Consider the following 57,671-nt stretch of genomic DNA (forward strand, 5'->3'; position numbering starts at 1 on the left):
TAATATCTTAGTAAATAATTATAAAGTTTATCTGCTTTAAAATGTCTACTCAAAACATTTGAGCATGCGTTTTGCATCTACTTAATTGCCAAAAGCAAAATCATCAGGCTAAAACAAAAAGAGGTGCATTATGTTTATTAAAGAACACATCATCCGTATTGAAAATATGAAGACCCTGCAAGCGCTTGATGCTGCAAATATCGACCATCAAGTAATTGCAATGTTTATGACTTGCGAAGGGATTCCACTCAAAGCCTTTGAGGTCAGTTCATTACTTAACTCATATAGTGCATTAGGCACTAAAAAAGTCGCGTCTAAAAAAGTGCAAGCCTTAATACAAGCCAAACAAGTTGGAGAGGAGGACGAATCGATCCCATGCCCAGCCGCCTATTAATAATCCATTCTGACTAAAAGCTGCATCATCACTATGCAGTTTTTTTATTTGTCGACATATCGCCTGAGCTGCCGCAACTGAAATTGCAAACCCGTCTTTAAACAGAGATGTGTATAATCAATTTAACCTTTCAAGAAACGCTGGCAACATGTTCAATATTCTACGCAAACAAATGGATGAAAGTACGCAATGCCCGTTGTGTCGTGCATCTATGTATTGGGTAGATGCTGAAAAATTAGATGAGCAAGAATTTAATTTTTATCAGTGTAGCCACTGTCATCATCAAATATTTCCAGAACAGCAATACAACTGTCATTGTGAAAACTGTCAGGCTGCGCGAAAAAAACTCCTGAAAGAAACCCGTTTACAAGAACAGCGTAAACTTAAAAATAAAGATATCGTTGAGCGTGAATTAAGTGAACTGAGTTTTTTACAGAAACTCTTTTTGCTGGCTTTATTGGATAATCATGTCCAAGAACATACGGCACATCAAGAATTTATCGACTGGGACGCTATTAAGTATCATAACATCAGCCCGAATTATTTCTTCCAACAATCACTCAAAAAGCATCTCGTGCATGAGCAAATTTTGATTGTGAAAGATGATGCGCTACAAGCTGAACAGTATTATATCAATGTCCGTCTGGATGGCTATTCGGAGCCCAGTCTTTTTAGCGTAGCGCAGCAACTCCGTCATTGGTTTTATGAAAATTTAGCTCTGGGTGTTCCTTTTAAAAGCGCTGACGAAGTGAAAGAGTGTTTGTATCTTCTACTGTTTCAAGAAATTGTCCAATTCATGCAGTTTTACTGTAAGACATGGGGCATTCAAATTGCAGGGAATAAAAGCTTTCAAGTGTTCTGTTATCGCCTACTCGACCATCTAGCGGTTGGGCAGATTTACTATATGATTCAGTCAGCACTCGAATACCTACATAAACAAAAAGCTCTGCAAGTACGTAATGAAAACTTCATTAATACTAATCTGTTAAAAAAGACCTTACAGCAATACCGTGAACGTGGCTTACAGGAAAAATGGGAAACCTTTACCCTCCCTCGTCCGCCACAATTACCGTTTAGTAAAATGAGTGAAATTTTGCTCTTTAACTTTTTAGGACTCGATGAAAGTATCTTTGTGCAACCGATACGCCATGCTTGGAAAAAAATCGAACCACGATTAAATTTTTATTCCACAAAGCGCTGCATGTACTGTGGTTCACAAGAGCTCTCTGTCGATTATGATGCCGCAGATTATGTGACCCTGTTCTGCCGTAATTGTAAACATCAAGACCATTACTTCACCCGCTAAGGGAGAAAACAATGAATCAATCTGAAAATTTTGAAACGACCATGAACAGTGAATTGACTGACTTAAATAGCCCGCTTTTACAAAGCGTCATCAATGCGTGGATTGAACTTCAATCCAAACAACCTTTGGTGCATATCATCACCAATACGGTCGCGAGCAATTATGTCGCCAATGTTCTTTTGGCTGCGGGTGCTTCTCCTGCAATGATTGACAATCCCTTTGAAGCCGAAAGCTTTGCCTCTATTGCCAGTGCATTGAATATCAATTTAGGCACGCCAACGTCTGAACAAATGCAGGCCATGCAAATTGCTGCACAAACAGCACAAAATTTAAATAAACCTTGGGTGCTTGATCCTGTCGGTTATGGCCCCGTTTTGCCGTGGCGATCTGAAATGGTTGACCAATTACTCCAGTACAAGCCAAGCATAATCCGTGGCAATGCATCAGAAATCAGTGGTCTTGCAGGTAATCAAGGTGAGTCACGCGGTGTCGATAGCACGCTCAATAGTGCAGAAATTTACTTAAATGCTGCGCCCTTATTAGAACACTGTGAATGTGTGGCAATTTCAGGCGAATCAGATTTCATCTTATCGAAAGAAATGAATGCAGTGATTCAGATTAATGGTGGATCTTACTTACAACCCAAAGTGACGGCTTCTGGCTGCGCTTTAGGTGCGTTAACAGCGGCGTATTGCGCCGTGAGTGAAACGCTAACTGCTGGCACGGTCGCAGCACATTTGCACTTTGCGATTGCGGGTCAAAAAGCCTATGAAATTAGCTCAAGTGTCGGCAGTTTTAATGTTGCATTTTTAGATGAAATTTATAATCTCAATGAAGATGATTTCAATCAACTTGCCAACATGCAAATTTATTCACTATAAAGCTATGATACCTTGAGAAAACAAAAACAGCTTGAGTATAGGACTCAAGCTGTTCAGGGATTCATACTGTTTTGTACTAATTAATATGCGAAAAAATTTACTGTGCCGTACTGTCACTTGCAGCATTGGCATCAAACATTTCTGAATCTTCGATCGTTTCTGTTGGATTACTCAAAATCATGTCTAGGTCATAGTCCCCCGCATAGACGATATTTTTGATTTTTGAACAGTCGCCATCACTCATTTCATAATTTAAGACTTTGGCTTCATCACCAATTTTAAACTCAGCACGAACAACGTTTTTATTTTCATCAAAACTCAGCTTAGGCTGAACGCCTTTTTTCGAATCTTGCTGCGGATCTTGGCTATCCGTGAATATATCAAAATCCACATTACACACTTGTTGCGACTGCTTACAGTTAATTTCTGCTTGCATACGTTCCGCTAACGATGGCTCAAAATAGGCAGCAAGTTGATCTTTACTCAAAGCATGTAATTTCAACTCTTGGTCATAAATTTGTTTGACCAATTTTTCAGGAGTAACACATTTCTGCGATTGCTCTTGTACTTTTTGCTCTGCAGGCTGACAAGCCGTTAAAAAGATTGCCGCACCGAAACCGAATAATCGATATATCGTCATTTGTCGCATAATACATCCATGTCCATCATTAAACTGCCCGCCCAACTGTCAGATTCATACTTGCTTCAAAAATGGTTGAAACATTTAATTTACAAATACACATTAACCCCATGCCATCAAAATAATCTGGCACGTGCTGCATAAAAAATTGAACATGTTCATCAGATTTTTTCCGTAGCCGAACCAACTGCTCAGGCGTCACCTTCGGTAAATCACAACGATGAACAAAAATATCCTCAGCCCGATGCTGCACATCATGCTGACGGATTTTATAACTATTTAAAACATCCACATACTCGGTGGGCATCGGGACACCATGCCTTGGATAAAACTTAACAGAGCGCGAGGCAAATAATGTATATACCTTTGGTTGTGCCAATGTAGCCACAAACCACATTGGAATCGCTGGAAAACGAATCTGATGCTGCATCGCCACTTTAATCGCCGAGTTTAAGGTCAGGTTTTTCCGACGGTAATCAACCAATACCCCAGCCCGTGAATTAAAAATAAAAATCGGCCGATTGTTATGCATAATTTTTAATATACGCACAATGTTTTGCCCAATCAGTTTATTCTGCTCAAAATACTGAATGATTGGTAAGGCAACAATATCTGGGTCATGCATGTATTGATAAAGTTGCTCAATCTTAGAAGTTGGGAAAATACATTGATCAAACTCCCAGAGCCGTTGAAACAACTCATGTTTTTCTTCAATCGTGAGTTTGCAAAAATCAATGATATTCTCAGTGATCGCCATACCAACACCCATTTTCTTAATGGATTAACTTTGATTTTTTTTCAAAGTCCCTAGTTATAAAGTTTTCCGAAGCGGTATTTAAATGAAATAAAATTATTCATAGATCATCTATGATGATTAAAACCTCAAGTTAAAAATGAATCGCTATTTAACCTCATGCTTTTTTAAAATCAACCCTATCAATATTTTTTACTTTTGAACCGCTTTAACCCTCTAAAAGCCCAAAAGTTGCAGCGTTTTTTGACTGTTACATCATGTAAATATAATACGTTTTAACATCGTGAATTGCAGCCCTCGTTATATAGGATTTCTTATACTTTCTAGTCATACAAAAAAGACAGCTTCGAAAAGCTGTCTTAGGGTCATTTTTAATATTTGAGCATTAGGCCTGGTAATAGATATCAACCGTTTTAATGCGGTTTTCATCCATTGCCGTGACTTTAAATTGAATGCCTTTAAAATCAACCACAGTACCGACTTCTACATTGCCGTGGGTCTGATCTAAAATAAGACCTGAAACACTGATATAACCATCATCTTCTTCGATCAAATCCAGCATTTCCAATTCAAGTTCTAACTGATACAGATCGAGCATGCCTGAAGCTTTCCAATGTTCATCATCGATTTTAATCAAATCAAGTTGTTCATCTGCATCAGGGAATTCACCAGCAATCGCTTCAAACACATCGAGTGGTGAAATCAGACCTTGTACCGCCCCAAACTCATCCGTAACCAGCACCAAAGAGCCTTTTGAGGTACGCAAGGTATTAATCGCATCAATCACCTTCATCTTTTGGAAAATAAAGATTGGTCGATGACGTTTAATCAATGCTTTTAGATCATCTTCACTGTCTAGAACATCAATAAGTTCTTTCGCGCGGACAATACTAATCACTTTATCCAAGCTACCACGACACACAGGGAATAAACTGTGCGGCACTGAAAGGACTTGCTCACGAATTTGTTCAGGTGTGTCATTTAAATCCACCCAAGAAATTTGATTGCGGGGAGTCATGATCGACGCAACTGAACGCTCTGCAAGCGTCAACACCCCCCCAATCATGTAACGCTCTTCGTCTGCAAAAGTTTCTTGCGCCTGATTACCAACTTGATCGGATTCTAAGCGCCCACCCATCAGTTTTAAAATACTGTCTGCAGTACGATGGCGTAATGGAATTTTCGCTTCATGTTTTTGAGCATTGCGTTGACTAAACTGGTTAAAGGCTTCGATGACAATCGCAACACCAATACCTGAGTAGATATAGCCTTTCGGAATATGGAAACCAAAACCTTCTGCTATCAAACTAATACCGATCAGCAATAAGAAGCTTAAACATAGGATCACGACGGTCGGATGTCGGTTTACAAAAGCCGTTAGCGGTTTAGATGCAAGTAACATCACTGCCATTGCCACAATCATTGCAGCCATCATGACATAAATGTTGTCGACCATACCGATCGCTGTAATGACAGAGTCTAAAGAGAAAACCGCATCTAAGACAACAATTTGCGCAACAACTGCTGTAAAGCTGGCATATGCCACTTTTGTTGTCACTTGAACTTCTGGTTTTCCTTCTAATTTCTCATGTAGCTCTGTGACCGCCTTATAGACTAAGAACAATCCACCGAACAATAATATGAGATCTCGACCAGAGAATGTCCAATCAAAAACGGTAATCAGGGGCTTTGTTAATGTGACCAACCAAGAGATTGCAAATAACAATCCTAATCGCATAAATAATGCGAGTGAAAGACCAAGTACGCGGGCTTTATCACGTTGTTCTGGAGGGAGTTTTTCTGCCAAAATGGCAATAAAGACTAGGTTATCAATCCCTAGTACAATTTCTAAAATAATTAATGTAAGTAAACCAATCCAGATTCCGGGATCTAACAAAAATTCCATTAGCTCTCTTCCTCATTCTGGATTGTAAGAATATCTTCAAGCAGACCAACGCACGGCGACGGATCCATAAATTTAACCTGTGTAACTAGAGACCATTCCATTATGCATAATCTTGCGCATTTGTAATGTATTCAAGCATATTTTTTCGCATCAACAATATGACAAAATGTTAAAAACGCTGAATGTATTACAAATCGAATGGGCGATATAAAATACACATTTAGATGTTAAAACCTACTTTTTGAGATCTCCTCTTCCACTTTAAAAAAGTATGAATTCACCTGACTTTTAATTAAATGTAATTAAATACGTTGTACGAGATTGTATGACAAATCTAATGAATTATTTATTTCTACCTTTTGGTAAAAAATATTAATATTCAATTCAAATTAAAAACTTATTTATTTTCACTACACTATCTCTATACCTAACCTTATTTTTAATTTCTGTTAAGCATTTAGACAGAATATCAATATAATCTATTTAGATAATCTAAAAATGGGATATCTTCTACTTTCTATTTTTTTTATTGTGAACTCTTGCTATTACCCTCTATTTTTCAATAGAATGTTAAAACATTAAATAAAATTAAAACAAATATTCAGGGGATTCCTTTATGACAAAAAAGTATTCAAAATTTTTACCATCCACCGATGACTTTAGTTTAGAAAATTTTCCTTTCTACTGGGTTACTCAGGTGCATTCACAATATGTTTTAAACGTCGACCATGCATTGAAAAAGTATGGCGTTGATAATTCACGTCGTCGTATCCTGCTCGCACTCAAGTCTAAACCACATGCTAGCGTTTCAGATTTATCTGAAATGGTCGTATCTAAAATGTCGACGACAACCAAGATCGTTTATCGTTTAAAAGATGAAGGCTTAGTAGATACCTATTCTTGTGAAGATGATGCGCGTATTACCCGCGTCGTGTTAACCGATAAAGGCACTGCTATGACGCAGAAGATTAACGATCTAACGAATGTCGTTCTAGAGCAATCTTTTGAAGGCTTAACACCGCTACAAATTGAAAAAACCATGGAAAGTTTAAAGCATATTTTCAAAAACTTAGCGCGCTAAGCATTCTGCATCACCGAAATATCAATCGAAAATATTCAGTTGGGGACTGATTTTTTCGATTTTTATTTTGGGTGCGTGCGCACATTCAAACTCATCAACAGGAAAACCTTGTACAAAACTTTGGATGTTGGGTGATTTCCAACTTAGCCATTCCTCTAATCGCGCATGCGGAATCACAATGACCGAGCGCTTTACATTGCCCGGCTCATGAAAGTGTTTCATCATCTCATGCTGAATAGCATCCATCGTAATCATGGTACTTGAACGTACAATCTCGTCACCTTGTCTACAAATGTCATATAAGGCAGCTATATAAAACGCTTCTCCATCTTTGCGCTTAACACTCCAACGCTGCGGCTTATTATCGATATACATTGACTCATAAAATTCAGACACGGGTATTACGCCAAACTTACATTTTGAAATCGCATTAATAAACGTAGGCTTTTGATACAAAGTTTCATTTCGGGCATTATAGGTTTTAAGTGCAATTGATTTGTCTTCAGCCCATTTAGGCACCATGCCAAAATTCACTTTTCGCCACTCTAGCCCTTGTTCAGACTTAAAGAGTAGCGGCAAATCATAATTTGGATAGACTTCCTCAGGATATTCAAAGCTGATTTCAGGCAAGTTTTGAGACTTTAATTGCGATAAGGTAATCGGTTTGAAATTAGCACACATATTTGCCATAATCCGCAAAAATTCAATCTTTATAATAAATGAAAAATCTAGACCGAAGTCGCTTTATCGTTTTAATTCTAATTTCAAGCCTATATTCAACCGCACATGCCGCAAAAGTCTCTGTACATACCGTTTCATTTCTACCTTTTAGTCTCGACGCGCTCTATCTCAACGAATATCCATTTAAACAAGACCTAATCAATGAGACTGAGATTCCGGCAGGCAAGTACCGCATTCAATATAAGCATTTTCGCAATCAGCAAATGATCAGTACACATCATTGGGTTACGGTCAAAAATCTTCCCAACACCCAAGAACAACAATTTTCATTGGTCATCTTGCCTGATGGTGAAGTAATCAATGTCTCTGATTTTAAAATTACATCTCCAGAGATGTTTCCTGAAATCCGTTTTGCAAAACGTGCTCAAAATAGTTATCGCTTGATGCAAAATCAGCAAAGACAAAGAGATCAGTTTGGCGTGATTTTTCCTGACGCAGATGAAGCCCATACGACAGAATTAGAAGATCAATTTGGCTGGTTTACGGTGAACGAAGATGAAGGGCGTGTCAGGACTTCTTGTACTGGCACGTTTAAAATCAACCCTCAAGATGCGCTCCCCTATTTCACTACTGCAAATTCAGCTCTTCAGTTTAATTATCAACAAGGAAACAAAATACATAACGCATATTTAGCGTTTAGTGATAACAATCCGCTTATTCCAATCGAAGATCGAACAATTCATGAGGCTACGCATTACAAAAAGGGCTTGAAGTTTGATCTACATATTAACAATATACAAAAAATGAAAACCGAGACTATTTTTTCTAATTATTCAATCTACAATTATAAGGTTCAGGTCAAACTGTATATGACGGCCTTGCAGCGAGAGCCCATGCTGTTGATGAATCACAAAATGTACTATCAGGATAATTGTTCAAGCCAAGATATTGGCGCTTTTCTGTATTACAAGACACGTTGGAGCCGTTTTTGGGACTATATTCTGCCTGATATTTCATGGAAATAAACTAAAAATGTCCTGCGTAACATTAGCTGCGGTGAAGTCTATTGCACAAGATTAAATAGACTTCACTTTGCGTATTTTAAGCTGGGAAAGTTTGCCAATGGGTGCGGGTAAATTCCTCAAATATCCACTCACCATTAAAACGACCAAGGCCTGAATTACGCTCACCGCCAAAGGGTGCATTAGAATGATCCGCCACACTGATGCCATTGATATGCGTCATGCCTATATCGAGTTTGGCAGCAAACTCTCCGCCACGCGCTAAGTTTGAGGTACATACCGCACTGGATAAACCAAATCGGGTTGAATTCGCCAATTTAAGTGCATGCGCTTCATCTCGCGCTTTTAAAATCGGCAAGATTGGCCCAAAGCTTTCTTCTAATGCAATATCAGCGTGTGCATCGACATGGGTGAAAATATGCGGTGCAACCAATTGACCTTCAATACCGCCTGCATAGGCTAAAATTGCATCTTGCTGAATGGCGTTTTGAATAATGGTTTTTAATTTATCGACCTGCGCCTTGTTGATGATGGGCCCTATCAGGGTTTCGGCATCACTTGGATCGCCAACCACGATGCTTTTTACGCGTTTAATTAATTTTTCAACATAAGTATCATGTAGGCATTCATCCACAATCACTCGATTGGTACTCATGCAGATTTGCCCTTGATGCAAAAAACGCCCCATCACGGTCAGTTCAACGGCTAAATCTAAATCGGCATCATCTAAAATCACTAAAGGCGCATTACCGCCCAGTTCCAGCGCTAAACGCTTAATCCGTGAACTTCCTAGCGCTTTCACCCCAACCTGTTGCCCCACTTCAGTTGAACCTGTAAATGAAATCAATTTAGGTACAGGATGCTCTACAAAATAGTCGCCAATTTCACTGCCACTGCCTGCAACGACATTTAACACGCCATGCGGCAAACCCGCTTCTTCAAATAATTTTCCAAGCAACGTTCCACCTGTCACTGGCGTGTCGCTTGCAGGCTTCAGCACCACACTATTGCCGCAGGCAATCGCAGTCACCACAGAGCGCATCGACAAATGAAATGGAAAATTCCACGGGCTAATCACTGCTATGACTCCCAATGGTTTGCGCAGTACAAAACTCTTGCGGCTAGGGTCTTTACTCTCTAGCTTCATAGTTTGCATTTTTTCAGGAAAACACAACGATTCTTGGATAATGCCGAGCGCAGCATCAACTTCAATATTGGCTTTTAAACGTGTACTCCCAGATTCATCTATCAGCCATTGAATAATTTCTTCTCTGCGCTGCTGAATGGTTTGAGCTAATTTGTTGATAACTAGCTGACGTACTTTAATAGACTTGGTCTTTTCTGATTTAAATGCTGCTTCTGCCGCACTATAAGCACTGTCTACATCGACACTGCTGGCTGCCTGCAATTCAAAAATCTGTGCTTGGCTAAAGGGATTGATATTCTTGATGTGACGCGTTGAAGTCCCTGCTCGCCATTGCCCACCAATATATTGCAAATCTAATGCGGTATAAGCTGACATCGTTTCCATCCTATTTTTATCATTCATCCCAATGTAAAGGCTTCAGCATTGAAAAGCTATGAGAAAAACAGGATAAAACTTTATAATTAATTTCTTTTACAACCTTATACTTTAAACAGGCTGATGAATCTGCCGCATCGCTTTATAGATTCGCCAATAAATATAACAGCTAATGATGACTTCAAAACTTAGATCTTTAACTGTGGTGAGTTGCTCAAGCGCAGCCTCCTCCATGTTTAGGGTCAACATGGGTAACAGCCCTTCGACAACAACAGCGATCAAGATAAAGAGGACTAAACTCTGAATCGTTACGGGCAAATACAATGCAATAAAGCGCTTTAAAAAATCTCGGCCTTGCTCGCCGCCATTGGCTTTAAATATGGCATTCACCCAGCTGATCAGCAGACCAACTTGTAAAACAAACGAAGCCCAAGCTTCTGTAGGTTTGGATTCTGGGGTTAAGGTCAGTGCTAAGTAGCTAAAGAAAATCAATATTGAGCTGGCAATATAGTAGTTTTTATAATGGGTTTCAGAGACTTTATTCAGTCGTATATCATCCACCAACCGATTTACATTCCATAAATACATGGAGTTTCCTTTTCATTTTTTATGTCGACATTCTAAATTTCTCAAGCAATAAAAAAAGCCTCCGAAGAGGCTTTTTTTGATTTACAGATTAGTCACCTGTATAACCTTTTAATTTTAAACGGTAAGCATGAAGAAGCGGCTCTGTATAACCAGAAGGCTGCTCGCCACCTTTGAATACTAAATCATAAGCAGCTTTGTATGCATAACCATCAAAGCCTGGTGCCATTGGTGTGTAAAGTGGATCGTTGGCATTTTGCTCATCAACAACTTTCGCCATGCGCTTAAATACTTCTTCAACTTGCTCAGCAGTTACGATACCGTGACGTAACCAGTTCGCAACGTGTTGAGAAGAAATACGTAAAGTTGCACGGTCTTCCATCAAACCAACGTTGTTGATGTCTAGTACTTTTGAACAACCTACACCCAAATCAACCCAACGAACAACATAACCCAAGATACCTTGAAGGTTGTTTTCGAGTTCTTTGGTTTTCTCTTCTTCAGACCAGTTTGTATCTGTCGCTAAAGGCGGCGTTAACAAGTCATCTAAAGATAGCGGCTGAGTATTCAACAACTCTTTTTGACGCTCAGAAACATTGCACTGATGGTAATGGATCGCGTGAATTACAGCGCCAGATGGAGACGGAACCCATGCACAGCTTGCGCCAGCTTCTGGATGCTCAATTTTAGTTTTGTACATATCAAGCAACATATCTGGTTTTGGCCACATGCCTTTACCGATTTGCGCTTTACCACGTAAGCCGGCTTGAAGACCGATCATCACGTTACGGTTTTCATATGCTGGGAACCAGATTTGAGACTTTACTTCGCCTTTACGAACGAATGGACCTGCTTCCATGAAAGTATGGATTTCGTCACCTGTACGGTCCATGAAACCTGTATTAATAAAGATCGTACGATCTTTTGCTTGTGCGATACAGTTTTTCAAGTTCACAGAAGTACGACGTTCTTCGTCCATGATACCGATTTTCAAAGTCTTCGCAGGTAGACCAAGCGCTTGTTCAGCACGCTCGAACAATTCAACTGCAAATGCCACTTCTTCAGGACCATGCATTTTTGGCTTCACGATATACATTGAACCTTTACGCGAGTTCTTGTTTTCGTTTTCGCCTTTAATGTCTGCAAAGGTCAATAACGGTGTGATCAATGCATCCATGATACCTTCATAGATTTCAGCACCATCTACAAGGATCGCAGGGTTTGTCATCAAATGACCTACATTACGAAGCAACATCAATGAACGACCGTGAAGCGTAGTTTCACCACCGATTAAGTTTTTGTGCGTACGATCTTTATTTAATGTACGCGTGATGGTCTTACCATTTTTCTCGATTGACTCAGAAAGTGTACCTTTCATTAAGCCTAACCAATTACGGTAGCCTTCAACTTTCTCTTCAGCATCAACTGCTGCAATTGAGTCTTCTAAGTCTTGAATTGTGGTTACCGCAGCTTCAAGAACTAAGTCTTTAACGCCCGCAGCATCAGTTGAACCAATTGGGCTCGTCGCATCAATTTCAATGATTACATGCAAACCATTGTTTAAAAGTACGATTTCGGTTGGCGCAGCTTCGTCACCATTAAAACCAACAAACTGAGCTTCTTTCGCTAAAGTTGCAGTTGAGCCATCTTTTAGGCTTACAACTAACTTTTTGCCTTCTACCGCATATTTAGTTGCATCTGCATGCGAACCATTAGCTAGCGGGAAAGTTTCATTTAAGAAGTTTTTAGCAAATTCGATAACTTTTGCGCCACGAGCTGGGTTATAGCCCTTACCTTTTTCCGCGCCGTCTTCTTCAGAGATCACGTCAAAACCGTAAAGAGCATCGTAGAGTGAACCCCAACGTGCGTTCGCAGCGTTTAAGCAGTAACGTGCATTACGTACAGGCACTACTAATTGCGCACCAGCCAATAATGCGATTTCTTCGTCTACATTTTCTGTGCTGATTTGGAAATCTTCTACTTCTGGTAATAAGTAGCCAATTTCAGTAAGGAAAGCTTTGTAAGCTTCGAGTTCAAATTTGTTGTTGCGGTGCCATTCATCAATTTTAGCTTGAATGTCGTCACGCTTAGCCAATAGTGCTTTGTTCTTTGGGCTAAGATCGACAACGACTTGTTCAAAGTTTTTCCAGTAAGTTTCACTGTCTAAACCTGAACCCGGTAGTGCTTCATTTTCGATGAAATCGTAAAGTTCTTTAGCAATCGCTAACTTGCCTTTTTGAATACGTGCAGTCATTGTCTTTCCTGATATTGCTATTTTTTATAACAAGAGATTCTAGTATACCCATTTATACTTTGCTGAATAGTACTATCACATTCCTAAATAATGATCATTTTCTATGTAATGAAATACCCTCATCATTCAACATAATAAAGATCAGAAATACGACGTCATCATCAGCCTGAATACCTTTTTACAGTGTATAAAGTTTTTGAAATGTCGAAATTAGACTTAAGTGCAGAATTTTGTTCTAAAACTGAACAAATAGACCCAAGCGTCAAACAAACTCACTCGATTAAGCCATGAAATGCTGCCAATGTCGATGCTACAACTTCAACCAATCAGTTTAAATTTAACGCTTTTATCGATGAATTATTAAACAGCCATACTTCTTATTTAATGATGCTTTTATCATGAGACTTTGCTTTAACTTCTATTGTTCGTTCCACAGCTTTTCTTAATTTATACATGTTTTCTAAAACTAAAAATCAAAAAAAAAGAACGCCATCAAGACGTTCTTTTTTCATTCCAACAGAAACGCTTAATTTTCTGCCGTAGATTCTGGTGCATTGATTTGACGGTGAGAGGTATGTAGATAATCATCAGATTGCATTTCCAATAAGCGCGAACGTGTACGCTCAATTTCAAATGCCAATTTTTCACCTTGATATAATTCAATAATCGTATCTTCTGAAGTAAGCAACAACTTCACACCACGGTCATAAAACTCATCAACTAGATAGATAAAACGACGAGTCCCTTCAGACAAATAATCCGTCATGTGCGGCACATTACTCACCAAGACCGTATTATAAATATTGGCAATTTCAATAAAGTCCGCTGGACTACGTGGTTTTAGGCAAAGTTCAGAATATTCACACCACAGCACATCTTCCGTATGACCAATGGTTTCTACAATACGCTGATTAATAATAATTGGCTCTTGTGAAACTGTTTGGGTTTGCGTTAATGCTGTAAAACGCTGTGCCATCCACAACTTATGTTCATGTGTTAAAGGCGACTTAAACAACTGCGCTTGTTTCAATACACGTAAACGATAGTCTACGCCTGAGTCTACATTTAAAATCACACAGTTCTTTTTCACCATTTCGATGGTTGGGATAAAACGGTCACGATGGATCCCGTTTTTATACAAACCATCTGGTGCGATGTTAGATGTTGCAACAAGGGTGATCCCACGCGTAAATAATTTTTGGAATAGATCACTCAAAATCATCGCATCCGTGACATTGGATACAAAGAATTCATCAAAGCAGATCACGACTGCTTCTTTATAAATTTGGTCAGCAACAAGGTCGAGTGGATTACGCTGACCTGAAAGCTTATTTAATTCACGGTGTACGTACTGCATAAAGTGATGGAAATGCATACGTGTTTTGCGTCGAAATGGCACAGAATCATAAAACTGATCCATCAGCCACGTTTTACCACGTCCTACACCGCCCCACATATACACCCCTTTAGGTGCAGTTTGACGACGGAAACGACGAAACGCTTTTTTAGAAGCCTTAAAACGTTGGATTAATTCTTGCCAAACTCGATCCAACTCATGCACCGCTTGCGCCTGTTCCTGATCTGGTAAAAACTGACCAGATGCTAAGGCTTGAGCATAACGCTCAGCCGGTGAAATCGGAGTAAATGCGGTGTTGTGTGGTGACTGAAAATCTGACATATCATTAAATACTTTTTTGGGCTAAATGAATTATAACGAAGAATAAACTCGAAGATATAACACTTTGGCAGTAAAGCGCATTGGCTATTTATTATATTGTCTCGGACTATGCCCAAACCAACGTTTAAACGCATGATTAAACGCCGCAGGTTCTGAATAGCCCAGCAATTCTGCAATCATTTCAATTGAATATTCATTATATTCAATCATACGGAGTGCTTTATCTTTAATAATATCTTCACGAATTTGCTTATAACTGGTATTTAACTGTTGCAGTTGATGACGCAAAGTTCTTTCTGGCAAATTCAATGCTTGAGCAGTTGCTGCCATACTTGGCATCGCACCACTTTGTAATTCCAAATAATCTTGCACACGTTGAACCAATGATGGCGCATCTTCATCGGCGCTTAAACGTTCTAACTCCGCAATACATTTCGACTCATATAATCGAAAAGTAATAATATCTGCGGAAGGGATCCGAATATCTAAAACATCTTCATCAAACCAAAATGCCGCAAATGGCGCACCAAATCGAACTTGTGAGCCATAATAATCAGTAAACATTTTTAATTTTTCAGGATCTTTGGGTTCAGCAAACGGCAAATCAATTTGAACTTGCGGTGTAGATAGACCCATCATTTTGTAAAGATCGCGGATGAATTTATACGTTCCAGAAATTTCCGACTGCGCCAATAATGCACCCAGTGGCGCATACACATCTTGCGGTTGGTAGCATAAAGCCACTTTATGCTGACTGATTTGCAAACTCAAACGCCCAGTTAGATGTGTCAACTGTTGAAAGCGAATTCCCTGATTTAAAGCTTGGCGTAAAGTATCACTGGTGACCAATAACATCAGCAACGGACCATAACCCGCCAACGTATAATGCTGACCAATAAATAACCCTTGCTCAGGTTCTACATCTTTACCAATGACTTTCAGTACATCCCACTCCAAACTCGGATGAATCACCGAAGTAGGATCGAGTGCATCGACACGCAGCCCGATAGTTTGCAAACGTTGATCGACATCTACGCCTGCTTTACGCATTCCTTGTACTAAATACATCAGGCTTAGAATGGATCGTTTCATAAATCGTAAAATGACATTAAATTTCTTCTTTTTTACTACAAAATTGCAATTATGAACATTGCCGTTTCGATCAATTTTTCTGTCACCTCAATCATATTGTTCTGATCATGAACTCAAGTATGCTTAGCTTGTAATCTCGCTTGGAATTAAAAAAATGATGCAGGAAGCGCAAACAAAAACAGTGCAAACCCCAAAACCCAATTCTGAAATACATACTCAAATCGCCATCATTGGCGGTGGTTTTGGTGGTATTGCTATGGCGATACGACTTTTACAACAAGGTAATCAAGATTTTCTGATCCTCGAAAAAGCCAATGATTTTGGTGGAACCTGGCGTGAAAACCGCTACCCTGGCGCTGCGTGTGATGTGCAATCACATATGTATTCGCTTTCTTTTGCACCCAAAACAGATTGGTCAAAGCGTTATGCTGAAGCGCCGGAAATATTTGACTATATCCAACAGGTCACCCGTGAATATAATTTAAAACAATTCTGTCGCTTTAACAGTGAAGTACTTTCAAGCCAATACAATGAATCAACCTGCGACTGGCATTTAGAACTCAAAGATGGTGTTAAAATTACCGCTCAATATGTGATTTTTGCATCAGGCCCTTTACATGTCCCACAAATTCCACATATACCGAGCATCGAAAAATTTAAGGGTAAAGTGTTCCATTCTTCGCAATGGGATCATCAATATCCATTAGCAGGTAAAAAAGTCGCATCGATTGGTACAGGCGGCAGTGCCATCCAATACATTCCAGAAATCGCACCACAAACACAGCAACTGTATGTTTTTCAACGTACCGCAGCTTGGGTCATTCCACGAGATGAACGTAGTTATCATGGTTTAGAAAAATCATTATTTAAAAAATATGATTGGTTTCGAAAAATTCACCGTGCTCGCCTGTATTGGACCAACGAATCACGTGTCGTGCCAATTGTTAAACCGACCACCATGAAGTATGCGCAAAAACTTGCAGAACTGTATATTAAGTATCAAGTGAAAGATGCTGAACTTGCCAAGAAACTAACGCCAAACTACATCATGGGTTGTAAACGCATTTTAATTTCTAATAAATACTTTCCAACCTTTAATCGACCTAATGTGGAATTGGTCAGTGATGCAATACAAGAAATCACTGAAAATGCCATTATTACCAAAGATGGAAAATCCCGTGAAATCGATTGTCTGATCTATGGCACAGGCTTTATTACCGATCCAAGAATTTATTTAAAATCATTTGAATGTATTGGTGAAAATGCTCAAGAACTCAAACAAGTTTGGCAAGCTGGCGCAGAAAGCTTCTATGGCATTTGCACCAAAGGCTTTCCAAATCTGTTCCAATTATTAGGCCCCAATACCGTACTTGCCCATAATTCAGTGGTATTTATGATTGAGGCACAAGTCGATTACATCTTACAAATGATGCAATTGGTTTCAAAATCTAATGTTCAAGCCATCGCTGTCAAAGATCAGGTGCAAGATCAATTTAACACTCATGTACAAGACATGCTTGATGGTACGGTATGGTAATCAGGCTGCGTGAGTTGGTATCAGCAAAATGGCGGTAAAAATTTTGCACTGTGGCCAACTTATACATGGAAATATTGGCTGGCTACTCGAAAAATAAATCCAGCCGATTTTCGACTCCTCAGTAAAACAAAATCTAGTCATGCAGCTTAAGCAATAACAGGTCATAATAGGCAGGTATTCATTATCTGCCTATTTTTGTATGCAATCTTTCTGGTTGATTTTCCAGCTCTTAGCCTGTTTAGGGCTTGGTTTTATTCTTGCACGTCGCCTACCCACTTGGCTTGAAAAAATCGCCTTTAAACTCCTGCCGTACTTTACTTATATTTTGTTATTTGCTATTGCAATCGAATTTTCCGAAACATTACACACTATTCCAGCACCTCTGCAAATCCTTTCTTCATCAGTACTTATTGCACTATTTACCTCAGTGGGTGCTTTTATTTGCTGCTATATTTTATTTAAGCTTTTAGGCTATAAACCCAGTCATGGCAAAGTGTCCATGCAGTTGGTAACAAGCTCACTCATCAATATTAGCTATGCTTTTATTGCATTAGGTTTAGGTTATGTATTTGCCGAAATGGCAGCACATTTTAGTCTTCAGCCACATATGAGTACTTGGGATCTACTCTTAGTCTTTATGTTTCTGATTGGTCTAGATCTCGCCTACTCACCGCTCGATCGTTCTTGGTTAAATTGGAAAATTCTACTTGTTCCTCTGGGCTGTATCGTCGGTTCACTTTTGGGCGCTTTTGCTGCAGCCTATCTATTGCCACAAATCAGCCTGAAAGATTTGATTATGCTGTCACAAGGCTATGGTTTCTATTCGATGACAGGCATCGTCGTGACTGAATTAAAAAATGCGCATCTAGGCAGTATCGCGCTGATGAATGATTTATTCAGAGAAATTTTTGCGATTGTATTTATGTATATTATTGGCTGGCGCTACCCACGCTCTGCAATTTCATCTGCGGGTGCAACAGCTATGGATGTCACCCTACCTATGGTCAAACAAGCCTGTGGTAATGATTTTATTCCACATGCCATGGTCAGCGGCTTTATCCTTTCTGTACTTGCACCTATATTGGTGAGTATATTGGCGGTGCTTTAACGATTTTAATCTCCCTAAATCCCTCTTTAAAAAAGAGGGACTTTCTCCTCCCTTTTTCAAAGGGAGGTCGGGTGGGATCTTACAAAGTCGCCAAAATATCTTTTAAAGTCTGACGCATATTATCCGATTTAGTAATTGGACGGCCAATCACCAAATGTGTAGAACCATCAAGCATGGCTTGTTTAGGTGTCACAATTCGTTTTTGATCATCCGCTGCAGAACCCTCAGGACGGATACCCGGTGTTACTAATGCAAAGTCAGCACCCAAAGTTTCACGTAACATTTTCGCTTCTTGTGCCGAACAAACTACACCATCCAAACCACTTTCTTTCGTTAAAGTCGCAAGACGCTTCACATGTTCAAAAGGTTCCACATCTAAGCCTAATTCCGCAAGATCTTCACGACCCATTGATGTCAAAACCGTAACAGCAATTAACTGAGTATTGTAATTGCCCGCCTTTAGGCGCTCTACACAGGTTTCCATCATTTTACGGCCACCTGATGCATGTACATTGACCATCCACACACCCATATCCGCAGCTGCACAAACTGCTTGTGCTGTGGTGTTTGGAATATCATGGAATTTAAGATCTAGAAATACTTCAAAACCTTTATCGTGCAATGCTTTAACGATACTTGAACCCTCATGGGTAAATAACTCTTTACCAACCTTAACTCGACATAATGCAGGATCTAACTGCTCTGCAATTGTAAGTGCGTCATATTGGCTTTTAGCATCTAGTGCAACGATGATACTCAAGAGACTTACCCTTCATTTTGACAAAATTAGTGCATTATAGATGGATTCAACTTGATCAGAAAGTCATAAAACTCATGTTAATTGAAATGATTAATTTGAATTTAGCTATCTCATTATTTTATTTAAGATATATGGCTTATTTTTTTCAGCCCATAAAAAAACACCCCGATGATCCACCAGAGTGTTTAATATAAAATTTAACTATACTCATAAAAGTAGTTAATTTACTTCATAAACCCAATTATAACGGGTTAGAAGGACGCTCATTTGCATCAATATCTAAAACTGTTTTTTCATGACGTGTATGTGCAGCCGCTTCAGCAGCAGCCAGTTGAGCAGTTTGAATTTGCTCTTTACGTAGGCGCTCAATATCTTTACGTAGACGTTTAATTTCCCAGTTATTTTGAAATACTCGGAATACTTGTGCTGCCAATAAAAGACCTAAAACCAAACCTAATGACAAAGTTAATAGTAATAAAAGCCCTAAACGCATTGCAGGCACTTGTGTAAACAACAAATCGACTGAAAGTTCAGTTCCGTTTTGCAGAACCAAAGCCAATGAGTATCCAAATAGGACCAGTAGAATTACGACCAATACGTAACGCATAAAAACCCCTAACAATGTTTTGAATTAGTTTGCAGATTCGTTTACCGCATCACGTAAAGCTTTACCAGGTTTAAAGTGCGGAACAGCTTTTGCTGCAACTTCAACAGATTTGCCGGTTTTTGGGTTACGACCCACACGTGGCTCACGGTGATGTAATGCAAAACTACCAAAACCACGGATTTCAATTCGGTTGTCTGTAGACAGAGCTTCGATCATTTGATCGATCATTATCTTAACGGCCTCTTCCACTAAGGGTTCAGCTAAGTGTGGGTTTTTAAGAGAAATACGCTCTATTAAGTCAGACTTATTAAGTGCTTCAGTAGTCATCTGCGACCTCTTTAATTATCAAGCTACCTAGGATCAGTTTCCCGATAATAACCTGTTTAAATACAAAACGGTAGCGTAATAATCACTTACTACGCTACCGTTACAGTAATTGTGTAAAATATATTAATTAATTTACATTAACAATACAATTCAAACACTTACTTAGTGGTTCATTTGAGCTTTGATCAAATCACCAATAGTCTTAGGACCATTGTCTGAAGTTGCTGTAGCTGTCTTGTTCAAGTTAGCTACTGCTTCTTTTTCTTCAGCTTCGTCTTTCGCTTTGATAGACAAGTTGATAGAACGTGATTTGCGGTCTACGTTGATGATTTTAGCTTCAACTTCTTGACCAACTTCAAGGAACTTAGTTGCATCTTCAACGCGGTCGCGGTTGATTTCAGATGCTTTAAGAGTCGCTTCAACTTCGTCAGCTAACTTAACAGTAGCGCCTTTAGCGTCAACTGCAGTTACAGTACCTTTAACAAGCGCACCGCGTTCGTTAGCAGCTAAGAAATCGTTGAACGGATCGCTGTTCATTTGTTTGATGCCAAGGCTGATACGGTTGCCTTCAGCGTCTACTGAAAGGATAACCGCTTCAACTGTGTCACCTTTCTTGTAACGACGAATCGCTTCTTCGCCTTGTTCGTTCCAAGAAATGTCAGACAAGTGAACTAGACCATCGATACCGCCTGGTAAACCGATGAAGATACCGAAGTCAGTGATTGACTTGATAGTACCTGAAACTTTTTCACCTTTGTCGTGTTCTTTAGCAAACTCTTCCCATGGGTTAGCACGAGTTTGTTTGATACCAAGAGAAATACGACGACGCTCTTCATCAACTTCAAGAACCATAACGTCAACTTCGTCACCGATCTGAACAACTTTAGATGGGTGGATGTTTTTGTTAGTATGGTCCATTTCTGAAACGTGTACTAAGCCTTCAACGCCTTCAGCGATTTCAGCGAAGCAACCGTAGTCAGTTAAGTTAGTTACACGAGCTTTAACGATAGAACCTTTAGGGTAACGGTTCATGATCGCTAACCATGGATCTTCGCCTAATTGTTTAAGGCCTAAAGATACGCGGTTACGTTCGCGGTCGAATTTAAGTACTTTAACAGTAACTTCTTGACCAACTTCAACAACTTCTGAAGGATGCTTGATACGTTTCCAAGCCATATCAGTGATGTGAAGAAGACCATCAATACCACCAAGGTCAACGAACGCGCCGTAGTCAGTAAGATTTTTGATAGTACCAGTAACTGTTTGACCTTCTTCAAGCTGAGCAAGAAGAGCTTCACGGTCAGCTGAAGATTCAGCTTCCATAACAGCACGACGAGATACAACAACGTTGTTACGTTTAGCATCTAGTTTGATTACTTTAAATTCTAACTCTTTACCTTCTAAGTGAGTAGTATCACGAATAGGACGAGTATCAACTAAAGAACCTGGAAGGAACGCACGAACTGGACCGATGTCAACAGTGAAACCGCCTTTAACCTTACCAGAGATAACACCAGTAACGATTTCGCCGTCTTCAAAGATTTTTTCAAGTTTAGTCCAAGTTTCAGCACGTTTAGCTTTTTCACGTGATAAAACTGTTTGACCCATACCGTTGTCAAGAGCTTCAACAACTACATCAACAGTGTCGCCAACTTGAACTTCAAGTTCACGTTGTTCATTTAAGAATTCAGCGCGGTCAACAATACCTTCTGATTTAAGGCCAGTGTCAACTGTTACCCAGTCAGAGTCGATGCTTACTACAACGCCTTGGATGACAGCACCCTTTTCAACGTTGAGGTTTAATTCGCTTTCTTCAAAGAGGGCTGCAAAAGATTCGGTCATGATATACCTAGTAAAGTCAGCGGTCTTGGATCAGACAAGGCCGGTTTAATTAAGCGTCTACATAGTCCGTATAAGACTGATCAAGCTATGCTTCTGCTGAAAATTCTTTAGTTTGCTAATTGCTGATCGATGTAATTCGTCATCAGCGTGAATACTTCATCAATACTCAAAGTTGAACTATCAATGAAGTAAGCATCTGGCGCAGGCTTGAGTGGAGCGACTGCGCGTTCCATATCTCGCTTATCACGCGCTTCGATATTAGCTAAAATGTCGTTTATTTTAACATCCACGCCCATAGCCTGCAACTGATTTACACGGCGCTCCGCACGGGACTGAGCAGAAGCCGTTAAATAAATCTTGGCTTGGGCATTTGGAAAAATCGTAGTTGCCATATCACGGCCATCTGCAACCAAACCAGGTGCTTGAGCAAAGGCATGCTGACGTTCTAAAAGCGCAGTTCTAAGTGCAGGAATTGCAGCAACTTTTGAGGCAAACTCTCCGACTCTCTCAGTACGGATAACTTTTGAGACATCTTCACCATCTAAAAGCACCGAAACACCTGCTTCATTTGTCACAAATTGTATGTCTAAATTTGTTGCAATTTTTACGCATTCATCGAGCTTTGAGTCTAATGCATCAATTAAGTCTTGCTTATGCAATGACAATCCCAACAGACGATATAACGCACCTGAGTCGAGTAAGTGGAACTGATAATGTGCCGCAATTTTTGCTGCCAGTGTTCCTTTACCTGAGCCACTTGGGCCATCAATTGTAATGATTTGAACTGTCATTGCTCTTCCACTTTTGTTTATACGGTTTTTGCAAGTTTTGAAAAACCAATTTTAATCGCTGACTTCAGTTGCGCAAGGATTAATTGACTAACGAATGGCGCACGCGCCTGTAATTCAATCGTATAAGTGACTAAAGTACGCGCAGCATCAATCGCTTCGAATTGAATCACGCCCAAATGATGTTTCACCAATGGGTTTTTAATAATTTTATATTCAATACGTTGGTTTGGCTCAAGCAAGGTAATTTGCTCTTGTAACGGCTTCACTGGCCCAAAGCCCATACGGCGCACAGAACCCACACCATCAGGACGTTCAGGATCTGCTGAATCTTTTACGCGCACCACTTGAATCGGCGCAAAAGCCACGTTATAGGTCGAATGTTTTGAAAGTAATTCAAAAACCTGCTCGACCGGTGCATTAAATTCTTTTTTTACTTGAATGGATTTCATGTTGTACCCTATTTTATTTGACAATATTAATTGTCAGTAGAGTTTACTTGATTTTTTAAATTAAGTTCAGTCAAAGTGGCTTTTTCCTGTAACTTCATCAGTCGTTTTTGTTCACGACGCATTTTAAAAAAATCACTTAATTGTTGGGAGCATTGCTCTTGTAGGCAACCATGCTCAAACTCAAAGATATGATTATAGTAGCCTGAATTTAATAATTGACGCGAACTAACCAAAGAACCTGCTTTAGGCTCAGTCGTCGCAAATACCACTCGTTTTATTCTTGAATGTACCAAAGCACCCACACACATTGTGCATGGCTCTAAAGTTACATATAAAGTTGCGTCGTCAGGTAATCGGTAATTATCGATATTCAAACAAGCTTGTCGCAAAGCTTGTACTTCCGCATGTGCGGTGGGATCTTTCAGAGAAATCGGCGCATTAAACCCTGCACCTATGACTTGATTTTGACTCACAATGACTGCGCCTACAGGAATTTCTTGCAATTCGGCAGCTTGTGCAGCCTGCTCGAAAGCAAGCTGCATCCAATGTTCATCACTATATAGATTTTGTTCAGACATCAATTAATTAAATTACACCATACTGTCTTAACAGTGCATTCCAACTGTCAATATTGGTTACAGGAGGCTCATCAGCCAAAATCCCTTTAAGGGAAAGATCTGTACCTTTTTTCCATTCTGGAGAGAGGTCTTTATCGACTAGACGGGCGCGCACACCTTCCACAAAGTCTGCATGACGAATTTTCCAATCCGAAATTTGGGTTTCAAGTTCAAACACTTCATTCCAAGAATGTACCTGCTTGCCCCACTGCCATAACAACCATGTTAATGCGGCGGTTGCAGGTGAACCTTTTTGTAGATTTTCACTGGCTTGACGTAACCAATCACTACGCGCATCACTTAAACCTATAATTGATTCATAGTCATGTTCAAAATTATGCCCACGGCACACACTTTGAATCACATCTAACGAGTTTTGTAATGGCCCCGGCCCCACAGGACGATGCATACTATTTAAAGTGTCATCAATGGCACGAAAATCGCCTGCTGGATAATGATCCCAATCAATATTGATGACAGTTTCAAGTACGTTATCACGCTGTGCATCACAAATATGCGTTGCCCAACCGATACCATAAGCACCTGCTGCGGTCATAATAGAGCCAGTTAACCCAGTAAACAACCCAATGGCACCACGGTCAGCCAAGAAACGCGTCGCACCCACATCTGGATACAAACCGATATTAATTTCAGGCATTGCTAAACGTGAATAAGGTGTTACCAAACGGAAAGGTGCGGCCATAAATAGACCTAGGCCACCACCCATCACATAACCTTCGCCCCAAACCAAAATCGGCTTTGCATAGTTATGCAGCAGCAAATCTAGGGCATATTCTTGTTCAAAAAATTTATTCGCCGTTTCAACTTCATCATTGACCACCAATTGTCGCAATTTGCGTACATCGCCACCTGCACAAAATGCTTTCGGCGTAGTGGAATCTAACCAAATTGCTTTTACAGCATCATCGTGTTGAAAGTCCTGAAAGACTTCAAGCAACGCTGTGCAAATTGATTCATCTAATGCATGAAGCGATTTTGGGCGATTCAGGCGAACAATGCGCCAGCCCTTTTTCGCTTCTTCAACAATCAGATCTGGGTGATAATTTTTTGAAACGGGAGAATAAGTCATGCGTCCAGCTGCCAGTCTATTGGCTCAATGCCATTTTGTTTAAGATAATTATTACTTTTTGAAAACACCTTACAACCAAAAAATCCACCGCGGTTTGCAGCCAAAGGAGATGGATGCGCGGCTTTTAGCACTAAGTGCTTATTTTGGTCAATGCGTTGTCCCTTACGCTGTGCATATGCCCCCCATAAAATAAAGACGATATGCTCACGTTGTTCATTTAAAACATCAATCACATGGTCTGTAAAATCTTCCCATCCACGTTTTTGATGTGAAGTTGGTTGCCCAGCCTCAACAGTCAGTACCGCATTTAAAAGCAAAACACCTTGTTCTGCCCAGCGTGTTAAGTCCCCATGTTTTGACACAGGAACCCCGAGGTCAGCATTTAACTCATGGAAGATATTACGTAAAGAAGGTGGTAATGCAACCCCCTTTTGTACCGAAAAGCTTAAACCATGTGCCTGATTTGGCCCATGATACGGGTCTTGGCCTAAAATCACCACCTTTACATTTGCCATAGGTGTCGTGTTTAAGGCATTAAAGATCAGCGGATTCGGTGGATAAATCACTTTATCCTGTTTGATTTGTTGTAGCAGAAAGTCTTTTAACTCATCCATGCGAGGGCTAAGCAAAAACTCACTTAGGGCATATTTCCAGCTAGGCTCAAGCTGCACTTTAGCGAGTTTTGCTTGTTGCTCTTCTGTTAAAGACATCACTGTTAACCAATCCTAATAAAACCAAATATTTACTTAAATTCTAACTTGTAAATCAACTGCAGGGTTTAAAAATTTTTGACCCTGTTTTAATTTTTCATACATTTGAGTATCGTTCCATTCCGACTGAACCTGTTCGGAGAAGACAATTTGATCTAACTGCAACAACCCCATTTGTGCGTTGTCGATATCTTCTAAGAAGCTTTGCGCATAGCCTGTGTCTGTCTCATGCACGATCACAGAATACACCTCAACATCACCCTCACCATTTTGAGTTTCTGTTGATTTTAGAACTTGTTGTGCTAAGTAAAAGAAGATTCGTGAAAACTGCTCTGCTGAAGGCGATACAGGTAGTTCAACCCAACGTGCACTGAACTGTTTGCAGGCACGAATGTACTCAGCATCATCGTGTTGCCAAAAACAAATCGCGTGATCAAAACTGTCAAATAAGTCTTTAATTACCCCTTTGAGCAAACCAAAATCGTAAACCATTTGTCCATGGTCAAGTTTCGACGCTTTAAGTAATAGTTCGACTTTATAACTGTGTCCATGAATGGAACGTTTGCAACGGTCTGACGTGCAATTACGCACGATATGCGCGTTTTCAAACTTAAATAACTTACGAATTAACATGTGTCGTAATGCAATCAAATAATCTATGGGTTCTCAGAGATTATAATGCAAAAGTCTAACAAGAGGCATTAATTTTGCTATTCAGCACAATTGGGAAAAGGCATCATGAAAATTTAGCGATATTTAAGACCTAAAATGGCGCCATACTGCGAAAAGCCACATATACATCTTTATCTTTTCGCACTAACTCACTGGTAAATTGACGCTTTCTTTCATTTAAAATAATTTCAATTTGCGCTTTAAAATAGTTCGACTGCACACCCAATTGTGAATTTAAAACTTCCCTATTTTCTGTGCTCACCTGTGCAAATGGCTCCATTGCCCATAAATCATTGATATTTTCGAAATGTTCAAATTTGGCAGCTTTTTGTTGCAAAGCTTGCTCAACTGCATTGACATCTAAACGATCATCCATAGTCGCTAACAAAAATGCAGGAGCGGTATTAATGTTTACCGTTGTTTCATGCGAGGGCAAGCTACTCACATAGGGCGCAATCAGTTTATATTGAGCACCTTCAAAACCACGGACTGATTTCAGTTCTTCCACACTATGAAATTTTGCATTTGGCGGTAATGCCGCATTATTTAAACCACGATAGTACGCCAGCTCTGCCCCCATCGGGCCAGAAGTCTCATCATCTTCATCTTGCCAGTCAATCACGGCTTGACTTAATTCTGCGGGTAAACCAACACGCTGCAATATTTTTTCAAACCATAATTTTGCTTTGTCATTTACCACACCCTCTTCTGAAACCAAACTATTAAGGTTAAATTTTCCAGATTCGTCTTGAAGCACACCTGCAACAGTTCCACCTTCCACAGGAAAGGCTGGCATAGGCTGAGCCCAATTTTCTTGGAGGTAATCCACCTGCCCTGCATTTTCGGCATCATTTACCAAAAGTTCAGCAAAAAATGCTTCAGCACTTTTCGCATATAACATCGATTGATTTTGGCGCATCACGTAGGCGGTATTTTCAGAAGTATTGGCTTGTTGTTTTGCGATGCCTGCTGCAACTATGGTTGCCAAAGCTACCATCATCAGGATAGTTAACAAAGCGATGCCGCGTTGCTGCTTCATAAGCAACTCCGAACTTCAAATGACTCTACTACCTGACCGCTAACCATTCTTATTTTTATCCAATAAAAAATCAGTATTTAACAAACTGAATAACCATTCGTAGTTTGTCCCATCAACTGTGAGCTGCATCCTGATACCCCGCGGTAACAGTTGAATGGTTTTTTCATTATTCAAATCAGCGGCAGCATCTGGCCAATTCTCTAACTCATTTGGATTGAGTACCGTGATTTTATATTGTTCAACATTATCCAGTAAAACACTCGAATCTGGCTGATCATGCCCCGTTTGGTTGAGATTTTTAAATTTTAGCCGATACAATTTTTTTTCATCAGCTTTGTATTGATATTCCACTCGCTCGTCAGGTGCAATGCCCTGATTTAATGGATCAGTGACACCTGTCTTACTGAAATTAAATCGGCCATTTTGCAATACTAACGCGGGTTGAATATCTCCATTAATATTGGCAGTTAAGGGCACAGCTTGTACTGTGTCTCTGAGAATTTGCTGATGGGCATCTTGCAACTGACTCAGCCTTGCCTCATGGGTTGCGTTTCGCTCCTTCACTTTCGAGACATAATCAAAAACCTTCCAACCCAAAGCAGACAGCACTGCGAAAATAGCAATCGCAACCAAAAGCTCAACTAAGGTAAATCCTGCTTGATTCTTCATTCCTTGCTGTACAAGCACAGGCATATCTTGAGATGTACGTTTTTTTCTAGTTATTATTTTCATCCAACGGAGCCTTATAGTTAAAGAACACCAAACTGCTAATCCCTGCTTCAACATCGCCTGTTTCAGCATTCATCAAACTCACTTGGATATCAATCCGTTGTACATTTGGACTAATGGTGGCTTGGGCTTTTTTGTCAATTTGCCATTGTTCGCCTTGTTCAGTGACTTGTTTTGATGCAGTACCCGTCATCCATTCACGATTGATTTCCATCTTAGCGATTTCATTCAGCGCAACGAATTGTGCTTTATTTCTTAAAATTGCGTGTGCTGTCGACTGTGTATACTGCATCGCAACATTAGACAAAGCCATTGCCGCAGTCGCAAAAATCGCCAATGCCACCATGACTTCAAGTAGCGTAAATCCTTTAGCCCCCATTAACTTTCCCTAAATGATCAATTTCGATTTCATTGCCAATGGGACGTTCTTCAAAATAAAACTGTATACGCACAGGCTTCACTTCCCCATTACCTAACCAAATCAACTTGGGTGCATTGGTATTTAACAAATCATCATTATTGGCATTTTCATACTGCTGGTCTAAAGGCTGAATCGTAAAAGAGACATTTTCAGGTAATACTCGGGTTTCAAAGTTTTTATAGTTTTGCCATTTATTATTTTGATTTAAAATACTATTTTCTACACGTTTTTGTTCTGGTAAATATTCTTGTACCGCATAGCTTTGCGTGTTGACATCCGTTCCAGCTTTTTGCTGTAAAGCCAATATCAAAGCTTGATCATTTGCATCACGTAAAATTCGTTTCAGATCCATCACAAACACTTCGCGTGCTTGCATGGCTTTGCGTTGATCTGTCCCACCGATATTCAAAAGCACCAATGAGGCCATGATGCCCATAATTACAATCACCACCATCAATTCTACGAGGGTGAAGCCACGAACCAATGATGGTGATGCACTTTTCATAAGCAGCCTTTAAGCGAATTGAGCAACCGCATGCACTTGTTTTGGTAAGGCCAAGGCTTGATCAATATACGCAACCCGCAAGGTGTCTCTTGAACCCAAATAACGCTGATAAAAACTAGAGTTCAAAATTGCTGCAGCGCCATGTGTAAGTGACCAAATTGAAGCAAGATAATCACGTACTGGCATGCTACTTTGAATCGACTCCAAATAATGCTCAGTCATACGAATGATCAATCGTAGGCGTTGTTTGCGCACTTGATAAAGTTCACTAAACAAGTGTTGAATACCCACACCCGTTGTCGATAAACGCTCTTCAATTTGATGAAACAACACTGTACGTTCTGGGTGATGTAAGTGATGCAACATAAAGAAAGCAAGGTGTTCAGGAAAAGCTTTATCGGTGTCTTTAATCATTTCCAATAACATGCGTTCATTACGAATAATGAGCAACATATATAGTTCATCTTTACTTTGAAAATGTTTATATAACGTCCCTTTTGCCAAGTCGAGTTCTGCCGCTAGCGCATCTAGTGTCATCCCTGCTTCGCCATTTTCCAGTAGCAGCTGCTCTGCCACTTGGAAAATTAATGCCTCTCTTGCTCTAAACTGAGCTTGACGATCCATCTTCACCCTATACTCTCTTACTCTTATATCAATTCAAATTATTTACTTAAGATTGAGGAGATTTTCAAAGTTTTGCATTGTAATGAAAGCCATCTCTTCAATTGACTTATCATATACATCACTTAAGGCTTTGGCTACATAAGGAACGTATTTTGGTTCATTAGACTTTCCTCTATAGGGCATCGGTGCAAGGTATGGGCTATCTGTTTCAATCAGCACGCGATCCAGTGGTACTTGCTTAGCCACATCACGTAAATCTTGCGCATTTTTAAAAGAAACAATGCCTGAAAATGACACGTAATAACCACAATCTAAGACCGCTTTTGCTGTTTCCCAATCTTCAGTAAAACAATGCAAAATCCCGTGAGTGGATTTCTCTGCACGGATAATATCCACCGTATCATGCTTTGCAGAACGGGTATGAACAACCACTGGTTTTTTTACAGCTTGTGATGCGTGAATATGGCGGGCAAAGCATTCTTTTTGCTCTGCAATAAAGTCTGTACTATGAAAATAGTCCAGCCCTGTTTCACCAATCGCCCAAACCTTTTCAGGTTGTGCTAATTCAATGAGATATTCTTCTGTTGCCCGAGCCATCGTTGCAGGATCTTCACATGGGTGTACCCCAACGGAATAACCCACATCGGCATGACGTGCAGCAATTTTTGAAAGTTCAATATGGTCATCTAGATCAACCGAGATACTCATAAATTTTGAGACCCCGGCTTGACGAGCCTGATCCAATGCAAGATCTAAATTACCCTCATAAGGGCTTAAGTCGAGCATGGTTAAATGGCAATGGGTATCTACAAACACAATATGTACCTACAAGTCTTCACTGTTGTAACTACATAGTGTAACTTCTACGCCCCTCAGATTTAAGCCCTGCAAGTAAACGTTCTGCTTCTGTTTTGAAATAAACACCTTTTTCGCCGCTTAATTGAATTCCAAAGCCTTGTGGTTTAATGCCATTTTGCTTTTGCGAAATCCAAATCACTTTTCCTGTCAAAGGAATTTTTATACTTTGTTCAGGCAAAGTCGCCAATAAGAAAACCTCATCACCCATTTTCACAGCTTGCTTTGATGGTACAAATAAACCGCCACCAACGACATAAGGCATGTAGCTCGCAAAAAGTGTTTCCACATCTGGAATATTAGCGTGAACAATCCCGCCCATACGTGGTTGCATGATGTTTCCCCTTAATTAAACATTCATCAGTTTGATGCAAAGCTCATCTACGACCAGATTCCCCTGTACGTTCTGCTCGATGAACCGCTTAGACTGCTGTAATTCTGTATAAATCCCAAAGAGTGTTTCGAGCGAATATTGCTCTGCCAACACCCCAAAATCCAAATCTATATTTTTTATGGATTGATTTAGCTTGACACAAATTATATCGGACAACAAGTATTCAAACATTTGACTAAAATCACTAAAACTCAGTGCTTTATTCCACTTGGTCGCAATCGCCATCGGCATGTTTTTTTGTGTCACAAGTTTTTGCCAATCTTGTAGAAACTCTTGGCGCATATTTAGCCATTCACTACTTGCCAATGAAATTGCTTGTAATGGCATTTGACTGGCTAAGTTCATGAGAACTTTGCGCTGAGTTTCACCACTATCGGGCAAATGCTGCTGTAAATATTGCTGTGATTGTTCGGGTTCAATACGATCCAATGCATAGTGCTGCATTCGACTGCGAATGGTTGCCGGCAATTTCAAATAATGCTCTGCCAACAACATAATCACAATCCGCTCACCCGGCTCTTCTAGCGTTTTCAGCAACGCATTCGATGACGCAATGTTTAATGCTTCAGCGGGCTCAATCAACACAACTCGCCAACCGTCTACGGTTTGCTGCACAAAAGGCAATAAATCACGAATTTTCTCGATTTTAATTTTGGCGTTTTGCTTTTTATTGTCTTCATCTGTACTGATATGAACAAAATTTGGATGTGTATCTGACTTTAACCACTGGCAACTCCCGCACTCACCACACGGCTCAGTTCGCTCATCACGTTTTTGACACAGCACCCATGCAAGAAATTGTTTTGCAAATGCCTCTTTACCACAGCCTTTTTTGCCATACAAAAGCACGCCATGTCCCAATTGTGGAAAACGGCTGGTTAATGTATTCCATGTATTTTTCTGCCAAGGGTACACTTGCGCCACAATGTCATTTTGCATAAATCGTTTAACCTTATTCGAAGTTCGAAACATCCATTTGGTTCAAACGATCAAGGTCAGCTTGAGTATCTACGCCCGGTGGAAGGTTCGCTTCTGCCACAGCAATGGCAATACGGTGACCATTTTCCAAAACGCGTAATTGTTCAAGGCTTTCTAATTTTTCCAGCACACCCATATCCCAAGTGACATATTCTTGTAGGAGTTTTACGCGGTATGCATATAGGCCTAAATGACGATAAGCCTGATCATGCAAGGTTTGTTCAGCTTGCTTTGCACCATCACGGTCATACGGAATAGTCGCACGGCTGAAATACAGCGCTTGATTGTGCTTTGACATCACCACTTTGACGATACTGTCACGTTGAAACTCATCCAGACTATGAATCGGCTCACAGAGTGTCGACATTGAACATGTCGGCTGATCTACAAGTAATTGTGCAACTTGTTTTACCAATTGAGCGGGAAGCAAAGGTTCATCGCCCTGCACATTGACAATAATGTCATCACTTGCCCAACCTTTGATGCGTGCAACTTCACTTAAACGGTCTGTCCCAGATGGATGCTCTGCAGAGGTCAATACCACATCAACCCCTTCCGCACGACATACTGCTGCAATACGCTCATCATCTGTAGCAACACATAGGTCATCGAATCCTGCAACTTTTTTGGCTTGATCAACCACACGTAAAATCATCGGACGGCCGTGAATTTTAAGCAATGGCTTACCTGGTAAACGTGAACTTGAAAAACGTGCAGGAATAACAATATGTTTCATAAATTAAATGCCTTCGGGAAGTTTCAGACCCAGTTGTTTCAACTGCGCATGCAAAGTTTCATAACACGCAGGTGACAACACTGCATCTACAGGAACAACCCATATTTCTCTTTTAAAATCTGGATTATTTTTGAGGATCGCTAAAATTTTCACTGCATCTTTTTCAGTGGTAATGATGGGATTGGCATCTTCAAACTGCAAATCACTCAGTTCATATTCATAATGATCTGGGAATTCATGACATTGAAATTGATGAATCCCCATATTTTCTAAAGTTTTATAAAATCGTTGCGGAAATCCGATACCCACCACAGCATAGAAATCTTTGTTTGCATCAAATGTCGTCACAAGATCTTTATTGAGCAAATAAGGCTGCGCCGCTTCTAGGTGCATATTCAGTGGAGAACTTGGATCTGCTGAATGCTCAATGACCGTTCCAGTATCAAGGCGCTTTTTCGGTTCACGCAAATAACCTTCGGGTAATAATTTTTCATTGCCTAAACCACGGTTATTATCCAACACGATCCACTCCAGCTGACGTTGAAGCGCCCAATGCTGCAAGCCATCATCACAAATGATCAAATCCAATTCATGCTTGGATAGCAGCAACTCAATACTTTGCTGGCGGTTTGGACCGACTGCCATCGGTACACCTGTAGACTGAACAATTAAGCTCGGTTCATCACCTACCATTTCAGCCGTCGAATCTAAATCCACATAGGCCGGAAATGTCCTTGACCACCATAGCCACGACTGATCACACCAACACGCAGGTTTAAGCTATTTAAATAACTGACCAAGTGAATGAGCAAGGGGGTTTTGCCACTCCCACCCACTGTGATATTTCCAATGACCATGACTGGAATAGGCGCTTTATAGCTTTGCTTAATACCTGATTGATAGAGTTTTTTATTAAGTAAAAATCCGCCACGATAAAGCCATGACAAAGGTCTAAACACAATGAGCCACTTTGCCTGTTCATTCCAAGCATCCTGAATCAATTGTGCAAAAGACATGACTTAATTTTCCTCAAAATTACGCTGATGAAGTTGGTAATATGCACCACGTTGTGCCATCAATTCTGTATGCGAACCTTGTTCAATAATACGCCCTTTATCCATCACTACAATACAGTCTGCATTTTCAATGGTCGATAAACGATGCGCAATCACGATCGTGGTACGATCTTGCATCGCAGCATCAAATGCTTGCTGAATAAAAAATTCAGATTCGTTATCTAGCGCACTTGTCGCTTCATCTAAAATTAAGATCGGCGCATTTTTCAAAATGGCACGAGCAATCGCAATCCGTTGACGTTGACCACCAGATAGATTTAAACCTTGCGCACCCAATGGCGTGTCATATCCTTGCGGTAAATCCATAATAAAATCATGTGCAAATGCAGCTTTGGCAGCAGCAATAATTTGTTCATCTGTTGCATGCTCGAGCTGTCCATAAGCAATATTTTCACGCACAGTACGGTTAAACAAAACCACTTGCTGATTGACCATCGAAATCTGAGTACGCAAGCTATTGAGTTCTATATCGTGAATATCATGCTGATCAAGCAACAATTGCCCAGAAGACACCTCTTGGTAACGTACCAACAGATTGACCAATGAAGTTTTACCTGCACCTGAACGCCCAACCAATGCAACGGTTTGCCCTGCATTAACTTTTAAATTGAAGTCATGAATCGCATGGTGACCATCAGCATAGATCAAATTGACATTTTTAAATTCGACATCACCTTTCAAAGCAGGCTTCAGCGTACCGTTATTCACTTCTTCAGGCATATCTAGCAATTCAAAAACTGAATAAGCTGCTGCCATGCCTCGTTGTAGTTTTTCGTTGACATCCGTCAAGGTTTTAATTGGCTTACTCAGCATACCTGCGGCAGTGATATACGCTACAAACTCACCCGCTGTTGTATCTTGTAAAATCTCAGGGCGTAGCGCGATATACATCACGATACTGAGCGCGATCGACATAATCAGCTGAACAATTGGGCTATTGAGTTGTTGCACCACAACCATTTTTAAGCCGCGGCGTAAGTTCTCCATCGAGCTTTCATAAAAACGTTTTGTTCATAATCTTGCCCTGCAAAGCCCTTCACCACCAAATTGCCTTGCACTGTCTCTTGCACCACATGGTTAACATCCCCCATGGTACTTTGTACTTGCATGGATAATTTACGCATGCGCTTGGACGCTTTACGGATGATCAGACCAATAATTGGGCCAAAAATCAAAATACACAGGGTTAAACGCCAGTTGGTATAGAGCAAATAACCCAATAATGCGATGGTAATCAGACCCTGTTGTACAATCGTTTTCAGTGACTCAGACGATGCCGCCGTCAACTGTTCAACGTTATACATAATTTTTGCAGTGATATGACCGCTCGAATTATCTAAATAATATTGCGAAGGTAAACGCATGAGTTTTGCGAATACTTGCTGACGAATGTTAAAGATTAAGTTTCGAGAAATCACTGCGGTAAAATATCCCCCCATGAACAAACCGAGTCCACGGAAGAACATCAATAAAACCACCAAGAGTGGAAATAAGGTTGTAAAGCTTTGATCTTTGTTTTGAATGGCTTCAATAATGCGTTCCAATAATTTTGCGACAGAAACTTCTGTCGCAGCATTAATACCGAAACCAAGCAAAACCAGCAGGCCGATTCCCCAAAAAGGTTTTAAATAACTTAATAGGCGTAAATAGACCTTAAAATCGTGCTTCACTAATAACCTCGAGTTGGAACTTTGGTACTGATGTTGATATTCACAAATCCAAGTTGACCTGCAACATCCATCACCCGGATCACATCTTGATGTGTTGCTTTTGCATCTGCTGCAATCACGAACATTAAATCACGACGATCATTGGCTGTCTGTTTAATTGCAGTATTCAAATCAGAGACTTCTTTACTCGCCAATGACTGACCATTGACAGAATAATGTCCTGTTGAATCCACCACAACTTCAATCTTTTGATCATAGTTTTTAGGTGGAACACCCTGTGCATCTGGCAAAGTCAGGTTCATTCGACTCATCTGGTTAAAGGTGGTCGAGAGCAACAAGAACACCAAAATGAACATCAAACAGTCAATCATCGGTGTGAGGTTGATATGAATATCTTCAACCTGACGACGTTTAAATTTCATGCGCAGTCTCCACTCAGCTGGCTTTCTGAATGTCCTGACTTTCTACTTCAGGTGTTTTTTTATAAAACAAAGCGGCATGAAATAATGTCGACTGCTGTTCTAACTCAGCCACATATTCTTGAACCAAACGTTGGAAATAGCGATGCGCAAATAATGCAGGTACAGCAATTAACATACCGGCAGCAGTGGTAATCAATGCTTTAGAAATACCTGGCATCATTAACACTGGATCACTATTGGTGCCTATATCAATCATTAAGAATGCTTCAATAATACCGATCACCGTACCCAACAAACCTAGTAAAGGTGCAACAGCACTTAAAGTGCCCAAAAAGTTGATATTTTTTTCTAAATAACCAATTTCTTGTGACGCTGTGACTTCCATTTGCGCACGTGCATATTGCTCGTTTTGATCTTTACTAGCGTAACCTGCGCCCAATATACGACCCAATGTACTTTGTTGTAAAGTTGGACTTTGCTTTAGCAGCTGCACCACATCTTTCACCGATGTGTTTACATTCATCATCAAGTCTTTTGGTAACACCATTGATTTCTTTAAACGAATAAAGCGCTCAATGGTAATGGCTACCGTAAAGATCGAACAAATGACAAGCGGGATCATTAACGACCCGCCCGCTTTGACTAATTCCCACATTTGATTTTCCCCAATAAATCGAATTTAAAAATTATTCAGCTAGACAAATATTTAAAATGCCATCTAGCTCTTCAAGAGTATGGTAGCTAATCACCAGCTTGCCTTTCCCTTGTTTATTATGATCAATTTTCACGTCTGCACTGAAACGATCAGAGAGACGTTGTGTCAGTTGTTGAATGTCTGATGAAACAATTGGTTTAGCTTTTTGTTGTTTTGGTGCATTCAAATCACGAACAAATTGTTCGGTTTGACGTACAGACATACTTTTTTCAATCACCATTTCAGCAACTTTAAGCTGATCTTTGGCTTTTAACGTCAAGATCGCACGTGCATGCCCCATATCGAGCAAACCTTGCTGCATAAAGTCTTTGACTTGATCCGCTAAAGACAAGAGGCGTAGCAAGTTACTAATCGTGGTACGTGCTTTACCGACCGTATCGGCAATCTCTTGATGACTTAAACCAAATTCGTCATGGAAGCGTTGTAAAGCCATGGCTTGATCGATTGGGTTCAAATCTTGACGTTGAATGTTTTCAATCAATGCCAAGGCAATTGCCACTTGGTCACTCAAGTCACGAACAATGGCTGGAACTTCGGTTAAACCTGCAAGCTGAGCCGCACGCCAACGACGCTCACCTGCAATAATTTCGTAGGGATGCTTTTCATCTTCGACAGGACGAATGACGATTGGCTGCATGACACCATGCTTTTCAATCGATGCAGCAAGTTCTTGTAAATCTTGTTCTTTAATGAAACGACGCGGTTGATACTCACCACGTTTCAATAAATGCACATCAATTTGTTTTAACTGTCCATGATCTAAAGCTTTTGCTTCGAGCTGTAGTTTTTCTTTTTGGATTGAGCCGAGTAAGGCATCCAGACCACGACCTTTAGCCAGTCCGCGTTTTTTTACGGTCATGCTTTAGTTCCTTTTTTTACTTTGGTTTTTTTTAACATCTCAGCTGCCAAGTTCAAATAAGCAACTGCACCCTTCGAGCTTTTTTCAAAATAAATCACTGGCAAACCGTGCGCAGGCGCTTCAGCCAAACGAATATTACGCGGAATGACCGTGTCATAAAGTTTCTGACCGAAGTATTGTTCAAGCTCAGCAGACACATCACGTGTTAAGGCATTACGCGCATCGTACATGGTACGAAGCACACCCACGATCTCTAGATCTGGGTTTAAAGCTTGCTGAATACGGTCAATGGTTTGGGTTAGGTCAGCCAAACCTTCTAGGGCATAATATTCACACTGCATTGGAATCAGCACAGCACGTACCGCTGCAAGTGCATTGACAGTGATCAAACTTAAACTTGGTGCACAATCGACAATAATATAGTCGAAGTCTTTTTCGACGCTTGCCAATGCTTCACGTAAAATAAACTCACGACCGTCTTGATCTGCAATTGCAAGCTCAACGCCAGCTAGGTCACGGTTTGCACCTAAAACCTTATAGCCCACTTCCGCTTTATAAATAGCGGTTTCAATCGTCACTTCACCAAGTAAGACATCCGTGACTGAATACAACAAATCATTTTTTTGAATGCCCGAACCCATCGTGGCATTGCCTTGTGAATCCATGTCCACAAGTAAAACTCGTTTTTTTAATATGGCTAGAGATGCAGCCAAGTTCACAGCCGTTGTGGTTTTACCTACGCCACCCTTTTGGTTTGCAATCGCAATAATTTGAGCCATGGTAACCCCAGTCCTTTGAAAATTTTAAATACGTTTAAGAAAAATTAAATGACGCTGCTCATCAAGTCGTGGAACTTTTAATGCAACGATATCAATCTTGAAATCACTTTTTAGTGTTTCAACTTCTTCTTCAGGAATTAAGCCTTTCATCGACGCGATAATACTTTGCGCATGCATATACGGTTTAGACGCATCCACAAAATCCGTTAACGATGCAAAGCACGACTGGTGATCACATCAAACTGCCCCAGTTCATTAATGCTGTCTTCATTTTCGACACGTGTTTGTACCGCAATGACATTTTTTAGTTTTAAGTCAGCAATAAATTGTTTTAAGAATCGAATTTTTTTACCGTTGGCATCTAAAAGCACACATTCACGTTCAGGCTGACACAGTGCAATGATCATCCCCGGCATGCCACCACCCGTACCGATATCCAATAACCGACCTGCAGGCAAATCATTTAGGATACTTAAGCTATCCAATAAATGCTTAACCAACATTTCTTTAGGATCACGAATAGCAGTCAAGTTATACGCTTTGTTCCACAGCACTAGGGCATCTTGGTATTTCAGCAATAGATTTAATGCTTCTTCACTCAAATCTAAGCCAAGCTTTTGACTACCTTGCTTTAAGTCTTGAAAAAAAGGATGCATAAAGAAGACATCTCAATAAAAATTAACTGAAGTATACCGATTTCTAAGCCGTGGAACAGTAGCTAACGCTTAGCGAATATGCACTTAATCGTACATGCCTTGGCGAATCTGTAGATCTAGATCACTTAAACGCTCAGGTGTGCCAACATCAACCCACGCAGTTTGCATTTTCTCTGCAGAAATTTTTCCATCCAACATAGCTTGTTTCAATAAAGGTGCGAGCGGACGCTTGCCAGCTTCCAATCCATTAAACATGTTAGGATGTATAACTGCGATTCCGCTATAGGTGAGTGCCTCGCCTGCATGTTCTTGCTCAAAGGTATAACTACGCCCAGCATCCAAGATAAAATCACCCTTTGGATGTTGCGCTGGATTAGTCACATAGACCAAGTGTGCCAAGTCATCTTTTAGCTCAATATTGAGCAAGGCTGAAAAATCGTAGGTCGTCCAAACGTCACCATTGACTAAAATAAACGGTTCTGTCCCAAGCAAAGGTAAAGCATTAATAATGCCACCGGCTGTTTCCAGACCTTCCGCTTCACGTGTCCAGCGAATATTCACACCAAACTGCGAACCATCACCCAAAGTGCCAATCAGGATATCTGCAAGCCATGCAGAATTGATGATGATTTCAGTTACGCCAATTTTTTTTAGCTTTTCTATATGCCAAACAATCAGTGGTTTTCCACCCACTTCAAGCAAAGGCTTTGGCTTATACAATGTTAAAGGGCGCATCCGATTTCCGAGACCCGCCGCTAAAATCATGGCTTTCATTATGCAACAACCTCATAAGTGCCGTATTTGGCTTCAAATTTCGGCAATACTTTAGCGCGAATAAATTGCATAAAAGGTTGTAATTCTGCATATGGTTTACTTTCTTCAAGTAAATACCACATCACACGCGGCAAATCTTTGAGATAACCCGACTTACCATCACGCTCAAATAAGCGCACAAAAATACCTAAAATTTTGATATGACGTTGAATCGCCATCAGGTCGGCGTCTTGTTTGAATTGCTCAAAGCTACGACCATCTTTAGCCGATGCAGGCAACAAATCATAGAACGTCTTAAACCATGCATAAACACGATCTGCATTCCACTGCACATAAGCATCACGTGTGATTGAGATCAAATCATAAGTATCCGCACCAATCACTGCATCTTGGAAATCAATCACGCCCTGATCTTGCTCACCATCAAGCACCATCAAATTACGGCTATGAAAATCACGATGCACAATCACTTGAGGCTGAGCCAATGCAGCATTGGCTAAGATAGCAAAGGTTCGTTTAATCAGTGCCGATTCTTCTTCAGTAGGCTGCACTTGTAGAGATGGCAATAACCAATCGGTTAACAGCTCCATTTCAGAAATCAGCTTTTCATAGGCATATGCAGGAAAATGAGCAGTTCCATCAATTGACTGCAATTGAATCAACTGTTTAAAACTTTGAGCATAATGTGCGTCTACGGTTTGATCATTCAACAACGTAGACAATAAAACATCACCAAAATCTTCTAACAATAAGAAGCCTTGATCGAGGTCTTTGGCCACGATATGTGGTACACGCACGCCATGTGCATCAAAAAATTCATCAATCGACACAAAAGGACCACAATCTTCTTTTTCTGGTGGTGCATCCATGAGCATAAATGTTTTATTATTCAATTTGATTCGTGCATAACGACGGAAGCTTGCATCGCCTGCTAAGAAGTTAATTTCAAATTGATCTGAACCGAGTACAGATGAAATCCATGTTTGTATCAATTGTTCACGTTGTGTATTCATTTGCGATAAATTCTAATACAGGCTGAGTTTTTAAAGTGCTAAGTGTAGCTACTTATCAACTTTTTCTCTATGATGCGACAATAATTAATTGCGATTAAGCATACCTGGTTAATGAGACAAATGAAGCATCAGTTTAAATTTAATCCTTTAGCGACTGCGATCTTAACCCTTCTATGTGGTAGCTCGTTACCAAGCTATGCAGCACCTGTTTCAAACCCGTCCACGGATGACGATACAGAACAACTCAAACAAAGCATTTCAGAAGCTTATCCGGGGCAGCAGTTCTTCGAACAATATTATGTCGATAAATCTGCACCTGAAGCACAGATTCGCAACACCAATCAATTAAGTTCTGCGTTTTGTACAGGCACTTGGATTACCCCAGTTGCTCCAACAACAAAAGCGGTCGCACCTGAAGACGCAACCTCTACCATTACCGCAGACTATGGTCATTTTGACCCGAATGGCGATTCCATTCTTGAAGGTAATGTTCTGATTGACCAAGAAGGTCGTCAAATTCGTGCCGATCAAATCAAAATTGATAAAACCCAAACCTATGCCAATGCTTCTGGCCGCGTGCAAATGGCACAGTCTGGGCTGATTTCGCAAAGTGATTCGATTGATTACAATTTAAAAACCCAACAGGGTGATTTAAATAACAGTTTCTTTATTGCTGAACAGCAGCATGCACACGGTCGCGCTGAGAAAATTTCACGCACTTCAACCGAAACACTCGAATTAGAAAACGCTGTTTATACCACCTGTCCACCTGATGAAAAACCAACGTGGAAAATTCAAGCAGACAAAATTAAGCTGAATCAAGAAACTGGTCGTGGTGAAACCAAAGGAACAACACTTTATGTAAAAGATGTTCCTGTGATGGCTGTGCCCTATTTCAACTTCCCGATTGATGACCGTCGTACCACAGGTATTTTGACCCCAAGCTTTGGTTTTACCAATGATGGTGGTGTTGAACTTGCAGTTCCAGTTTATTTAAACCTTGCGCCAAACTATGATGCTACAGTAACACCACGTTATATTGCAGACCGTGGCGCAATGATGGAAGGTGAATTCCGCTATTTGACCAAAAACTTTGGTTCAGGGATGGTGTGGGGTGGTTATTTACCATTCGACCAAAAGTATGGCGATCAAGATCGTAAAGACTTACATTTCCTCCATAACTGGAAAATTAACGATCAATTTACAACCAACTTAGAATACAATTATGCATCTGATAAAGACTATTTCTCAGATCTCAATAATAATCCAAACTCAAAAACTGACCTGAACTTACGCCGTGCATGGGAACTCAATTATAAAAATGGTATCCCTGGCCTAAAAGCACAGCTTAAAGTGGAAGACTTCCAAACACTGGATAAAACTGTCAGTGATGAAGACCGTCCATATGCGCGCTTGCCGCAATTCCTACTGAACTACAAGACTGGTAATCCGCTCGGCTTACAGTACGAATTTAACAACGATACGGCTTACTTCAAAAAGAACTTACGTAGTAATAATATTCCAAGCAATACTGGCGATTCGCCAATGTATGAGCCAAGCGGCGCACGTATTTATAACGACTTTAGTGTACGTTATAACCATCGTACTCCTTGGTCATTTGTGATTCCTGAAGCCACGATTCGTAACATCAACACGATTTACGATCAAGATACCGTTAATGCTCAAAACATTAGTTCATCAAATGAAAGTAAATCGGTCGTTGTACCGCAATTTACTTTAGATGCGGGTCTTGTGATGGAGCGCGAAGGTCGTTATCTACAAACCCTAACACCACGCTTCTTCTATGCGTATTCTCCATACAAAAACCAAGACACTAATCCGAACTTTGACTCAACCACAGCGTCAATTAATTATGACCAGTTATTTAGTCCGCGTCGCTTCTATGGTAATGACCGTTTAGAAGACAACAACTTCGCATCTCTAGGCTTGAGCTATAGTTTATTTGATGATGTTGGTCTTGAGCGTTTAAAAGCCAGCGTTGGTCAAAGTTTCTATTTTGAAGACCGTCGTGTCACACTGAACAACGTCTCTGATAAATTTGATACCGAACGCCATACCGGCCCTGTCGTGAGCATTTCTAGCCAACTATCTGACAGCATCAGTGTGAATGCCAATTCAGCATGGATGGCGAATGGTGATAATGCTCAGCGCGATATTCAAATGTATTACACAGGAAATAAAGGCAATTTATACAATGTCGGTTATTTCTATCGTAAAGACATTCCTAACCGCCAAGACAGCTATGACCAAGCAGTAGCATCGTTTATTCAACCTATACACAATAACTGGCGTATTATTGGTCATGCACAATATGACCTCGACAACAGTATTGCGCGTGAATATTTACTGGGTGTGAACTACGAGTCATGCTGCTGGGGTGTTTCAGTTTATGGTCGTTCGTACTATAACGATTTAGATGATGTAACATCTTCAGATGTTAAACCAAAACGTGCCATTATGGCGGAGTTCACTCTAAAAGGTTTAGGTGGCTTCAACAATAAATTAACCTCTTTGCTTGAAAACCGAGTGTTGGGTTTTAACAATATTAATCAATCTTGGACAGAACGTTAATGAAGACAAAACAGTTAAAACAAATTTTTAAAGCGTCAGCCTTGGCACTTTGCCTATCGACTTCTGTATCTGTATTTGCTGCTGCGCAACCTAAAGATGAAATTGTAGCTGTCGTTGACAATAGCGTGATTCTACGTAGTGATCTTGATCAAAGCATTGCCGAGATCACTCACCAATTTCAAGCAAAAAAACAAACCGTCCCACCGACTGAATATTTGCAGCAACAAGCTTTAGAACAGCTGATTTCGCGCCAAGCACAGCTTGAACAAGTTAAACGATACAATGTCAAAGCGGATGAAAAATCGCTCAATGAAGCCGTACTTAAAGTTGCAAAAGACGCAGGCTCCCCAAGCTTAGAAGCGTTTCAGCAAAAATTAGATGCTGTTGCACCAAATACCTATGCAGGTTTACGTGCACGTATCGCTGAAGACATCGCGTTACAACGCCTACGCCAACAGTTGGTCACTTCTCGCATTCAAATCAGTGACCAAGATGTGAAAAACTTCTTAAGCTCACCACAAGGTCAAGCTGCGTTAGGTAATCAAGTTCATGTCTTACATGTGCGTGTAGCTAGCAGTGATAATGCCGTTAAAATCGCGGAAGACATTCGTAAAGAACTTGCAGCAAGCAACGATGTAAAAGCGATTACTAGCAAATACAGTACCAAAGACATTAAAGTTGACGGTGCCGATATGGGCTTCCGCAACTTATCTGATATTCCAGATGAACTTGCTGCACGTGTAGCACCTTTGCAAGTTGGTCAAACCACTGAACTAATTTCAGTGCGTGATGGCGTTCATGTTTTAAAATTGGTCGACCGTAAAAGTGGCGAACAAAAAGCCATTGTTCCTCAATACCAAACTCGCCATATCCTGATTCAACCATCTGAGGTCGTGAGTCCTGAAAATGCCAAGCAAATGATCGACAACTTGTATAATCGCCTGCAAAAGGGTGAAGATTTTGCAGTCTTGGCTTCAACGTTCTCGAATGACACTGGTTCTGCTGCCAATGGTGGTAGTTTAGGTTGGGTTAGCCCAGGTGTTATGGTTCCAGAATTTGAAGCAATGATGAAATCAACAGCGAAAGGTGAAATCAGCAAGCCTTTTCAGTCACAGTTTGGTTGGCACATCCTTCAAGTGACCGATACACGTCAACAAGATATGACACATGAAGTACAAGAACGTATGGCCCGTCAGATTTTAGGTGAGCGTCAATTTGACACCGAACTGGACAGCTGGTTACGTGAAATTCGCAACAATGCCTATGTTGAAATTAAAGATCCTACTCTAGATCGTAAAAAGAAATAAGTGAATAAACAAAAACCAGCTTCGGCTGGTTTTTTTATGTCGATTCTTATCATCATTCAGCACTTTAGTAATTATTACATACCCGTTATGAAAATAATCTACTCTTTTATAGGCAAAAAAAACCTCCCATTTGGGAGTTTTTTTAACTCAATTAACGATTGTTGTTTTCGTCGTCTTGAGCATCTTCAAATTTAGTTTCGCCATCAAAACCAGCATTTTGACCGCCGAAGCCACTTTGACCGCCAAAGCCACCTTGACCACCAAAGCCACCTTGAGAGCCAAAACCACCTTGACCACCGAAGCCACCTTGGCCACCGAAGCCACCCTGACCACCAAAGCCACCTTGGCCACCGAAGCCACCTTGTTGACCGCCGAAGCCGCCTTGTTGACCACCGAAGCCGGCAGCGCCTTGAGCACCAGCAGGAGCACCAGCAGGACGTGGGTTACGTGCTGGAACAACAGTTGAAATAGCATGTTTGTAAACCATTTGGCTTACAGTATTTTTTAATAAAACAACGTATTGGTCGAAAGATTCAATATGACCTTGTAATTTAATACCGTTGACAAGGAAGATCGACACAGGAATACGTTCTTTACGGAGAGAATTTAAGAACGGATCTTGTAAAGTTTGACCTTTAGACATGTTATAACTCCAAAAAATAATAAAAATCAGCGCAAAAGCTACCTTTACTTTTCAATTAAAAATTATCAAAAAGGTAGTCTGTAAATTTTGCTTTATCCGTAGCACTTTCGCAAGTCTTCTTGAGCCTGCTGCGCAGTTAAATATGTAGTAAATTTATGCGTTTCTTGCAAAGATCTTAACCAAGTATATTGACGTTTTGCAAGTTGTCGTGTTGCAAAAAGTGCCTTATCCTCCATTTCACGCTGTTTTTCGCTACTTTGATCACTATTTTTCAAAAAATCTAAAGCTTGACGATATCCAACTGAACGCATAGAGGGTAAATTTTCATCTAAATCGTATTTTTCAATGAGAACTTTCACTTCATTCAAAAATCCAATTTCCCACATTATTTTTAGACGTTGAGCTATACGCTCATGTAATTCTAATCGGTCGGGCAATAATGCGTAATTATGAAAATTGTAACGGTATGGTACGTTTTTAGGTTGCTCAGCTTGTAACTGCGTAATGGGTTTACCTGTTAACTTAAAAACTTCGAGCGCACGGATAATTCGTTGCTTATCACTCGGTTTAAATTTTTCACCTGCCAATGGGTCTACATTGCACAGTTCTGCATATACAGCATCCCAACCTTGCGACTCAGCTTTGGCTTCAATTTCAGCACGTACAGCATAGTCTGCACTTGGTAAATTTGAAGACAACCCTTCCAATAAAGCCTTGTAATACAACATTGTACCACCAACTAAAATCGGTGTTTTACCCCGTGCATGCATATCATCAATCAGCACACACGCATCTTCCACAAAGTTCGCTGCCGAATACACTTCCACCGGACTGATAATATCAATCAAATGATGTGGATATTTCTCCAACTCAGCTTTACTTGGCTTGGCCGTACCAATATCCATATCCTGAAAAACCAAAGCAGAATCGACTGAAATTAATTCGAATCCACCTTGCTCGTATAACTCACATGCCAAGGCGGTTTTACCGCTTGCAGTTGGTCCCATTAAGTTGATGACCGGCAATTGATTTGACATGTAAAACTACTCTCCCCGAGCAAAAAGTTTATCTAGCTGTGCCAATGGAAACGCACGCCACGTCGGACGCCCATGGTTACATTGGCTGGCAAATTCAGTTTGTTCCATCTGACGCAGTAATGCATTCATTTCAGATAGACTTAAAATACGGTGTGCGCGTACAGCGCCATGACAAGCCATGCCTGCCAATATTTGATCACGCTTTTGTAGTAACCCTGCAACCTGATCACTTGGGTCTAAATCATTTAATAAATCTGGAATCAGCGCATCAAAGTCTGCTTTATGCAAAATGGCAGGAACACCTCGGACAATGACTTGCTCATCGCCATATTGGTCTATTTCTAAACCTAGGCGTGCCAATTGTTCTTTGAGCTCATCGACGCGCATCGCTTGCATCCGACTGATACTGACGACTTTAGGAATCAGCAACTGCTGTGATGTCCAAAACTCAGGTTTATCCCAAGCTGTTTTCATCTGTTGCAAAACAATGCGTTCATGTGCCGCATGCATATCAACAATGATTAAACCTTCGGTGTTTTGGGCCAAAATATAAATACCATGCAATTGCGCAATGGCAATCCCCAAAGGATGCTCATCAACTTTCTGCTGAATATGTTCAGCTAAAGCGGTATCAGGATCATTTAACGACTCAGTTTGACGTAAAGGCGCTAAATAACTTTGCAATGCATTATTGAGCTGTCTGGAACCCGCTATATTTGACTGATATCCAGTGCTATTGTTCGACGCATTTGAATATTGCTGTGTATAAGCTTCCTGACCTGTTGGCGCATGATTTGACGCATATTGCACCGTTGCTGGCGAACTAAAGTCAGTAAGTCCACCTGCGATCTCTGGACTGACAAAATTTGTGCCTTGCTCTGCAACTGGCTGAGGTTGATGTAATGAAAATTGTTCCTGATGACGCGGCTGCGGAATAATATTTTCGTGTGCCTGCCCATCAAGTTTCATTGCAGCTGACAATTCGGCGGTCGCGGTTTGAAATTGCGCTAATGTCGATTTGGCAAAATGACGAACAAACTCATGTACTTCACGTTGATTTAGAAACCGAATTTCATGCTTGGTCGGATGCACATTCACATCGATATTTTCAGGATCAACTTCCATAAATAACAAATAAGCGGCATGTTGATGTCCATGCAAAATACCGTCATAAGCCATCCGAAGTGCATGTGAAACTGTCTTGTCTTTTACGATACGTCCATTCACATAGACGTATTGCATATCGGCCTGCGCACGTGCATCTGAAGGATGGCCTAACCAACCACTGAGACGCATATTGACGCTATCAGCATCTATCCAGTACGCATTTTCAGTAAATTGACGGCCTAATAATTGTTGTACCCGCTGAAAACGCAGCGCGCCACTGTCTGCAATAGGCAAGTTCAGCTTAATACTATTGTTATGCTCAAGGACAAAACGTATATCAAAATGGGTCAGTGCCAAACGACGGACAATTTCTTCGATATGTCCAAACTCAGTCCCCGGTTTTTTGAGAAACTTACGCCGTGCAGGCACATTAAAAAATAAATCTTGCACACGAATGGTGGTGCCTTGCGTCGCTGCCACAGGCTGAATTTCTTGTGAATCAAATGCAGTGCCATTTACTTCGACCTGATAGCCTACACCGTCATCATTTTGGCTACTGGTCAAAGTCAAACGAGACACCGCAGCGATCGAAGCCAAGGCTTCCCCACGAAAACCTAGACTTACAATGGCATGCAAATCTTCAGCAGTTTGGATTTTACTGGTGGCATGGCGCATGACCGCCAAAGGTAGATCTTCAGGGTGGATGCCCCGACCATTGTCTATTATTTCAATCAGTGTACTGCCGCCTTGTTCAATACGAACAATCAGCTCAGTCGCCCCTGCATCAATGGAATTTTCCAGTAATTCTTTGACCACAGAAGCAGGACGTTCAATCACTTCCCCTGCGGCAATTTGGTTGGCTAAGGCAGGATCAAGCGTTCGAATGCGGCGGGCACTGATTTCATTCAGCATGGTTAAATTTTTGCTCCAAAGCGTTTTGCAAAGTTTCTGAAGAAGAGCTTAAAGTCGCTGTACGGGTGCTTTCATCCGCAGACTTTTCAATATTAATAATTAAATCAGCCTCAGGGATTTCGTCGCCCCCTTTAGATGGCCATTCAAATAAAAATAGGGCGTTCGGCGTTTCTAAATAATCACGGATACCCATAAGCTCAAGCTCATAAGGGTCATTCAGACGATATAAATCAAAATGAAAAATATCTTGTCCTTGAATATTGTAAGGTTCAACCAATGTATAGGTTGGACTTTTTACCGCACCTTGATGACCCAAGTGTTGTAAAAAATAACGTGTTAACGTGGTCTTTCCTGCACCCAAGTCACCAATTAAATACGCTACACCCGTCGTAAAATGCGTCGCCAGTACGGTAGCTAAGTTTTGGGTATCGACTTCACTATTAAGTTCCAGACTGAATGAATACTGCATATTACTCACAACATGTACATAAGAATTAAATATGATAGCATCGCACTGGCTAAAATGGATATGTTCACACTATAGATTGAGCATTTTTCATGATGTGTTCTCTGCTTTATTTGCTCAGTTTTTAGATCTTTCTTCATGCATAGTTTTGAATTTACTCCCCCGATGATCAATGGTGTCAGTGCCAGCAAAGTCTTCCTTGACGGGCAACACACACAAGCCTCTACCGTTTATACATATTTGTGTGAGCAATTTCCTCATATCCAAGCAGCAGAGTGGCAACAACGATTTAAGGATGGTCTAGTCTATGCTGCAGATGGTGACGCTTTAACGATAGACAGTCCTTTTGAAGCAAATCATCATGTTTATTATTATCGATTCTTAGCGCATGAAATTCATGTTCCCTTTGAGCATCAGATTTTATTTGAAAATGATCATTTCATCGTGGTCGATAAACCGCATTTTCTCACCATGAGTCCGACCGGTCAGTATGTACAAGAAACCTTGTTGGTTCGACTCAAAAAACAAACACAGCTTGAACACCTAACACCGATTCATCGTTTAGATCGTGAAACTGCCGGCGTGGTGCTCTTCTCCAAATGTGTCGAAAGCCGTGGGCTATATCAACAGATGTTTGCCAAGCGGCAAGTTCAAAAAACCTATCATGCCATTGCAGCTTATCGAGATGACTTAAATTTCCCAATCACAACTCGCTATCGTATGGAAAAAGGTCAGCCATTTTATACCATGCAACTGGTAGATGGTGAGCCTAATAGTGAAACATACATTAAGCTCCTCCAGCAGCATGGAAACCATGGAAAGTATGAATTAAATCCCCATACCGGCAAGCAACACCAACTTCGTGTGCATTTAAATGCTTTGGGCATTCCAATTCAAAATGACCCCTTTTATCCAGTAGTACAACATAAGGCAGATGACGATTTCAGCCAACCTTTACAACTACTTGCGAAACAGCTTGAGTTTATCGATCCTGTGACAGAGCAGGCTTTTCAATTCAGTTCTGCCTATGAATTGACACTGTAAATCTATTGTCATTACATTAAATTGATAAAATACTGCCAAACTTTCTTGAATTTATAACAGTTTTGATTAGAATAAATGCGAAAAGTTAAGTATTTAAAAGCTTTCTAAGAATATGAGAAAAACTGAAGTCTACCAAATCCGTCTCGATTCACAGGAAAAGAAACAGGCCTTTGCCGTTTTTAAACAATTAGGCATTACACCTGCACAGGCTGTACGTCTATTCTTTAAACAAGTTGTTTTAACCAAATCGATCCCCTTCTCTATTGAAAACCAAAATATCAATATTGAACAATTGATTAAGTTACGCAAATTAAAACAACAAGAAGCCCAAGCCATTTCAACCATTGAAATTAGCCCTGCTGAATTAGAAATTTTAAATAATGATCCATTATTAGATGATGATCATCTCGACTTGTTTGAAGAACTCAATGCAATTTTGGGTGAAGGTGACAAAACTTAACACTGTCGCATTTATAAACAATTTATAAATCAACCAATTTCGAAATTTCGATATGCTTCATGCAAGACTGATAAAAATAGCATGGAGTATAGAAAAAAATGATCGTTCGACGCGCAACAGAAGCAGACCTTCATCCACTTGCTGTTTTATTTGATGAATATCGCCAATTTTATGGCACCTCTTCTAATCTTGATATCTCATATAAATTTCTAAGACAACGTTTTGAAAATAATGAAAGCGTAATTTTTATTTGTCTAAAAGATGAAGTGATTACTGGGTTTATCTTACTGTATTTGGGCTTTTCATCTGTGGCTTGTTCAACCTACTATATTTTAGATGATGTCTATGTCAGCCCTGTATATCGTCGTCAGGGTTCAGCCAAACAATTGATCGATACCGCAGTTCTCTTTGCACAACATGAAGGTGCGCTTCGAATCAGCCTCGAAACTCAAAAAAATAACTATCACTCACATCAACTCTATGAATCGATGGGCTTCATTAAAGATGATGAATTTCAAACCTATCATTACTTTATTCGCTAATGCTCTGCTAGGCATTAAAAACATCATCAACGCATATTAGAAACGCATCTTTCGATCAGTAGATTGCAGACATATTAAGGGGCTTTAATACTGCACACCCATCCTTCAAATGATGACCTATCAAAGCCCAGTACACATTACTATGCAGTGATATTTTCGCGAATTTCGATTGTTCAATTTGCGCTGCATTCAAATAGATCCATTCACCCTCAGCGAGATCATCAAGCTTTAATTGTCCTATTTGAGCACGATGTAAAGTTTCAACTTTATTGCCGACAGCCGCCAACATCCGCTTCACTTGATGATATACCCCTTGATGAACAGTCATTTGTAATTGCTGTGAAGCCAATAGCTGCACATCGGTTGCAGCGAAAATGCCTTTTTCGTTTCGCAGCTCCACGCCTTGTTGCAATTGTTGTATTTGCTCAGGTGTCACAGGATCTGCGGTATGCATCGAATATACTTTGGCAACATGCTTTTTAGGGTGTGTCAGCGCTTGTAGATATTGACCATCATCCGTGAGCAGCAACAGTCCCGTGGTGTCTTGATCCAGTCGCCCGACGCATTGCAGACCACGATTTAACAGCACATCATCAAATAATTCAAAAACACTGAAATGATGAGTTGCCTGATGTGAACATTCATAACCTTGGGGTTTATTTAACGCGATGTAAACATGCTCACGATAGGTATAGTCCTGTCCATGCACACTGTAAGTTAAATCATTCAAGTCCAGTTTTTGCTTTGGATTATCTACAATCTCACCGTGTATTTCGACCGCACCATTTTTAATCAACTGTTGGCAATATTTACGCGAACCAAAACCTTGTGATTGCAGCATTTTTTCCAAAAACATAGAACAACCTAATAAACACCATATATTGCTATTTTATACTGAACAACGAGCCAACTTGCAGGAAAAATAGCGGAAATGATCTTGAACGCCAGTTTTTAATGTTTCTGCGCTACACTATTGATTATTTATTGAAGTTTCTCACGAATATCCTATGTCTCAGTTGGATTTAAATCTGATCGTGTTATTGGTGTTATTGGCTTGTGGCATCTTTAGCCACAATACAGCGATCACCATAGCAGCAGGTGTCTTGATTGTTTTCCGCATCACGCCTTTAAGTGAATTTTTCCCCTATCTGCAACAATATGGCTTAAACATTGGCATTATTATTTTAACCATTGGGGTACTCACGCCGATCGCTAGCGGAAAAATTCCTGGTGATTCGATTTTAAAATCCTTTTTAAGTTGGAAATCCCTCGTCGCAATCGCCATTGGCATCTTTGTCGCATGGCTAGGCGGACGTGGTGTCAAACTGATGTCAAATCAGCCAGATGTGGTTGCCGGACTATTAATTGGGACAGTCGCAGGTGTTGCCATGCTGCGTGGTGTACCTGTCGGCCCACTCATTGCAGCAGGCATCTTGTCGCTACTGATTGGGATTAAACAATAAGGCTGTTGCTGACATAGCGGTTTAACAAAATTTTAATTTGAGCCATGCTGCATTTGAAATAAACGTCGACTAAGCATGATTCCAACGAATGATAATGCTGACATCAAGATCCCCACCCAAAACCACGCTCCAGTTTGTGAAACTACGGTGGCAATCACAGGTGGCAGAACAAATTGTGATATGGCAGAGCATTGTAAAATCATGCCGACCGTCGTACTAATTGCCGCAGGATAAGGTGCAAAATGCAGTGATTGCGCAAAGACCGTCGCAGCAACCAAGCCTCCAAAAAGCGAAAAACTAAACACCGTTAAATATTGCAGTAAAAAAGGTAACGCATCTTTAGAGAGATAAAACCCTAAGGAGCAAATGATCAAAACAGCAAAACCCAGTTGGACTAAAGTTTTAGCTTGAAAACCACGCTGTAATAGCAGTCCACACCCCCATGTGCCCACAGCATTCGCAACGGCAACACTGGCTGTTAAAGCACCCGCCAGTTCTGCTGAAATTTGGTTTTGGGCATAAATCATCGGTAAGAAGCCCACCAATGCAAACCACTGCCCTGCATATGTCCCAAAAATGAGCGCCAAAAGCCATGCTGCAGGATGTTTCAAGGTATCTCTAATGAGACCAATAATAGGTGTTGTATTCAGCGCCACATTAGGCTGAGGAATAAACATAGCGATACAGAGTAGTAATGCTGCAGTAATCATAGCGAAACTGAGCCAAACCACACTCCAACCATATTGAGCAATTAGAAATGGCGCAACCAATAAGGCTATGCCCATACCTCCGCCCATATAAGCACTCCACAGTCCCATCTTTGCGCTGATGTGCTGTAGCGGTACAAGCTGACGGATAAATGCAGGCCCTGTGAGTGTCACCAATAAGAAGCCAAAGCCTTCTATGACACGCAGAAGCAACAAGGCATCAAAGCTTTGTGCAAAACTCCCCCATGCACTTGCCATCGTTAATAAACTTAAGCCTAGTAATATACATAGCTTAAATCCAATTTTTTGGATATAACTGCCAATCAACAATGCAAAGCACATTCCTGCACCCTGTACTAGTGAGAGCAATAAACCAGACTGAATAAAGCTAATGCCGAGTTGCTGTTGTAATACAGGTATTGCGGGCGGTAGTTTCCCGATATGCATTGCAGCAATAAAACCTGCCGCAATAATGAATAAATCTTTTGACATCCCTTTCATTGAATTGTCATGCTCTTTTCGCCATGCAATAGTGCACAGCTTAACAATTCAAAATATTATTTTGAGTCAAAAAACAAATGACCTTAGATGATTTTTCAATTATTTAATCATCTTGCACCGTCACATGCTAAGCGCACTTTGATTTAAATTAAACAACGTTACTTAGTCATGTCATCTGCAATTGTTTGAGACAACACGTATTCCAATCAAAAATGTTTTTTCTGATACTTTTAATAATTTGGCGGTAGTGAAGGAATTCACCTGCATAACAATTAGTGAATTATTTAAGCAGTGAGTTATTCAATATTTACTTGTTTCCGTTCACGCTTATTGGCGTACATTTTCAAATCAGCCATTTCGACCAATTGATCGATGGATTCGGCATCCTCTGGAAATAAAGCCATGCCAATACTGGCACCAATTTTCAAGCTCATTTGCTCGAATGCAAATGGCAGTCCGCAACTTTCTGCGATTCGATTCATCGCCGTTTGCGCACGCTCTAAGTTGGCAATATTGGTTAAAATCACAGCAAATTCATCACCGCCCAAGCGTGCAACCAAGTCATCTTGACGCGTTTCACGCAAAATGCGCTGCGCGATTTCTTTCAGTGCAGCATCCCCAATGCGATGTCCAAACTGATCATTAATCGGCTTCAGACCATCCATATCAATCATCAAGATACCCAACACTTTTTTCTGCGCACGTGCTTTTTCTATCCCTTGGCGTAAAAAGTCGACAAACAAAGCCCGATTAGCTAAGCCGGTTAAGCTATCTTGCGTCGCCAATTTATATAGCTCTGTCGCACCGAAACGTGTCGCATGGTACATCGCCGCAGCGATCAACTCAGACATCAAACTTAATATATGCAAGTCGGCTTCCTGAAAGGCATCGACTTGGTCAGAGTAAATCTTTAAAACACCAACACCTTCATCACAGTGAATCAATGGCACCACAGCCATCGAACGCAACCCGACACGTCGACATGCCACGCGATCTACCCGTGCATCTGTTTCCGAATCTTGGCAATACAGTGTTTGTTTTTGCGCTATACATAGACCCGATAAACTATTTTCAATATGAAGTCTTAGACCCAGTAAATGGCTCGCCCCGCCAGACACTGCACGATAGACCATATCACCATCTTCAGCCAACTCTACAACTGCACCTTTTGCATGTGTAATCTGCTGCGCCTGTTCTGCAACTACGGTCATCACTGCATTTAGATCTAAACCCAATTTGGCAATAGCTGTCTGAGTTTGAATCACAGACATGAGTTGAGTTGGTGATGGTTCTATAGTATTCGGCATGATTGAGCTCAAACAGGGTTCAGTGTGAGATACAGCTCAATTCTAAAAATTATTCATCCACTTGTATAGCAATCTTAAAGTGATTTCTGTGCATTCAAGCACTTTAGATACAACTCATTGAGATACTACGCTTTAAAAGAAAATGCACTCAAGGAAACAACAGAGCAAGCAGAATCATCGATACATATTTCGCAGGTTGGGGAAAGTCATAATGTATGGATGACCCACGTATTTTACGACTCTCCCCTCAATATTATTTCAAAGCGTAAATTTCACTCTGCATCCATTCTCCGCCTTCCAATTGCACATCAACAGCCACACGTTGATATTCAGCACCTTCAAATTCATCTAAAGCCGCCCAATGTGCGGCTAAGTTTTCAGAGATAAAAACATAGCCTTCAATGGTTTGACCTGCCTTCGATAAACGAATGCCCGGACTGCCCATCGCCGCACCCCAGCCTTTATCTTCTAATTCACCCCACACCACACCTTTCTTCCACTCGCCACCAATGCGATCCATCACGTGAGCATTGGGCTGACCTAGACGTCATGTCCCGTATACAAAAAGACTCTGTGTCATAGATCCTCCTTAGTTGGAATAATATTGATTGCGCTTTTGTGAGAATTTCGCCAACTGTTTTAGGAAGCCTTCAAAATAGCTTTTTTCAGCCTCTTCGGTACGATAACCGGCGTACAATGTCCGTCTTAAACCTTCAGGTGAAACACAATCTAAACGTCGAGAGGTCACCCAACCTTTTTGTTCATATTCATTTACCACCCAATCTGGTAATGCCGCAATACCACGACCACTTGCAACCAACTGAATCAGCATCTGGGTCAAATCTGTAGTACGAACGTGTTTAGGCTGAATATTGGCCGGTAAAAATAATTTTGCCATGATATCTAAACGATGTTTATCGACCGGATAGGTAATCAGCGTTTCTTCTGCTAATTCTTGAACAGTCACATTTGTCGCACGAACCAATGGATGTGTATTGGACAATACCAAACGAGACTCATATTCAAAGATAGGGAAATATTCCACACCTTTTAAATTGATTGGGTCTGCCGTAATCAGAAGATCAAACTCGCCCGTTTGTAATAGTTCATGCGGATTGGCTTCAAAGCCAGAGGCAAAGTCTAAATCTACATCGGGGTATTGCTGACGGTAGACATTCAATAACGGCATCAGCCAGTCAAAGCAACTATGACATTCTGAAGAAAAAATAATTCGGCCGGTTTGACCATGCACAATCCGTGTAATGTCCGATTGCGCAATTTGAACTTGCGGCAAAATGTCATCAGCAAGGCGTAGTAAACGTTGCCCAACATTCGAAAAAGTAACAGGACGTGTGCGTCGGTTCACCACCTCTACCCCATACCAATGATCTAGCTCTTTCAACTGGTGTGAAAGTGCAGAAGGCGTTAAACACAGATCATTAGATGCAGCGACCAAAGAACCGTGTTCTCTGAGTGCCAATAAGGTTTTGAGATGGCGTAATTCCAACATGATTGTTCTCAACTAAACTTGGGAGCAACTTTGCAATCGAATAGTTTTCGCAAAGCATTAATGAATTATACTCACCTTATCATTATTTTATTAAGTTTTATTCATTTAAAGTTTTATTTGGAACTTTAATCACCAATTCATCGTTTTTAAGCAGATGCAAAGGATGAAAATAAACACGATGCCCTTATTAAAAAAGCCAGATTGATCAATCTGGCTTTAAATGTATGTAATCCAAAGAATGTGTTATTCCACAAATAATAAAGCCAAACGAACTTGGTCATAACCCATGCGTGGACTGGTCAACTCCACAATTGGGCGCAGCTTAACCGTGCCGTCATCATTATAATGTGCTGGGTCTTGTCGCTTCGCCAAGCGTTTATAGATTTTACGCACCTGTTCAACCACGTCTTCTCCCGGATGTGCCACCGATATATCTAAACCTTGCTCTTTTTGCAGACGAGCCAAATGGTTAATAATCGTAGCAGGTGTTAAACCACGCTCCACTGCAATATCTTGAATTTCATAACCTTCTTCAAACAATTCACGAGTTTGATCTAAAGTCGCTGTGGCAAAGCTTTGTTTCGCACCAGTTTTGGCAATTTTCTTTTCATTGCGCTCGATTTCCACTTCATTCAGTGTTCCGCCACAATGGCGAATAAAGGCTTTGTGTTGAACGGTTAAATCAGCCTCTGCAAAATTGGTTTCCGCTTCATCAGAGAGTTCCTGAAAGCGTCGATCGGCTTTAATCGCCAAACTGTCGAGTTCTAAGGCTTGTTCATTAAAACCAAGTAAACGCAAACCATCTAATGTTTTTAAACGCGACAATGCCACATACCCCTGACCCTTTTCAAATGTATGCGTCAAGTTAATTTCAGCCGCTGCAAGGGTCATCCCTTGAGATTTGTGAATGGTAATCGCCCAGGCTAAACGCAGTGGAATTTGTTGGAAACTGGCAATGGTTTTACCATCATCATTATCGACAGACCATGTTTCAGGTTCTACCACCAAGGTCGTGCCATCAGTGAGTTTTACTTTAGGCAAGATGCCATATTCATCATCTTCTTCAAAACCTATCACTTCACCGAGGCTGCCATTGATATAGCCCACGTCAAAGTTGTTTTTTACAAACATCACTTTGGCATTTTTCTTTAAGGTCAAAGTTTCCGGCGCACGCACTGAAGATTTTAAGGTTTCGATCAGTTTATCATTACCATCACATTGGGCTTCAAACTGGCGAGATTCTTGCTCAATTTCATTTAGATGTTTATAGTTAATACTATCTACATCCATATTATGGGTATACAAGCGCGTAAAGGTTTCACCTATATTTTGTGAACTTGTCTGCCTTAAAGCATGCAAATGATCGCCAGTAATTTGCTGAGCACGAATCGCATTTAGAATATCATTGAGATAGTCATTACCCTGACGATGTTGTTCGGTCAAATAACACACGCGAAACTTCGCTTCTACCCATGCCTCAGACATAAAACAAAACTTGTCACGGTTTAATTCACCTTTGCGT

The 57,671-nt window shown here is 40.6% G+C and carries 55 protein-coding genes and 5 pseudogenes (1 of these 60 running past the window's edge); 13 read left to right on the top strand and 47 right to left on the bottom strand.

The window, feature by feature from the left end; all coding sequences use genetic code 11:
* The first annotated feature begins 130 nt into the window (after window positions 1-130).
* The 3 genes from AVJ20_RS09550 (at window position 131) to thiM (ending at window position 2,581) form a co-directional block, all read left to right on the top strand.
* Window positions 131-394: a hypothetical protein gene (locus AVJ20_RS09550; RefSeq protein WP_111885040.1), complete on the top strand. Its 264-nt coding sequence runs from the start codon at window positions 131-133 to the stop codon at window positions 392-394.
* Between the two features lie 148 nt (window positions 395-542).
* Window positions 543-1,700: a hypothetical protein gene (locus AVJ20_RS09555; protein WP_111885041.1), complete on the top strand. Its 1,158-nt coding sequence runs from the start codon at window positions 543-545 to the stop codon at window positions 1,698-1,700.
* An 11-nt stretch (window positions 1,701-1,711) separates the two neighbouring features.
* The gene (thiM, locus tag AVJ20_RS09560; protein WP_111885042.1) at window positions 1,712-2,581 is read left to right on the top strand and encodes a hydroxyethylthiazole kinase; all 870 of its coding nucleotides are present in this window, start codon (window positions 1,712-1,714) and stop codon (window positions 2,579-2,581) included.
* A 97-nt stretch (window positions 2,582-2,678) separates the two neighbouring features.
* Here the strand turns inward: thiM and AVJ20_RS09565 are convergent, their stop codons facing one another.
* The 3 genes from AVJ20_RS09565 to AVJ20_RS09575 all read right to left on the bottom strand — a co-directional run bounded on the left by AVJ20_RS09565 (window position 2,679) and on the right by AVJ20_RS09575 (window position 5,881).
* A complete protein-coding gene (locus tag AVJ20_RS09565; protein WP_111885043.1) occupies window positions 2,679-3,230 on the bottom strand; it encodes a DUF3828 domain-containing protein in 552 nt (183 codons plus the stop codon).
* Between the two features lie 19 nt (window positions 3,231-3,249).
* Complete coding sequence (locus AVJ20_RS09570) at window positions 3,250-3,978, bottom strand: hypothetical protein (RefSeq protein WP_111885088.1); 729 nt, start codon at window positions 3,976-3,978, stop codon at window positions 3,250-3,252.
* 382 nt (window positions 3,979-4,360) lie between these two features.
* On the bottom strand, window positions 4,361-5,881 hold the full coding sequence (locus tag AVJ20_RS09575) for a TerC family protein (protein ID WP_111885044.1): 1,521 nt from the start codon (window positions 5,879-5,881) through the stop codon (window positions 4,361-4,363).
* Between the two features lie 616 nt (window positions 5,882-6,497).
* Between AVJ20_RS09575 and AVJ20_RS09580 the strand changes: the two genes are divergently transcribed.
* Window positions 6,498-6,962 (top strand): MarR family winged helix-turn-helix transcriptional regulator, encoded by a 465-nt coding sequence (locus tag AVJ20_RS09580; protein ID WP_078193646.1) that lies wholly within the window; start codon window positions 6,498-6,500, stop codon window positions 6,960-6,962.
* A gap of 21 nt (window positions 6,963-6,983) precedes the next feature.
* Here AVJ20_RS09580 and AVJ20_RS09585 read toward each other — a convergent pair whose 3' ends face one another.
* Window positions 6,984-7,643 carry an SOS response-associated peptidase family protein gene (locus AVJ20_RS09585; protein WP_111885089.1) on the bottom strand — a complete coding sequence of 220 codons (660 nt, stop codon included), beginning with the start codon at window positions 7,641-7,643 and terminating at the stop codon, window positions 6,984-6,986.
* A 38-nt stretch (window positions 7,644-7,681) separates the two neighbouring features.
* Between AVJ20_RS09585 and AVJ20_RS18360 the strand changes: the two genes are divergently transcribed.
* The gene (locus AVJ20_RS18360; RefSeq protein ID WP_162689758.1) at window positions 7,682-8,668 is read left to right on the top strand and encodes a hypothetical protein; all 987 of its coding nucleotides are present in this window, start codon (window positions 7,682-7,684) and stop codon (window positions 8,666-8,668) included.
* A 76-nt stretch (window positions 8,669-8,744) separates the two neighbouring features.
* Here AVJ20_RS18360 and AVJ20_RS09600 read toward each other — a convergent pair whose 3' ends face one another.
* The 5 genes from AVJ20_RS09600 to AVJ20_RS09620 all read right to left on the bottom strand — a co-directional run bounded on the left by AVJ20_RS09600 (window position 8,745) and on the right by AVJ20_RS09620 (window position 15,796).
* Window positions 8,745-10,187, bottom strand: a complete 1,443-nt coding sequence (locus AVJ20_RS09600; RefSeq protein WP_111885047.1) for an aldehyde dehydrogenase family protein — start codon at window positions 10,185-10,187, stop codon at window positions 8,745-8,747.
* 111 nt (window positions 10,188-10,298) lie between these two features.
* A complete protein-coding gene (locus AVJ20_RS09605; RefSeq protein WP_111885048.1) occupies window positions 10,299-10,775 on the bottom strand; it encodes a hypothetical protein in 477 nt (158 codons plus the stop codon).
* 88 nt (window positions 10,776-10,863) lie between these two features.
* A complete protein-coding gene (locus tag AVJ20_RS09610; protein ID WP_111885049.1) occupies window positions 10,864-13,026 on the bottom strand; it encodes a malate synthase G in 2,163 nt (720 codons plus the stop codon).
* A 526-nt stretch (window positions 13,027-13,552) separates the two neighbouring features.
* The gene (gene zapE / locus AVJ20_RS09615) at window positions 13,553-14,704 is read right to left on the bottom strand and encodes a cell division protein ZapE (RefSeq protein WP_111885050.1); all 1,152 of its coding nucleotides are present in this window, start codon (window positions 14,702-14,704) and stop codon (window positions 13,553-13,555) included.
* An 84-nt stretch (window positions 14,705-14,788) separates the two neighbouring features.
* Complete coding sequence (locus AVJ20_RS09620) at window positions 14,789-15,796, bottom strand: AraC family transcriptional regulator (RefSeq protein WP_111885051.1); 1,008 nt, start codon at window positions 15,794-15,796, stop codon at window positions 14,789-14,791.
* 157 nt (window positions 15,797-15,953) lie between these two features.
* Between AVJ20_RS09620 and AVJ20_RS09625 the strand changes: the two are divergent.
* Together AVJ20_RS09625 and AVJ20_RS09630 are read left to right on the top strand one after the other, a co-directional pair.
* A pseudogene (locus AVJ20_RS09625) lies at window positions 15,954-17,483 on the top strand (flavin-containing monooxygenase).
* 49 nt (window positions 17,484-17,532) lie between these two features.
* On the top strand, window positions 17,533-18,441 hold the full coding sequence (locus tag AVJ20_RS09630; RefSeq protein ID WP_111885052.1) for a lysine exporter LysO family protein: 909 nt from the start codon (window positions 17,533-17,535) through the stop codon (window positions 18,439-18,441).
* Window positions 18,442-18,520: 79 nt separating this feature from the next.
* On the opposite strand, the gene pyrF is transcribed toward AVJ20_RS09630, so the two are convergent.
* The 28 genes and pseudogenes from pyrF to AVJ20_RS09770 all read right to left on the bottom strand — a co-directional run bounded on the left by pyrF (window position 18,521) and on the right by AVJ20_RS09770 (window position 40,551).
* On the bottom strand, window positions 18,521-19,201 hold the full coding sequence (pyrF, locus tag AVJ20_RS09635; protein ID WP_078193653.1) for an orotidine-5'-phosphate decarboxylase: 681 nt from the start codon (window positions 19,199-19,201) through the stop codon (window positions 18,521-18,523).
* A 241-nt stretch (window positions 19,202-19,442) separates the two neighbouring features.
* Window positions 19,443-19,808 (bottom strand): lipopolysaccharide assembly protein LapA domain-containing protein, encoded by a 366-nt coding sequence (locus AVJ20_RS09640; RefSeq protein ID WP_111885053.1) that lies wholly within the window; start codon window positions 19,806-19,808, stop codon window positions 19,443-19,445.
* A 24-nt stretch (window positions 19,809-19,832) separates the two neighbouring features.
* Window positions 19,833-20,135, bottom strand: coding sequence for an integration host factor subunit beta (locus tag AVJ20_RS09645; RefSeq protein ID WP_067767464.1), 303 nt, complete (start codon window positions 20,133-20,135; stop codon window positions 19,833-19,835).
* A 162-nt stretch (window positions 20,136-20,297) separates the two neighbouring features.
* Window positions 20,298-21,977 carry a 30S ribosomal protein S1 gene (gene rpsA / locus AVJ20_RS09650; RefSeq protein WP_078193655.1) on the bottom strand — a complete coding sequence of 560 codons (1,680 nt, stop codon included), beginning with the start codon at window positions 21,975-21,977 and terminating at the stop codon, window positions 20,298-20,300.
* A 107-nt stretch (window positions 21,978-22,084) separates the two neighbouring features.
* The gene (cmk, locus tag AVJ20_RS09655) at window positions 22,085-22,768 is read right to left on the bottom strand and encodes a (d)CMP kinase (RefSeq protein WP_078193656.1); all 684 of its coding nucleotides are present in this window, start codon (window positions 22,766-22,768) and stop codon (window positions 22,085-22,087) included.
* Between the two features lie 17 nt (window positions 22,769-22,785).
* Window positions 22,786-23,217, bottom strand: coding sequence for an SRPBCC family protein (locus AVJ20_RS09660; RefSeq protein ID WP_111885054.1), 432 nt, complete (start codon window positions 23,215-23,217; stop codon window positions 22,786-22,788).
* A gap of 26 nt (window positions 23,218-23,243) precedes the next feature.
* Complete coding sequence (gene tadA, locus AVJ20_RS09665; RefSeq protein ID WP_111885055.1) at window positions 23,244-23,795, bottom strand: tRNA adenosine(34) deaminase TadA; 552 nt, start codon at window positions 23,793-23,795, stop codon at window positions 23,244-23,246.
* Window positions 23,796-23,802: 7 nt separating this feature from the next.
* Window positions 23,803-24,924, bottom strand: a complete 1,122-nt coding sequence (locus tag AVJ20_RS09670) for an enoyl-CoA hydratase/isomerase family protein (protein ID WP_078188941.1) — start codon at window positions 24,922-24,924, stop codon at window positions 23,803-23,805.
* The gene (ung, locus tag AVJ20_RS09675) at window positions 24,921-25,634 is read right to left on the bottom strand and encodes a uracil-DNA glycosylase (RefSeq protein ID WP_111885056.1); all 714 of its coding nucleotides are present in this window, start codon (window positions 25,632-25,634) and stop codon (window positions 24,921-24,923) included. Before ung ends, AVJ20_RS09670 begins: the two co-directional genes overlap by 4 nt.
* A 36-nt stretch (window positions 25,635-25,670) precedes the next feature.
* Entirely contained in the window at window positions 25,671-26,267 is a 597-nt protein-coding gene (locus AVJ20_RS09680; RefSeq protein ID WP_078193661.1) for a 6-pyruvoyl trahydropterin synthase family protein, read from the bottom strand.
* Between the two features lie 130 nt (window positions 26,268-26,397).
* Window positions 26,398-27,345, bottom strand: coding sequence for a type II secretion system minor pseudopilin GspK (gene gspK, locus AVJ20_RS09685; protein ID WP_111885057.1), 948 nt, complete (start codon window positions 27,343-27,345; stop codon window positions 26,398-26,400).
* Window positions 27,346-27,384: 39 nt separating this feature from the next.
* Window positions 27,385-28,014 carry a type II secretion system minor pseudopilin GspJ gene (gspJ, locus tag AVJ20_RS09690; RefSeq protein WP_111885090.1) on the bottom strand — a complete coding sequence of 210 codons (630 nt, stop codon included), beginning with the start codon at window positions 28,012-28,014 and terminating at the stop codon, window positions 27,385-27,387.
* Window positions 28,015-28,060: 46 nt separating this feature from the next.
* Window positions 28,061-28,453 carry a type II secretion system minor pseudopilin GspI gene (gspI, locus tag AVJ20_RS09695; protein WP_111885058.1) on the bottom strand — a complete coding sequence of 131 codons (393 nt, stop codon included), beginning with the start codon at window positions 28,451-28,453 and terminating at the stop codon, window positions 28,061-28,063.
* Window positions 28,443-29,000, bottom strand: a complete 558-nt coding sequence (locus tag AVJ20_RS09700; RefSeq protein WP_111885059.1) for a type II secretion system protein — start codon at window positions 28,998-29,000, stop codon at window positions 28,443-28,445. Before AVJ20_RS09700 ends, gspI begins: the two co-directional genes overlap by 11 nt.
* A gap of 9 nt (window positions 29,001-29,009) precedes the next feature.
* On the bottom strand, window positions 29,010-29,624 hold the full coding sequence (locus tag AVJ20_RS09705; RefSeq protein WP_078193665.1) for a TetR/AcrR family transcriptional regulator: 615 nt from the start codon (window positions 29,622-29,624) through the stop codon (window positions 29,010-29,012).
* A gap of 42 nt (window positions 29,625-29,666) precedes the next feature.
* Window positions 29,667-30,440 (bottom strand): TatD family hydrolase, encoded by a 774-nt coding sequence (locus AVJ20_RS09710; RefSeq protein ID WP_111885060.1) that lies wholly within the window; start codon window positions 30,438-30,440, stop codon window positions 29,667-29,669.
* Between the two features lie 31 nt (window positions 30,441-30,471).
* Window positions 30,472-30,813, bottom strand: coding sequence for a PilZ domain-containing protein (locus AVJ20_RS09715; RefSeq protein ID WP_111885061.1), 342 nt, complete (start codon window positions 30,811-30,813; stop codon window positions 30,472-30,474).
* A gap of 15 nt (window positions 30,814-30,828) precedes the next feature.
* Window positions 30,829-31,812, bottom strand: coding sequence for a DNA polymerase III subunit delta' (locus AVJ20_RS09720; protein WP_111885062.1), 984 nt, complete (start codon window positions 31,810-31,812; stop codon window positions 30,829-30,831).
* Window positions 31,813-31,825: 13 nt separating this feature from the next.
* A complete protein-coding gene (kdsB, locus tag AVJ20_RS09725) occupies window positions 31,826-32,587 on the bottom strand; it encodes a 3-deoxy-manno-octulosonate cytidylyltransferase (RefSeq protein ID WP_111885063.1) in 762 nt (253 codons plus the stop codon).
* A 3-nt stretch (window positions 32,588-32,590) separates the two neighbouring features.
* Window positions 32,591-33,603 (bottom strand): annotated as a pseudogene (lpxK, locus tag AVJ20_RS09730) (tetraacyldisaccharide 4'-kinase).
* Window positions 33,604-33,606: 3 nt separating this feature from the next.
* Window positions 33,607-35,333: pseudogene (msbA, locus tag AVJ20_RS09735) on the bottom strand (lipid A export permease/ATP-binding protein MsbA).
* Window positions 35,333-35,755 carry an ExbD/TolR family protein gene (locus AVJ20_RS09740; RefSeq protein ID WP_078193671.1) on the bottom strand — a complete coding sequence of 141 codons (423 nt, stop codon included), beginning with the start codon at window positions 35,753-35,755 and terminating at the stop codon, window positions 35,333-35,335. Before AVJ20_RS09740 ends, msbA begins: the two are co-directional and overlap by 1 nt.
* A gap of 13 nt (window positions 35,756-35,768) precedes the next feature.
* Window positions 35,769-36,410 (bottom strand): MotA/TolQ/ExbB proton channel family protein, encoded by a 642-nt coding sequence (locus AVJ20_RS09745; RefSeq protein ID WP_111885064.1) that lies wholly within the window; start codon window positions 36,408-36,410, stop codon window positions 35,769-35,771.
* A 31-nt stretch (window positions 36,411-36,441) separates the two neighbouring features.
* A complete protein-coding gene (locus tag AVJ20_RS09750; RefSeq protein WP_111885065.1) occupies window positions 36,442-37,329 on the bottom strand; it encodes a ParB/RepB/Spo0J family partition protein in 888 nt (295 codons plus the stop codon).
* A complete protein-coding gene (locus tag AVJ20_RS09755; RefSeq protein WP_111885066.1) occupies window positions 37,326-38,108 on the bottom strand; it encodes a ParA family protein in 783 nt (260 codons plus the stop codon). The genes AVJ20_RS09750 and AVJ20_RS09755 overlap by 4 nt, the downstream gene beginning before the upstream one ends.
* Before the next feature lie 24 nt (window positions 38,109-38,132).
* Window positions 38,133-38,764 (bottom strand): annotated as a pseudogene (gene rsmG, locus AVJ20_RS09760) (16S rRNA (guanine(527)-N(7))-methyltransferase RsmG).
* Between the two features lie 84 nt (window positions 38,765-38,848).
* Window positions 38,849-39,538: an N-acetylmuramate alpha-1-phosphate uridylyltransferase MurU gene (gene murU, locus AVJ20_RS09765; protein WP_111885067.1), complete on the bottom strand. Its 690-nt coding sequence runs from the start codon at window positions 39,536-39,538 to the stop codon at window positions 38,849-38,851.
* Window positions 39,538-40,551 carry an aminoglycoside phosphotransferase family protein gene (locus tag AVJ20_RS09770; protein ID WP_111885068.1) on the bottom strand — a complete coding sequence of 338 codons (1,014 nt, stop codon included), beginning with the start codon at window positions 40,549-40,551 and terminating at the stop codon, window positions 39,538-39,540. Before AVJ20_RS09770 ends, murU begins: the two co-directional genes overlap by 1 nt.
* A gap of 120 nt (window positions 40,552-40,671) precedes the next feature.
* On the opposite strand from AVJ20_RS09770, the gene AVJ20_RS09775 reads away from it, so the two are divergent.
* Both AVJ20_RS09775 and AVJ20_RS09780 read left to right on the top strand, forming a co-directional pair.
* Window positions 40,672-43,143 (top strand): LPS-assembly protein LptD, encoded by a 2,472-nt coding sequence (locus tag AVJ20_RS09775; RefSeq protein WP_111885091.1) that lies wholly within the window; start codon window positions 40,672-40,674, stop codon window positions 43,141-43,143.
* On the top strand, window positions 43,143-44,450 hold the full coding sequence (locus tag AVJ20_RS09780) for a peptidylprolyl isomerase (RefSeq protein WP_078193677.1): 1,308 nt from the start codon (window positions 43,143-43,145) through the stop codon (window positions 44,448-44,450). Before AVJ20_RS09775 ends, AVJ20_RS09780 begins: the two co-directional genes overlap by 1 nt.
* Before the next feature lie 151 nt (window positions 44,451-44,601).
* Here AVJ20_RS09780 and hfq read toward each other — a convergent pair whose 3' ends face one another.
* From hfq to tsaE, 4 genes are all read right to left on the bottom strand, one after another.
* Window positions 44,602-45,093: an RNA chaperone Hfq gene (gene hfq, locus AVJ20_RS09785; RefSeq protein ID WP_111885069.1), complete on the bottom strand. Its 492-nt coding sequence runs from the start codon at window positions 45,091-45,093 to the stop codon at window positions 44,602-44,604.
* A 92-nt stretch (window positions 45,094-45,185) separates the two neighbouring features.
* Window positions 45,186-46,130, bottom strand: a complete 945-nt coding sequence (gene miaA, locus AVJ20_RS09790; RefSeq protein WP_111885070.1) for a tRNA (adenosine(37)-N6)-dimethylallyltransferase MiaA — start codon at window positions 46,128-46,130, stop codon at window positions 45,186-45,188.
* A gap of 6 nt (window positions 46,131-46,136) precedes the next feature.
* A complete protein-coding gene (gene mutL, locus AVJ20_RS09795; RefSeq protein WP_111885071.1) occupies window positions 46,137-48,149 on the bottom strand; it encodes a DNA mismatch repair endonuclease MutL in 2,013 nt (670 codons plus the stop codon).
* Window positions 48,139-48,618, bottom strand: coding sequence for a tRNA (adenosine(37)-N6)-threonylcarbamoyltransferase complex ATPase subunit type 1 TsaE (gene tsaE / locus AVJ20_RS09800; protein WP_111885072.1), 480 nt, complete (start codon window positions 48,616-48,618; stop codon window positions 48,139-48,141). The genes mutL and tsaE overlap by 11 nt, the downstream gene beginning before the upstream one ends.
* 135 nt (window positions 48,619-48,753) lie before the next feature.
* Between tsaE and AVJ20_RS09805 the strand changes: the two genes are divergently transcribed.
* From AVJ20_RS09805 to AVJ20_RS09815, 3 genes are all read left to right on the top strand, one after another.
* Entirely contained in the window at window positions 48,754-49,659 is a 906-nt protein-coding gene (locus tag AVJ20_RS09805) for a pseudouridine synthase (RefSeq protein ID WP_111885073.1), read from the top strand.
* 112 nt (window positions 49,660-49,771) lie between these two features.
* On the top strand, window positions 49,772-50,119 hold the full coding sequence (locus AVJ20_RS09810; protein ID WP_078193683.1) for a type II toxin-antitoxin system RelB/DinJ family antitoxin: 348 nt from the start codon (window positions 49,772-49,774) through the stop codon (window positions 50,117-50,119).
* A gap of 98 nt (window positions 50,120-50,217) precedes the next feature.
* Window positions 50,218-50,661, top strand: coding sequence for a GNAT family N-acetyltransferase (locus AVJ20_RS09815; protein ID WP_078193684.1), 444 nt, complete (start codon window positions 50,218-50,220; stop codon window positions 50,659-50,661).
* Window positions 50,662-50,821: 160 nt separating this feature from the next.
* Here the strand turns inward: AVJ20_RS09815 and AVJ20_RS09820 are convergent.
* A pseudogene (locus AVJ20_RS09820) lies at window positions 50,822-51,517 on the bottom strand (pseudouridine synthase); the annotation flags it as partial.
* Window positions 51,518-51,668: 151 nt separating this feature from the next.
* Between AVJ20_RS09820 and AVJ20_RS09825 the strand changes: the two are divergent.
* Entirely contained in the window at window positions 51,669-52,124 is a 456-nt protein-coding gene (locus tag AVJ20_RS09825) for a DUF441 domain-containing protein (RefSeq protein ID WP_111885075.1), read from the top strand.
* A 32-nt stretch (window positions 52,125-52,156) separates the two neighbouring features.
* Here the strand turns inward: AVJ20_RS09825 and AVJ20_RS09830 are convergent, their stop codons facing one another.
* The 5 genes from AVJ20_RS09830 to AVJ20_RS09850 form a co-directional block, all read right to left on the bottom strand.
* Window positions 52,157-53,323, bottom strand: a complete 1,167-nt coding sequence (locus AVJ20_RS09830) for a CynX/NimT family MFS transporter (RefSeq protein ID WP_228157193.1) — start codon at window positions 53,321-53,323, stop codon at window positions 52,157-52,159.
* A 305-nt stretch (window positions 53,324-53,628) separates the two neighbouring features.
* A complete protein-coding gene (locus AVJ20_RS09835) occupies window positions 53,629-54,639 on the bottom strand; it encodes a sensor domain-containing diguanylate cyclase (protein ID WP_111885077.1) in 1,011 nt (336 codons plus the stop codon).
* A gap of 253 nt (window positions 54,640-54,892) precedes the next feature.
* On the bottom strand, window positions 54,893-55,159 hold the full coding sequence (locus tag AVJ20_RS09840) for a gamma-glutamylcyclotransferase family protein (protein WP_228157194.1): 267 nt from the start codon (window positions 55,157-55,159) through the stop codon (window positions 54,893-54,895).
* A gap of 69 nt (window positions 55,160-55,228) precedes the next feature.
* Window positions 55,229-56,149 (bottom strand): LysR family transcriptional regulator, encoded by a 921-nt coding sequence (locus AVJ20_RS09845; RefSeq protein ID WP_078189020.1) that lies wholly within the window; start codon window positions 56,147-56,149, stop codon window positions 55,229-55,231.
* A gap of 243 nt (window positions 56,150-56,392) precedes the next feature.
* On the bottom strand, window positions 56,393-57,671 hold the 3' portion of the coding sequence (locus AVJ20_RS09850; RefSeq protein WP_111885078.1) for an AAA family ATPase. Its footprint extends 437 nt past the window's final position; only the last 1,279 of its 1,716 coding nucleotides appear in the window; the start codon falls outside the window, past its right edge; it ends in the stop codon at window positions 56,393-56,395.

Source organism: Acinetobacter sp. CFCC 11171 (assembly GCF_003268405.1).
Classification (GTDB): domain Bacteria; phylum Pseudomonadota; class Gammaproteobacteria; order Pseudomonadales; family Moraxellaceae; genus Acinetobacter; species Acinetobacter amyesii.

Bases quoted from the DNA above. Each gene is read 5' to 3' on its own strand.
- AVJ20_RS09550 (WP_111885040.1), top strand. From the start codon at position 131: ATGTTTATTAAAGAACACATCATCCGTATTGAAAATATGAAGACCCTG.
- AVJ20_RS09555 (WP_111885041.1), top strand. From the start codon at position 543: ATGTTCAATATTCTACGCAAACAAATGGATGAAAGTACGCAATGCCCG.
- thiM (WP_111885042.1), top strand. From the start codon at position 1,712: ATGAATCAATCTGAAAATTTTGAAACGACCATGAACAGTGAATTGACT.
- AVJ20_RS09565 (WP_111885043.1), bottom strand. From the start codon at position 3,230: ATGCGACAAATGACGATATATCGATTATTCGGTTTCGGTGCGGCAATC.
- AVJ20_RS09570 (WP_111885088.1), bottom strand. From the start codon at position 3,978: ATGGCGATCACTGAGAATATCATTGATTTTTGCAAACTCACGATTGAA.
- AVJ20_RS09575 (WP_111885044.1), bottom strand. From the start codon at position 5,881: ATGGAATTTTTGTTAGATCCCGGAATCTGGATTGGTTTACTTACATTA.
- AVJ20_RS09580 (WP_078193646.1), top strand. From the start codon at position 6,498: ATGACAAAAAAGTATTCAAAATTTTTACCATCCACCGATGACTTTAGT.
- AVJ20_RS09585 (WP_111885089.1), bottom strand. From the start codon at position 7,643: ATGTGTGCTAATTTCAAACCGATTACCTTATCGCAATTAAAGTCTCAA.
- AVJ20_RS18360 (WP_162689758.1), top strand. From the start codon at position 7,682: ATGAAAAATCTAGACCGAAGTCGCTTTATCGTTTTAATTCTAATTTCA.
- AVJ20_RS09600 (WP_111885047.1), bottom strand. From the start codon at position 10,187: ATGTCAGCTTATACCGCATTAGATTTGCAATATATTGGTGGGCAATGG.
- AVJ20_RS09605 (WP_111885048.1), bottom strand. From the start codon at position 10,775: ATGTATTTATGGAATGTAAATCGGTTGGTGGATGATATACGACTGAAT.
- AVJ20_RS09610 (WP_111885049.1), bottom strand. From the start codon at position 13,026: ATGACTGCACGTATTCAAAAAGGCAAGTTAGCGATTGCTAAAGAACTT.
- zapE (WP_111885050.1), bottom strand. From the start codon at position 14,704: ATGTCAGATTTTCAGTCACCACACAACACCGCATTTACTCCGATTTCA.
- AVJ20_RS09620 (WP_111885051.1), bottom strand. From the start codon at position 15,796: ATGAAACGATCCATTCTAAGCCTGATGTATTTAGTACAAGGAATGCGT.
- AVJ20_RS09630 (WP_111885052.1), top strand. From the start codon at position 17,533: ATGCAATCTTTCTGGTTGATTTTCCAGCTCTTAGCCTGTTTAGGGCTT.
- AVJ20_RS09640 (WP_111885053.1), bottom strand. From the start codon at position 19,808: ATGCGTTACGTATTGGTCGTAATTCTACTGGTCCTATTTGGATACTCA.
- AVJ20_RS09645 (WP_067767464.1), bottom strand. From the start codon at position 20,135: ATGACTACTGAAGCACTTAATAAGTCTGACTTAATAGAGCGTATTTCT.
- rpsA (WP_078193655.1), bottom strand. From the start codon at position 21,977: ATGACCGAATCTTTTGCAGCCCTCTTTGAAGAAAGCGAATTAAACCTC.
- cmk (WP_078193656.1), bottom strand. From the start codon at position 22,768: ATGACAGTTCAAATCATTACAATTGATGGCCCAAGTGGCTCAGGTAAA.
- AVJ20_RS09660 (WP_111885054.1), bottom strand. From the start codon at position 23,217: ATGAAATCCATTCAAGTAAAAAAAGAATTTAATGCACCGGTCGAGCAG.
- tadA (WP_111885055.1), bottom strand. From the start codon at position 23,795: ATGTCTGAACAAAATCTATATAGTGATGAACATTGGATGCAGCTTGCT.
- AVJ20_RS09670 (WP_078188941.1), bottom strand. From the start codon at position 24,924: ATGACTTATTCTCCCGTTTCAAAAAATTATCACCCAGATCTGATTGTT.
- ung (WP_111885056.1), bottom strand. From the start codon at position 25,634: ATGTCTTTAACAGAAGAGCAACAAGCAAAACTCGCTAAAGTGCAGCTT.
- AVJ20_RS09680 (WP_078193661.1), bottom strand. From the start codon at position 26,267: ATGTTAATTCGTAAGTTATTTAAGTTTGAAAACGCGCATATCGTGCGT.
- gspK (WP_111885057.1), bottom strand. From the start codon at position 27,345: ATGAAGCAGCAACGCGGCATCGCTTTGTTAACTATCCTGATGATGGTA.
- gspJ (WP_111885090.1), bottom strand. From the start codon at position 28,014: ATGAAGAATCAAGCAGGATTTACCTTAGTTGAGCTTTTGGTTGCGATT.
- gspI (WP_111885058.1), bottom strand. From the start codon at position 28,453: ATGGGGGCTAAAGGATTTACGCTACTTGAAGTCATGGTGGCATTGGCG.
- AVJ20_RS09700 (WP_111885059.1), bottom strand. From the start codon at position 29,000: ATGAAAAGTGCATCACCATCATTGGTTCGTGGCTTCACCCTCGTAGAA.
- AVJ20_RS09705 (WP_078193665.1), bottom strand. From the start codon at position 29,624: ATGGATCGTCAAGCTCAGTTTAGAGCAAGAGAGGCATTAATTTTCCAA.
- AVJ20_RS09715 (WP_111885061.1), bottom strand. From the start codon at position 30,813: ATGCAACCACGTATGGGCGGGATTGTTCACGCTAATATTCCAGATGTG.
- AVJ20_RS09720 (WP_111885062.1), bottom strand. From the start codon at position 31,812: ATGCAAAATGACATTGTGGCGCAAGTGTACCCTTGGCAGAAAAATACA.
- kdsB (WP_111885063.1), bottom strand. From the start codon at position 32,587: ATGAAACATATTGTTATTCCTGCACGTTTTTCAAGTTCACGTTTACCA.
- AVJ20_RS09740 (WP_078193671.1), bottom strand. From the start codon at position 35,755: ATGAAATTTAAACGTCGTCAGGTTGAAGATATTCATATCAACCTCACA.
- AVJ20_RS09745 (WP_111885064.1), bottom strand. From the start codon at position 36,410: ATGTGGGAATTAGTCAAAGCGGGCGGGTCGTTAATGATCCCGCTTGTC.
- AVJ20_RS09750 (WP_111885065.1), bottom strand. From the start codon at position 37,329: ATGACCGTAAAAAAACGCGGACTGGCTAAAGGTCGTGGTCTGGATGCC.
- AVJ20_RS09755 (WP_111885066.1), bottom strand. From the start codon at position 38,108: ATGGCTCAAATTATTGCGATTGCAAACCAAAAGGGTGGCGTAGGTAAA.
- murU (WP_111885067.1), bottom strand. From the start codon at position 39,538: ATGAAAGCCATGATTTTAGCGGCGGGTCTCGGAAATCGGATGCGCCCT.
- AVJ20_RS09770 (WP_111885068.1), bottom strand. From the start codon at position 40,551: ATGAATACACAACGTGAACAATTGATACAAACATGGATTTCATCTGTA.
- AVJ20_RS09775 (WP_111885091.1), top strand. From the start codon at position 40,672: ATGAAGCATCAGTTTAAATTTAATCCTTTAGCGACTGCGATCTTAACC.
- AVJ20_RS09780 (WP_078193677.1), top strand. From the start codon at position 43,143: ATGAAGACAAAACAGTTAAAACAAATTTTTAAAGCGTCAGCCTTGGCA.
- hfq (WP_111885069.1), bottom strand. From the start codon at position 45,093: ATGTCTAAAGGTCAAACTTTACAAGATCCGTTCTTAAATTCTCTCCGT.
- miaA (WP_111885070.1), bottom strand. From the start codon at position 46,130: ATGTCAAATCAATTGCCGGTCATCAACTTAATGGGACCAACTGCAAGC.
- mutL (WP_111885071.1), bottom strand. From the start codon at position 48,149: ATGCTGAATGAAATCAGTGCCCGCCGCATTCGAACGCTTGATCCTGCC.
- tsaE (WP_111885072.1), bottom strand. From the start codon at position 48,618: ATGCAGTATTCATTCAGTCTGGAACTTAATAGTGAAGTCGATACCCAA.
- AVJ20_RS09805 (WP_111885073.1), top strand. From the start codon at position 48,754: ATGCATAGTTTTGAATTTACTCCCCCGATGATCAATGGTGTCAGTGCC.
- AVJ20_RS09810 (WP_078193683.1), top strand. From the start codon at position 49,772: ATGAGAAAAACTGAAGTCTACCAAATCCGTCTCGATTCACAGGAAAAG.
- AVJ20_RS09815 (WP_078193684.1), top strand. From the start codon at position 50,218: ATGATCGTTCGACGCGCAACAGAAGCAGACCTTCATCCACTTGCTGTT.
- AVJ20_RS09825 (WP_111885075.1), top strand. From the start codon at position 51,669: ATGTCTCAGTTGGATTTAAATCTGATCGTGTTATTGGTGTTATTGGCT.
- AVJ20_RS09830 (WP_228157193.1), bottom strand. From the start codon at position 53,323: ATGTCAAAAGATTTATTCATTATTGCGGCAGGTTTTATTGCTGCAATG.
- AVJ20_RS09835 (WP_111885077.1), bottom strand. From the start codon at position 54,639: ATGCCGAATACTATAGAACCATCACCAACTCAACTCATGTCTGTGATT.
- AVJ20_RS09840 (WP_228157194.1), bottom strand. From the start codon at position 55,159: ATGGATCGCATTGGTGGCGAGTGGAAGAAAGGTGTGGTGTGGGGTGAA.
- AVJ20_RS09845 (WP_078189020.1), bottom strand. From the start codon at position 56,149: ATGTTGGAATTACGCCATCTCAAAACCTTATTGGCACTCAGAGAACAC.